The sequence below is a fragment of the Brevundimonas guildfordensis genome, assembly GCF_014836405.1.
Classification (GTDB): Bacteria; Pseudomonadota; Alphaproteobacteria; order Caulobacterales; family Caulobacteraceae; genus Brevundimonas; species Brevundimonas guildfordensis.
On record NZ_JACSQU010000003.1, the window covers coordinates 1 to 56,649 of the forward strand.

Annotated in this window: 49 protein-coding genes, 1 tRNA gene and 1 pseudogene (1 of these 51 only partly in view); 26 read left to right on the forward strand and 25 right to left on the reverse strand. The window is 68.4% G+C overall.

Going from position 1 to position 56,649, the window contains the following annotated elements; translation table 11 throughout:
• The first annotated feature begins 619 nt into the window (after positions 1 to 619).
• From ilvD to leuB, 9 genes are read left to right on the forward strand one after another with little or no spacing between them, the layout of a single operon-like run.
• Positions 620 to 2,362, forward strand: a complete 1,743-nt coding sequence (ilvD, locus tag H9656_RS11550) for a dihydroxy-acid dehydratase (protein WP_191744420.1) — start codon at positions 620 to 622, stop codon at positions 2,360 to 2,362.
• Positions 2,363 to 2,374: 12 nt separating this feature from the next.
• A complete protein-coding gene (ilvC, locus tag H9656_RS11555; protein ID WP_191744421.1) occupies positions 2,375 to 3,388 on the forward strand; it encodes a ketol-acid reductoisomerase in 1,014 nt (337 codons plus the stop codon).
• Positions 3,389 to 3,419: 31 nt separating this feature from the next.
• Complete coding sequence (gene ilvG, locus H9656_RS11560; protein ID WP_191744422.1) at positions 3,420 to 5,126, forward strand: acetolactate synthase 2 catalytic subunit; 1,707 nt, start codon at positions 3,420 to 3,422, stop codon at positions 5,124 to 5,126.
• A 2-nt stretch (positions 5,127 to 5,128) separates the two neighbouring features.
• Positions 5,129 to 5,392, forward strand: a complete 264-nt coding sequence (locus tag H9656_RS11565; RefSeq protein WP_191744423.1) for an ACT domain-containing protein — start codon at positions 5,129 to 5,131, stop codon at positions 5,390 to 5,392.
• Complete coding sequence (locus H9656_RS11570) at positions 5,392 to 6,630, forward strand: 2-isopropylmalate synthase (RefSeq protein WP_191744424.1); 1,239 nt, start codon at positions 5,392 to 5,394, stop codon at positions 6,628 to 6,630. Before H9656_RS11565 ends, H9656_RS11570 begins: the two co-directional genes overlap by 1 nt.
• Complete coding sequence (locus H9656_RS11575) at positions 6,614 to 7,588, forward strand: branched-chain amino acid transaminase (RefSeq protein WP_191744425.1); 975 nt, start codon at positions 6,614 to 6,616, stop codon at positions 7,586 to 7,588. The genes H9656_RS11570 and H9656_RS11575 overlap by 17 nt, the downstream gene beginning before the upstream one ends.
• Entirely contained in the window at positions 7,575 to 8,987 is a 1,413-nt protein-coding gene (leuC, locus tag H9656_RS11580; RefSeq protein ID WP_191744426.1) for a 3-isopropylmalate dehydratase large subunit, read from the forward strand. Before H9656_RS11575 ends, leuC begins: the two co-directional genes overlap by 14 nt.
• Positions 8,980 to 9,582, forward strand: coding sequence for a 3-isopropylmalate dehydratase small subunit (gene leuD / locus H9656_RS11585; RefSeq protein ID WP_191744427.1), 603 nt, complete (start codon positions 8,980 to 8,982; stop codon positions 9,580 to 9,582). The genes leuC and leuD overlap by 8 nt, the downstream gene beginning before the upstream one ends.
• Positions 9,582 to 10,697: a 3-isopropylmalate dehydrogenase gene (gene leuB / locus H9656_RS11590; protein WP_191744428.1), complete on the forward strand. Its 1,116-nt coding sequence runs from the start codon at positions 9,582 to 9,584 to the stop codon at positions 10,695 to 10,697. Before leuD ends, leuB begins: the two co-directional genes overlap by 1 nt.
• 56 nt (positions 10,698 to 10,753) lie before the next feature.
• On the opposite strand, the gene H9656_RS11595 is transcribed toward leuB, so the two are convergent.
• A complete protein-coding gene (locus H9656_RS11595; RefSeq protein WP_191744429.1) occupies positions 10,754 to 11,362 on the reverse strand; it encodes a TetR/AcrR family transcriptional regulator in 609 nt (202 codons plus the stop codon).
• A gap of 114 nt (positions 11,363 to 11,476) precedes the next feature.
• On the opposite strand from H9656_RS11595, the gene H9656_RS11600 reads away from it, so the two are divergent.
• The 5 genes and pseudogenes from H9656_RS11600 (at position 11,477) to H9656_RS11620 (ending at position 20,054) form a co-directional block, all read left to right on the forward strand.
• Entirely contained in the window at positions 11,477 to 12,697 is a 1,221-nt protein-coding gene (locus H9656_RS11600) for an efflux RND transporter periplasmic adaptor subunit (RefSeq protein ID WP_318240639.1), read from the forward strand.
• Positions 12,698 to 12,727: 30 nt separating this feature from the next.
• Positions 12,728 to 15,997 carry an efflux RND transporter permease subunit gene (locus H9656_RS11605; RefSeq protein WP_191744430.1) on the forward strand — a complete coding sequence of 1,090 codons (3,270 nt, stop codon included), beginning with the start codon at positions 12,728 to 12,730 and terminating at the stop codon, positions 15,995 to 15,997.
• A 1-nt stretch (position 15,998) separates the two neighbouring features.
• Positions 15,999 to 17,438, forward strand: a complete 1,440-nt coding sequence (locus H9656_RS11610) for an efflux transporter outer membrane subunit (protein ID WP_191744431.1) — start codon at positions 15,999 to 16,001, stop codon at positions 17,436 to 17,438.
• Positions 17,439 to 17,625: 187 nt separating this feature from the next.
• Positions 17,626 to 18,795, forward strand: a pseudogene (proB, locus tag H9656_RS11615) (glutamate 5-kinase).
• Positions 18,792 to 20,054 carry a glutamate-5-semialdehyde dehydrogenase gene (locus H9656_RS11620; protein ID WP_191744432.1) on the forward strand — a complete coding sequence of 421 codons (1,263 nt, stop codon included), beginning with the start codon at positions 18,792 to 18,794 and terminating at the stop codon, positions 20,052 to 20,054. Before proB ends, H9656_RS11620 begins: the two are co-directional and overlap by 4 nt.
• A 101-nt stretch (positions 20,055 to 20,155) precedes the next feature.
• Here H9656_RS11620 and H9656_RS11625 read toward each other — a convergent pair whose 3' ends face one another.
• Positions 20,156 to 22,600 carry a membrane-bound PQQ-dependent dehydrogenase, glucose/quinate/shikimate family gene (locus H9656_RS11625; RefSeq protein ID WP_191744433.1) on the reverse strand — a complete coding sequence of 815 codons (2,445 nt, stop codon included), beginning with the start codon at positions 22,598 to 22,600 and terminating at the stop codon, positions 20,156 to 20,158.
• 167 nt (positions 22,601 to 22,767) lie between these two features.
• Positions 22,768 to 23,430 (reverse strand): TetR/AcrR family transcriptional regulator, encoded by a 663-nt coding sequence (locus H9656_RS11630; protein ID WP_225212501.1) that lies wholly within the window; start codon positions 23,428 to 23,430, stop codon positions 22,768 to 22,770.
• Positions 23,431 to 23,860: 430 nt separating this feature from the next.
• On the opposite strand from H9656_RS11630, the gene H9656_RS11635 reads away from it, so the two are divergent.
• Entirely contained in the window at positions 23,861 to 25,987 is a 2,127-nt protein-coding gene (locus H9656_RS11635; RefSeq protein WP_191744434.1) for a M13 family metallopeptidase, read from the forward strand.
• Positions 25,988 to 26,336: 349 nt separating this feature from the next.
• Here the strand turns inward: H9656_RS11635 and hisS are convergent, their stop codons facing one another.
• From hisS to H9656_RS11660, 5 genes are all read right to left on the reverse strand, one after another.
• Positions 26,337 to 27,824: a histidine--tRNA ligase gene (gene hisS, locus H9656_RS11640; protein WP_191744435.1), complete on the reverse strand. Its 1,488-nt coding sequence runs from the start codon at positions 27,822 to 27,824 to the stop codon at positions 26,337 to 26,339.
• 57 nt (positions 27,825 to 27,881) lie between these two features.
• On the reverse strand, positions 27,882 to 29,102 hold the full coding sequence (locus H9656_RS11645; RefSeq protein ID WP_191744436.1) for a DUF418 domain-containing protein: 1,221 nt from the start codon (positions 29,100 to 29,102) through the stop codon (positions 27,882 to 27,884).
• 62 nt (positions 29,103 to 29,164) lie between these two features.
• Positions 29,165 to 29,731 (reverse strand): hypothetical protein, encoded by a 567-nt coding sequence (locus tag H9656_RS11650; protein WP_191744437.1) that lies wholly within the window; start codon positions 29,729 to 29,731, stop codon positions 29,165 to 29,167.
• Entirely contained in the window at positions 29,731 to 30,609 is an 879-nt protein-coding gene (locus tag H9656_RS11655; RefSeq protein ID WP_191744438.1) for a 3-hydroxybutyryl-CoA dehydrogenase, read from the reverse strand. The genes H9656_RS11650 and H9656_RS11655 overlap by 1 nt, the downstream gene beginning before the upstream one ends.
• A 137-nt stretch (positions 30,610 to 30,746) precedes the next feature.
• Positions 30,747 to 31,052: a YggT family protein gene (locus H9656_RS11660; RefSeq protein WP_191744439.1), complete on the reverse strand. Its 306-nt coding sequence runs from the start codon at positions 31,050 to 31,052 to the stop codon at positions 30,747 to 30,749.
• A 122-nt stretch (positions 31,053 to 31,174) separates the two neighbouring features.
• Between H9656_RS11660 and H9656_RS11665 the strand changes: the two genes are divergently transcribed.
• Positions 31,175 to 31,250: transfer RNA gene (locus H9656_RS11665), tRNA-Ala, on the forward strand.
• Positions 31,251 to 31,355: 105 nt separating this feature from the next.
• On the forward strand, positions 31,356 to 31,589 hold the full coding sequence (locus H9656_RS11670; protein ID WP_191744440.1) for a hypothetical protein: 234 nt from the start codon (positions 31,356 to 31,358) through the stop codon (positions 31,587 to 31,589).
• 10 nt (positions 31,590 to 31,599) lie between these two features.
• On the opposite strand, the gene H9656_RS11675 is transcribed toward H9656_RS11670, so the two are convergent.
• The 5 genes from H9656_RS11675 to chpT all read right to left on the reverse strand — a co-directional run bounded on the left by H9656_RS11675 (position 31,600) and on the right by chpT (position 36,623).
• Positions 31,600 to 32,619 carry an NAD-dependent epimerase gene (locus H9656_RS11675; protein WP_191744441.1) on the reverse strand — a complete coding sequence of 340 codons (1,020 nt, stop codon included), beginning with the start codon at positions 32,617 to 32,619 and terminating at the stop codon, positions 31,600 to 31,602.
• Between the two features lie 48 nt (positions 32,620 to 32,667).
• Positions 32,668 to 34,554 (reverse strand): M20/M25/M40 family metallo-hydrolase, encoded by a 1,887-nt coding sequence (locus H9656_RS11680; RefSeq protein ID WP_191744442.1) that lies wholly within the window; start codon positions 34,552 to 34,554, stop codon positions 32,668 to 32,670.
• Between the two features lie 78 nt (positions 34,555 to 34,632).
• Positions 34,633 to 35,445, reverse strand: coding sequence for a CheR family methyltransferase (locus H9656_RS11685; RefSeq protein WP_191744443.1), 813 nt, complete (start codon positions 35,443 to 35,445; stop codon positions 34,633 to 34,635).
• Complete coding sequence (locus H9656_RS11690; protein WP_191744444.1) at positions 35,442 to 35,834, reverse strand: response regulator; 393 nt, start codon at positions 35,832 to 35,834, stop codon at positions 35,442 to 35,444. The genes H9656_RS11685 and H9656_RS11690 overlap by 4 nt, the downstream gene beginning before the upstream one ends.
• Before the next feature lie 69 nt (positions 35,835 to 35,903).
• Positions 35,904 to 36,623 carry a histidine phosphotransferase ChpT gene (chpT, locus tag H9656_RS11695; protein ID WP_191744445.1) on the reverse strand — a complete coding sequence of 240 codons (720 nt, stop codon included), beginning with the start codon at positions 36,621 to 36,623 and terminating at the stop codon, positions 35,904 to 35,906.
• Between the two features lie 77 nt (positions 36,624 to 36,700).
• Here chpT and cysQ point away from each other — a divergent pair, with 77 nt between their 5' ends.
• Positions 36,701 to 37,510, forward strand: a complete 810-nt coding sequence (gene cysQ, locus H9656_RS11700) for a 3'(2'),5'-bisphosphate nucleotidase CysQ (protein ID WP_191744446.1) — start codon at positions 36,701 to 36,703, stop codon at positions 37,508 to 37,510.
• A gap of 10 nt (positions 37,511 to 37,520) precedes the next feature.
• Here cysQ and H9656_RS11705 read toward each other — a convergent pair whose 3' ends face one another.
• The 5 genes from H9656_RS11705 to map form a co-directional block, all read right to left on the reverse strand.
• Positions 37,521 to 38,408 carry an aldo/keto reductase gene (locus H9656_RS11705; protein WP_191744447.1) on the reverse strand — a complete coding sequence of 296 codons (888 nt, stop codon included), beginning with the start codon at positions 38,406 to 38,408 and terminating at the stop codon, positions 37,521 to 37,523.
• Positions 38,409 to 38,411: 3 nt separating this feature from the next.
• On the reverse strand, positions 38,412 to 38,654 hold the full coding sequence (locus H9656_RS11710; RefSeq protein WP_191744448.1) for a BolA family protein: 243 nt from the start codon (positions 38,652 to 38,654) through the stop codon (positions 38,412 to 38,414).
• Positions 38,655 to 38,731: 77 nt separating this feature from the next.
• Complete coding sequence (locus H9656_RS11715; RefSeq protein WP_191744449.1) at positions 38,732 to 39,250, reverse strand: GNAT family N-acetyltransferase; 519 nt, start codon at positions 39,248 to 39,250, stop codon at positions 38,732 to 38,734.
• Positions 39,247 to 39,978, reverse strand: coding sequence for a RadC family protein (radC, locus tag H9656_RS11720; protein WP_191744450.1), 732 nt, complete (start codon positions 39,976 to 39,978; stop codon positions 39,247 to 39,249). Before radC ends, H9656_RS11715 begins: the two co-directional genes overlap by 4 nt.
• Positions 39,979 to 40,004: 26 nt before the next feature.
• Positions 40,005 to 40,826 carry a type I methionyl aminopeptidase gene (gene map / locus H9656_RS11725; RefSeq protein ID WP_191744451.1) on the reverse strand — a complete coding sequence of 274 codons (822 nt, stop codon included), beginning with the start codon at positions 40,824 to 40,826 and terminating at the stop codon, positions 40,005 to 40,007.
• A 151-nt stretch (positions 40,827 to 40,977) separates the two neighbouring features.
• Between map and H9656_RS11730 the strand changes: the two genes are divergently transcribed.
• Both H9656_RS11730 and H9656_RS11735 read left to right on the forward strand, forming a co-directional pair.
• Positions 40,978 to 41,754 carry a competence/damage-inducible protein A gene (locus H9656_RS11730; protein WP_191744452.1) on the forward strand — a complete coding sequence of 259 codons (777 nt, stop codon included), beginning with the start codon at positions 40,978 to 40,980 and terminating at the stop codon, positions 41,752 to 41,754.
• 180 nt (positions 41,755 to 41,934) lie between these two features.
• Positions 41,935 to 43,236, forward strand: coding sequence for an OmpP1/FadL family transporter (locus H9656_RS11735; protein WP_191744453.1), 1,302 nt, complete (start codon positions 41,935 to 41,937; stop codon positions 43,234 to 43,236).
• Positions 43,237 to 43,433: 197 nt separating this feature from the next.
• On the opposite strand, the gene H9656_RS11740 is transcribed toward H9656_RS11735, so the two are convergent.
• From H9656_RS11740 to H9656_RS11750, 3 genes are all read right to left on the reverse strand, one after another.
• The gene (locus tag H9656_RS11740) at positions 43,434 to 44,939 is read right to left on the reverse strand and encodes a DEAD/DEAH box helicase (protein WP_404821568.1); all 1,506 of its coding nucleotides are present in this window, start codon (positions 44,937 to 44,939) and stop codon (positions 43,434 to 43,436) included.
• A 268-nt stretch (positions 44,940 to 45,207) separates the two neighbouring features.
• Positions 45,208 to 45,858 carry a DUF1345 domain-containing protein gene (locus H9656_RS11745; RefSeq protein ID WP_191744454.1) on the reverse strand — a complete coding sequence of 217 codons (651 nt, stop codon included), beginning with the start codon at positions 45,856 to 45,858 and terminating at the stop codon, positions 45,208 to 45,210.
• 61 nt (positions 45,859 to 45,919) lie between these two features.
• Complete coding sequence (locus tag H9656_RS11750) at positions 45,920 to 47,059, reverse strand: aromatic ring-hydroxylating oxygenase subunit alpha (RefSeq protein ID WP_191744455.1); 1,140 nt, start codon at positions 47,057 to 47,059, stop codon at positions 45,920 to 45,922.
• A 109-nt stretch (positions 47,060 to 47,168) separates the two neighbouring features.
• Here H9656_RS11750 and H9656_RS11755 point away from each other — a divergent pair, with 109 nt between their 5' ends.
• The 3 genes from H9656_RS11755 to H9656_RS11765 all read left to right on the forward strand — a co-directional run bounded on the left by H9656_RS11755 (position 47,169) and on the right by H9656_RS11765 (position 50,880).
• On the forward strand, positions 47,169 to 48,107 hold the full coding sequence (locus H9656_RS11755; protein WP_225212502.1) for an alpha/beta fold hydrolase: 939 nt from the start codon (positions 47,169 to 47,171) through the stop codon (positions 48,105 to 48,107).
• The gene (locus tag H9656_RS11760) at positions 48,104 to 48,724 is read left to right on the forward strand and encodes a class I SAM-dependent methyltransferase (RefSeq protein ID WP_191744457.1); all 621 of its coding nucleotides are present in this window, start codon (positions 48,104 to 48,106) and stop codon (positions 48,722 to 48,724) included. Before H9656_RS11755 ends, H9656_RS11760 begins: the two co-directional genes overlap by 4 nt.
• An 83-nt stretch (positions 48,725 to 48,807) precedes the next feature.
• A complete protein-coding gene (locus tag H9656_RS11765; protein ID WP_191744458.1) occupies positions 48,808 to 50,880 on the forward strand; it encodes a transglycosylase domain-containing protein in 2,073 nt (690 codons plus the stop codon).
• 75 nt (positions 50,881 to 50,955) lie between these two features.
• On the opposite strand, the gene H9656_RS11770 is transcribed toward H9656_RS11765, so the two are convergent.
• Complete coding sequence (locus H9656_RS11770; RefSeq protein ID WP_191744459.1) at positions 50,956 to 51,510, reverse strand: ActR/PrrA/RegA family redox response regulator transcription factor; 555 nt, start codon at positions 51,508 to 51,510, stop codon at positions 50,956 to 50,958.
• A gap of 69 nt (positions 51,511 to 51,579) precedes the next feature.
• A complete protein-coding gene (locus H9656_RS11775; RefSeq protein WP_191744460.1) occupies positions 51,580 to 53,079 on the reverse strand; it encodes an ActS/PrrB/RegB family redox-sensitive histidine kinase in 1,500 nt (499 codons plus the stop codon).
• 91 nt (positions 53,080 to 53,170) lie between these two features.
• Here H9656_RS11775 and H9656_RS11780 point away from each other — a divergent pair, with 91 nt between their 5' ends.
• From H9656_RS11780 to H9656_RS11790, 3 genes are all read left to right on the forward strand, one after another.
• On the forward strand, positions 53,171 to 53,791 hold the full coding sequence (locus H9656_RS11780; RefSeq protein ID WP_191744461.1) for an SCO family protein: 621 nt from the start codon (positions 53,171 to 53,173) through the stop codon (positions 53,789 to 53,791).
• Between the two features lie 98 nt (positions 53,792 to 53,889).
• On the forward strand, positions 53,890 to 55,170 hold the full coding sequence (locus tag H9656_RS11785) for a polyhydroxyalkanoate depolymerase (protein ID WP_191744462.1): 1,281 nt from the start codon (positions 53,890 to 53,892) through the stop codon (positions 55,168 to 55,170).
• Positions 55,136 to 55,849: a M48 family metallopeptidase gene (locus H9656_RS11790; RefSeq protein WP_191744463.1), complete on the forward strand. Its 714-nt coding sequence runs from the start codon at positions 55,136 to 55,138 to the stop codon at positions 55,847 to 55,849. Before H9656_RS11785 ends, H9656_RS11790 begins: the two co-directional genes overlap by 35 nt.
• Before the next feature lie 4 nt (positions 55,850 to 55,853).
• On the opposite strand, the gene mmcB is transcribed toward H9656_RS11790, so the two are convergent.
• On the reverse strand, positions 55,854 to 56,300 hold the full coding sequence (gene mmcB, locus H9656_RS11795; RefSeq protein ID WP_191744464.1) for a DNA repair putative endonuclease MmcB: 447 nt from the start codon (positions 56,298 to 56,300) through the stop codon (positions 55,854 to 55,856).
• Positions 56,301 to 56,325: 25 nt separating this feature from the next.
• Positions 56,326 to 56,649: the 3' portion of a GNAT family N-acetyltransferase gene (locus H9656_RS11800; protein ID WP_191744465.1), read on the reverse strand. Its footprint extends 243 nt past the window's final position; only the last 324 of its 567 coding nucleotides appear in the window; the start codon falls outside the window, past its right edge — the gene reads right to left on this strand; it ends in the stop codon at positions 56,326 to 56,328.

Consider the following 56,649-nt stretch of genomic DNA (forward strand, 5'->3'; position numbering starts at 1 on the left):
CCCGACCAAAACCCCGAAAACTCAGTCTCCGAAGCCCCGTTGGGCCAGCCCGTCTCCGAGCGAGGCGGCGATATACGTCCGCCCCTTCCGGGTGGCAAGGGCCTTTTCACAAAAAGTCCAAAAATCTCAACGAACTCGAGTCGCCGGACCCATGACCGGCGCGGCGCTCGCGTATACGCGCGGTCTTGGTTGTGGGACCTGGCCGGGCGAAACGGCAGAATCTTCACCCCTAAAGGAGCGCTCCGAGAGGAATTTTATCGCGGACACGCCGCTCGACGGGCGCATACGGGTGCTTTCTTCCACATTTCGCGCGTCGACGGTTGCGCCGCAACATTGGTCAAGGCATAAGAGCGCCAGTTCGAAAGGTCTCTTCCTTGTCCCACCGCGCCGCCATCGCTGCGATCCTGAGCCCCGCGCAAGCAGCGGCCGATCTGCGCGTGCTGTCGGTGGGCGTACTCCTTCTCTCGGTAATTCTTATTCCGCTTAGCCAAGCGGTGTGGATGCCTGCGACCTGACCTGAACCCAGACAGTTTCGCCCATTCACCCCGCTCCGGCTCCGGACGCGGGGTTTTTCATGTGCCCGCCCTACTCCCGACAGGCAAGAACTTCCAAGATCACGATGACGCAGGCTTCAGACAGCACAAAACGACCCAATAGCCGCTCTGCGGCCGTCACACAGGGCCCGAACCGGGCGGCTGCGCGGTCATATCTGCGCGCGGCGGGCATGCAGGACGCCGACTTCGACAAGCCGATGATCGCTATCGTCAACACCTGGTCGACGGTCACGCCGTGCAACATGCACCTGGACCGCCTGGCCAAGGACGTGCGCGCCGGCATCATCGCGGCGGGCGGCTATCCGGTCGATTTCAACACCATCGTCGTCACCGACGGCATCTCCATGGGGACGGCGGGCATGAAGGCCTCGCTGATCAGCCGCGAGGTCGTCGCCGATTCCATTGAGCTGGCGGTCGAAGGGCATCAACTGGACGGCGTCGTCTGCATCGTCGGCTGCGACAAGACGATTCCCGCCGCAGCCATGGCCCTGGCGCGGATGGATATCCCCGGCCTGGTCTACTACGGCGGCACCATCCTGCCCGGCGTGATCGGGACAAAGGAAGTCTCAGTTCAGGAAGTGTTCGAGGCCATCGGCGCCCACGCCGCCGGCGCTCTGGACGATGCGGGCCTGAAAGCGGTCGAAAGCGCGGTCTGCCCCGGCGCCGGCGCCTGCGGCGGCCAGTTCACCGCCAACACCATGGCTATGGCCCTGTCGATGATGGGCATCTCGCCCATGGGCGCCAATGACGTGCCCGCCGTCGATCCGGCCAAGGGCGCGGAAGGCGAGCGTTGCGGCCGCCTGATCGTCGAGCGGGTTTTCGCCGGCGACACGGCGCGCAAATACATCACCCGCGCCAGCCTGAAGAACGCCGCCGTCGCGGTCTCGGCCTCAGGCGGATCGACCAACGCCGTCATGCACCTGACCGCCATCGCGGCAGAGGCGGGCGTCGACTTCGGCGTGGAGGACTGCCACCAGGCCTGCGTCGAGGCCCCGGTCATCTGCGACCTGAAGCCGGGCGGCCGCTTCCTGGCCTCGCACTTGTATGCGGCGGGCGGCACGCGCCTGGTCGCCCAGCGTCTGGCCGAGGCGGGCAAGATCGCCAACGTCCCGTCCGTCTCGGGCCGCAGCCTGTTCGCCGAGGCGGGCGACGCCGAGGAGCAGCCCGGCCAGCAGGTCGTCACCAGCTTCGAGGCCCCGGTCATGGCCCGCGGCTCCTACGCCGTCATCTACGGCGATGTCGCCCCCGAAGGCGCCGTCATCAAGCTGACCGGCCACAAGGTCGACCGCTTTGAAGGCCCGGCCGCCGTGTTCGACTGCGAGGAAGACGCCTTCCATGCGGTGCAGGACGGCTCGGTCGGCGAAGGCGACGTCATCATCATCCGCTACGAAGGGCCCAAGGGCGGGCCCGGCATGCGCGAGATGCTGCAGGTCACCGCCGCCCTGAAGGGCCGCAAGGTCGAGAACGTCGCCCTGCTGACCGACGGCCGGTTCTCGGGCGCCTCCTACGGCTTCGTCGCCGGGCACGTCTCGCCCGAGGCCGCGGCGGGCGGCCCCATCGCTCTCATCCGCGATGGCGATCCGATCGTCATCGACGTCACCAACCGAAGGATCGACGTGCTCGTCGATCTGGAGGCGCGCCGGGCGGATTTCGCCCCCAACCGTATCCGCCCGGCGCAAGGCGTTTTCGCAAAGTACCGCGCCGCCGTCGCCTCTGCCTCGCAAGGGGCCGTGACCATTCCCAATCCGCCGCCGGCCCAGATCCCCGCCGATCTGGCCGCCCGCTCCACCGAAAACGCTGCTTCTTAAGGACGTCCCCCCATGGCCATCACCATCTACACTAACGAAGACATCAAACCGGGCGCCATCGCCGGCCAGCGCATCGCCGTCATCGGCTATGGCTCGCAGGGTCGCGCCCACGCCCAGAACCTGAAGGATTCGGGCCACGACGTGATCGTCGGCGTTCGCCACGGCGGCACGGGCTGGAAGCACGCGACCGAGGACGGCGTCCCCACCGCCGAGCCGGCCGAGGCCGTTCGCGGCGCCGACGTCATCGCCATCCTGACCCCGGACATGGTCCAGAACGAGGTCTATCGCGACATCATCGAGCCGAACGCCAAGCCGGGCGCCGCCCTGTTGTTCGCCCATGGCTTCTCGATCATCTACCACCGGATCACGCCGCGCGACGACATGGACGTCATCCTGGTCGCGCCCAAGGGGCCGGGCGATCTGGTCCGCCGCGAGTTCGCGCGCGGTCGCGGCGTCCCGTCCCTGTTCGCCATCGAGAGGGACGCGACCGGCAAGGCCCGCGATCGCGCCATGGGCTACGCCAAGGGAATCGGCGGGGCGACCGGCGGCCTGCTTGAGACCTCGTTCCGCGAAGAGACCGAGACCGACTTGTTCGGCGAACAGGCCGTCCTGTGCGGCGGGGCCAAGGAACTGGTCATCCAGGGCTTCAACACCCTGGTCGACGCCGGCTATCAGCCGGAGATCGCCTATTTCGAATGCCTGCACGAGCTGAAGCTGATCGTGGACCTGTTCTACGAAGGCGGCATCTCCAAGATGCACCACTTCATCTCGGAAACGGCCAAATGGGGCGCCGTGGCCTCGGGTCCGCGCGTGATCACCGACGAGACCCGCGCCCGCATGAAGACCGTGCTGGACGAGATCCAGAGCGGCCAGTTCGCGCGCGAATGGATCGCCGAGAACGAGGCGGGCAAGCCGAAATACGAGGCCCTGCTGACTGAGGACCGCTCCAGCCAGATCGAACAGGTCGGCGCCCGTCTGCGCGACCGCATGGCCTGGCTGCAGACGGCCAAACAGGCCGCCGCCTGACCCTCTGTATATATAAAGAGAGACTGACCCGATGAGCGCCGCCGCGCCCGCCCTGAAAACACCCTCCGCCCCGGCCGTCATGACCGGTGCGCGCCTGCTCGTCTCCAGCCTGGAGCGGATGGGCGTAGAGGTCGTGTTCGGCTACCCCGGCGGCGCCATCATGCCGATCTACGACGCCCTGACCGGCTCGTCGCTGAAGCACATCCTGGTCCGCCACGAACAGGCCGCCGCCTTCGCCGCCGACGCCTATGCCCGGCTGAGCGGTCGGGTCGGGGTCTGCATGGCCACCTCGGGCCCCGGCGCCACCAATTTGATCACCGGCATCGCCAACGCCATGATGGATTCGGCGCCGATGGTCTGCATCACCGGCAACGTCCCCCAAGGGGTCATGGGCACCGACGCCTTCCAGGAGATCGACATCCTGGGCGTCACCCTGCCGATCGTGAAACACTCCATCCTGGTCCGTGACGCCGCCGAGATCCCGGCCGCCATCGAACAGGCCTTCCACATCGCCGCCTCGGGCCGCCCCGGCCCGGTGCTGGTCGACCTGCCCAAAGACGTCCAGTTCGCCGAAACGGTCGCCCCCTTCGGCTTCAACATTCCCAATGAAACGATTGAGGCCGACGCCGACGCCATCGCCGAGGCCGAGCGCTTCATCCGCGCCGCCGAACGCCCGCTGATCTACATCGGCGGCGGGGTGAAGATCGGCCGCGCGACCGAAGCCCTGCGCGCCTTCGCCGAGACCACCGGCATCCCCGCCGTCGCCACCCTGAACGCCCTGGGCACGGTGCCGACCGACGCTCCCGGCTTCCTGGGCATGCTGGGGATGCACGGGACGCGCGCGGCCAATGAAGCGGTGCAGGCGTCCGACCTGCTGATCGTCATGGGCGCCCGTTTCGACGACCGCGCCACCGGCAAGCTGGCCGAGTTCGCCCCCCACGCCCGCGTGATCCATTTCGACGCCGACGCCTCCGAGATCGGCAAGCTGCGCGAGACCCACGTCGCCGTCGGCGGCGAGATCCGCCCGGCCATCGAAGCCCTGACCGCGCGCATGACGACGGCGCCGCTGACCATCGACCCGTGGGTCATCCGCTGCGCCTCGGCGGCCGAGCGTCACGCCGCCCGCTATGACGCGCCGGGCGAAGGCGTCTACGCCCCCGCCCTGCTGAAGCAGCTGTCCGAAATGGCGGGCGACCGCTTCGTCGCCGCCTGCGACGTCGGCCAGCATCAGATGTGGGCCGCCCAGCACTGCCGCTTCGCCCGGCCCGAAGCCCACATCACCTCGGGCGGTCTGGGCGCGATGGGCTTCGGCCTGCCCGCCGGCCTGGGCGCCCAGATGGCGGACCCGGATGCGGTCGTCGTCACCATCGCCGGCGACGGCGGCTTCATGATGAACGTCCAGGAGCTGGCCACCCTGCGCCGCTACGGCGTGCCGCTGAAGATCGTCCTGCTGGACAACTCATCGCTGGGTCTGGTGCGCCAGTGGCAGGAGCTGTTCTTCGCCGAGAACTATTCCGAGATCGACCTGTCCGACAATCCGGACTTCGTGAAGGTGGCCGAGGCCTTCGGCGTCGAGGCCTTCCGCATCGACCGCCGCGATCAGGTCGAGGCCGGTCTGGCCCGCCTGCTGGCCGCCAAGGGCGCCTGCCTGGCCCACGTCGTCATCGACCCCAAGGAAAACGTCTGGCCGCTGGTCCCGCCAGGCAAGAGCAACGCTGAAATGATGGAAGGCGCATGAGCATGAGCGACACCATTCACATCCAGATCGACCGGGCCGACGGCTCGCTTCAGCGTCTCATCGGCCTGGTGGAGCGCCGCGGCTTCCACATCGACGGCATGAGCATGGCCCCCGATTCTGAAATCGAAGGCGCGATGCGCCGCATCGCCCTGACCGTTCGCGGGCGCGACGCCGCCCGATCCATCGACACCCTGGGCCGCCAGATCGACCGCCTGATCGGCGTCGCGCGCATCCAGGCCCACACCTTCCAGTCCGAGGCCGCCTAATGTCCCGAGTAAACCGAGTATCCAGAACGGCCGAGATTGCGGCCGATCCCAACCGGGTCATCATCTTCGACACCACCCTGCGCGACGGTGAACAGGCGCCGGGTTTCTCCATGTCGGCCGAGGCCAAGCTGAAGATGGCCCATGTCCTGAAGGATCTGGGCGTCGACGTGATCGAGGCCGGCTTCGCCGCCGCCTCGCCGGGCGACGAGGAATGCATCCGCCGCGTGGCGGGCGAGGTCGAGGGGCCGGTTTTCGCCTCCCTGTCGCGCGCCAACGAGAAAGACATCGACGCCTCGGCCCGCGCCCTGTCCACCGCCCCTGCTTCGCATCGACGCTGCCACGTCTTCCTGGCCACCAGCCCGATCCACCGCTCGGCCAAGCTGCGGATGAGCACCAATGAGGTGCTGGCCACGGTGTCGCGCTCGGTGGAGTACGCAGCCTCCCTGTTCGACGACGTCGAATTCTCGGCCGAGGACGCCTTCCGCACCGAGCCGGAGTTCCTGGCCGAGGTGCTGATGGCCGCGGCCGACGCCGGCGCCCGGACGCTGAACGTACCCGACACCGTCGGCTACGCCACGCCCGAGGAATCGCGCCAGCGCTTCGCCTATCTGGACGGGATCATCCGTCCGCGTCACGCCGACATCATCTTCTCGTCCCACGCCCACAACGACCTGGGCCTGGCCGTCGCCAACTCCCTGGCCGCCGTCGAAGGCGGGGCGCGTCAGGTCGAGGTCGCCGTCAACGGGATCGGCGAGCGCGCCGGCAACGCCTCGACCGAGGAAGTCATCATGGCTCTGCGCACCCGCGCCGATCGCTATGGCGTGACGGTCGCCGCCGAGAGCCGCCATCTGGTCCGCTCTTCCGAGACCCTGCGCGAAGTGACCGAGAGCGTGATCGCCCGCAACAAGGCCATCGTCGGCCTGAACGCCTTCGCCCACGAAGCCGGCATCCACCAGCACGGCATGATGGCCGACAGCCGCACCTACGAGATCATGCGCCCCGAGGACGTCGGGTTCGAGGGCAGCTATTTCGTGCTGGGCAAACACTCGGGCCGCCACGCGGTCGGCAAGCGCGCCGAGGCCCTGGGCCACGCTTTGGAAGGCCAGCGCCTGGCCGACGTCTTCGCCGGCTTCAAGCGCCGCGCCGACGAGATCGGCGAGATCAACGACGCCGAACTGACCGCCATCATCGCCGCCACCGCCCCCCAACAGGACAAGACCTATGCAGCCGCTGGCTAAGAACATCTGGATCAACGGCGAACTGACGGCGTGGGAAAACGCCACCGTCCACGTGATGAGCCACGCCCTGCACTACGGCACCTCGGTGTTCGAGGGCATCCGCGTCTATGACACGCCGAACGGCCCGTGCGGCTTCCGCCTGACCGACCATATCCGCCGCCTGTTCGACAGCGCGCGCATCTACCACTTCCCCATGCCCTACACTGAGGACGAGCTGGTCCAGGCCTGCAAGGACGTGGTGCGCGCCGAGGGCCTGCGCTCGGCCTATCTGCGTCCGCTGGCCTTTCTGGGCGAGTGCGGCATGGGCGTCAGCCCCTCGGCCGAGGCGATCCGCAGCGATGTGATGATCTCGGCCTTCGCCTGGGGCGCCTATCTGGGCGAAGAGGCGCTGGAGAAGGGCGTCGACGCCTGCATCTCCAGCTGGAACCGCGTGGCGCCGAACACCGTCCCGGCCGGCGCCAAGGCGGGCGGCAACTATCTGTCCTCCTATCTGATCGGGCGCGAAGCCCGCGTGCGCGGCTTCGGCGAAGGCATTGCGCTGGGCGCCGACGGCCTGCTGTCCGAGGGCGCGGGCGAGAACCTGTTCATCGTCAAGGACGGGGTGCTGATGACCCCGCCCGCCGCCGCCTCCATCCTGCAGGGCATCACCCGCGACAGCGTGATGAAGCTGGCGCGCGGCCTGGGCTATGAGGCGCGCGAGCAGGTCCTGCCGCGCGAGGCCCTCTACGTCGCCGACGAGGTCTTCATGACCGGCACGGCGGCCGAGATCACCCCCGTCCGCTCCATCGACGGCATCATGACCCGCGCAGGCGGCCCCGGCCCGGTGACGAAGGCGGTGAACAAGGCCTTCCGCGGCCTGTTCGACGGCACGACGCCCGACCGCTTCGGCTGGCTGGAGCCCATCGGCGAGGCTGAAAACGCCGCCCCGGCCAAGGAGCGCGCGCATGAGCCAGCCTAAGACTATGTACGAGAAGGTCTGGGACCGGCACGTCGTCGTGCCGGAAACCGCCGAGACTCCGGGCGTCATGTATGTGGACCTGCACCTGGTCCACGAAGTCACCTCGCCTCAGGCCTTTTCCGAGATCGCGGCGCGCGGGCTGAAGGTCCGCCGCCCCGACCGCACCTTCGCCACCCTGGACCACTCTACCCCCACCCTGCCCGCCGGGCCGGACGGGACGCTGCCCTATGTCACCGAACAGGCGCGCAAACAGGTCGAGACGCTGGAGGCCAACTGCGCCCGCCACGGGATCGAACTGGCGGGCTGGGGCTCGGACCAGCGGGGCGTGGTCCACGTCATGGGGCCGGAACTGGGGCTGACCCAGCCGGGCATGACCGTCGTCTGCGGCGACAGCCATACCGCCACCCACGGCGCCTTCGGGGCGCTGGCCTTCGGCATCGGCACCTCGGAAGTCGGTCACGTGCTGGCGACCCAGTGCCTGTTGCAGCGTCGGGCCAAGGCCATGCGGGTGACCGTCGACGGACGCTTGCGCCCCGGCGTCTCGGGCAAAGACGTGGCGCTGGCCGTCATCGCCGCCATCGGCTTCGGCGGCGGCACCGGCTACGTCATCGAATATGCAGGCGAGGCCGTGCGCGCGCTGGACATGGAAGGGCGCATGACCCTGTGCAACATGTCCATCGAGGCGGGCGCCCGCGCGGGCATGATCGCGCCGGACCAGACCACCGTCGACTGGCTGCGCGGCCGCAGACATGTCCCCGCCGACTATGAAGCCGCCGCCGCCGACTGGCTGAGCCTGGCCTCCGACCCCGGCGCGGTCTTCGACAAGGAGGTCGTGCTGGACGGCGCCGCCATCCGCCCGATGGCCACCTGGGGCACCACCCCCGACGCGGGCGCCCCCGTCGGCGCGCCCGTGCCGCAGCCGCGCTCGGCCTCGGACCAGAAGGCCATCGACTACATGGGCTTCACCGCCGGAGAGGCGACCACCGGCCACAAGGTCGATGTGGTCTTCATCGGCAGTTGCACCAACGGCCGCCTGCCCGACCTGCGCGCCGCCGCCGACGTCCTGCGCGGCCGCAAGATCCAGCCGGGCGTGCGGATGCTGGTCGTCCCCGGCTCCGAGGCCGTCCGCCGCGACGCCGAGGCGGAAGGATTGGACAAGGTCTTCACCGAGGCGGGCGCCGAATGGCGCATCCCCGGCTGCTCCATGTGCATCGCCATGAACGGAGACTTCGTCGCGCCCGGTCAACTGGCCGTCTCGACCTCCAACCGCAATTTCGAGGGCCGTCAGGGCAAGGGCGCCCGCACCATCCTGGCCAGCCCCGCGACCGCCGCCGCCAGCGCCGTGGCCGGCGTGCTGACCGACCCGCGCGCCTATCTGGAGGCCCCCATCCATGCCTGAGGCTTTCAAAGTTCTGACGTCGAAAACCCTGACCTTGAGCCAGGCCAACATCGACACCGACCAGATCATCCCCGCGCGCTTCCTGACCACCACCTCGCGCGAGGGTCTGGGCGCCCAGGCCTTCTATGACTGGCGCTATGAGGCCGACGGGTCGCCCAAGCCGGAATCGGTGCTGAACCGCATCGACCCGACCGAACAGCGCATCCTGCTGGCCGGGCCGAACTTCGCCTGCGGCTCCTCGCGCGAGCACGCGCCCTGGGCGCTGCTGGACTACGGATTCCGGGCGGTGATCTCGACCGAGATCGCCGACATCTTCACCTCCAACGCCCTGAAGAACGGCTTCCTGCCCATCGTCGTCGATCAGACCGTCTGGGACGATCTGGCCGCCCATCCCGAGCAATCGGTGACCATTGATCTGGAGGCGGGCGAGATCCGGCGCGGCAACGCCCCGGCCGTGCCGTTCAAGGTCGAGGCCTTCGCTCGCCAGTGCCTGCTCGACGGCGTCGACGCTCTTGGCTGGCTTCAGTCGAAACTGCCTTACGTCGCCTCCTACGAACGCCTGCGCCAAGACACCTATCAGCCGGAGACCGCCTGATGACCGCCCATGAAACGCCCGCCGCTCGCACCTTCAACATCGTCGTCCTGCCCGGCGACGGCGTCGGCCCCGAGGTGGCCCTGGCCGCCCAACGCGTGCTGACCTGCATCGGCGATATCTACGGCCACCGCTTCGACTTCACCGAACACCTGATCGGCGGCGCCGCCATCGACGCCACGGGAGAGTCCCTGCCGGAAGAGACGAAGGCCGCCTGCATCGCCTCCGACGCCGTGCTGCTGGGGGCCGTCGGCGGGCCCAAGTGGGACGGCGCCCCGGTTCGTCCGGAGCAGGGCCTGCTGGCGATCCGCAAGGCGATGGGCCTGTACGCCAACCTGCGCCCGCTGCAGGTCTCGCCGGTTCTGGCCCACCGCTCGCCGCTGAAGAAGGAGATCGTCGAGGGCGTCGATCTGATCGTCTTCCGCGAACTGACCAGCGGCGTCTATTTCGGCGAGCGCTCCCGCACCGAAACCTCGGCCTCGGACCTGTGCGTCTATACGGTTGAGGAGATCGAGCGCGTCGCCCGCGCCGCCTTCCAGGCCGCCGAACAACGCCGCGGCAAGGTCACCTCCGTCGACAAGGCCAACGTCATGGAGACCAGCCGCCTGTGGCGCGAGGTCGTCACCCGCGTCCACGCCGAGGAGTATCCGCAGGTCACCCTGGAGCACGCCCTGGTCGACTCCATGGCCATGCACCTGATCCGCAAGCCGCGCGACTATGACGTCATCCTGACCGAGAACATGTTCGGCGACATCCTGTCGGACGAGATTTCGGTGCTGGGCGGCTCCATCGGCCTGCTGCCCTCGGCGTCGCTGGGCGCCAATGGCCCCGGCCTGTTCGAACCCATCCACGGCTCGGCGCCGGACATCGCTGGTCAGGATCTGGCCAACCCAGTCGGCATGGTGCTGTCGGCGGCGATGATGCTGCGGCACAGCTTCCAGCTGGAGGATGAGGCCGATTCCATCGAGGCGGCGGTCGCGGCCGTCCTGGCCTCGGGCGCCGTCACCGCCGATCTGGGCGGGGCGCTGGGCACGGTCTCGGCCACGCGCGCCATCGTCGACGCCATCCGCGCCATTCACTGGGCGGCGGCGCGTCATGTGCCGATGCATTGGGCCTGACGGTCTAAAGCGTTTGAAAAACACGAGAGGCGGGCGTCAGTCCGCCTCTTTTCACGTCAGCCGTCGACCAGCCCCTGCAGGGCGTCGGCCATACGCCCCGCCAAGGCGGCCTTCTGCGCCTCGTCCAGGTTGGAGAAGCCGTCCGACAGCTCCCGGCTGATGGCCATGCCCATGATCAGCCCGGCGGCCAGGCGCGCCCGGACAGGAGCGTCCGCGCCGCCGATCCACTGAGTCAGCGGCTCGAAGAAGCGGGTGTTGCTGGTGTGCTGCACCACATCCATCGCCTTGGACGATCCGATGGAGCGCAGCAGGATCAGCAGGCCGCGCATACGGCCGCTGCCGTCGTCCGGCGTGCAGGCGGCGGCTTCGCCATAGACGATCTCGCGCGCCAGCCGGGCGCCGAAATCGGCGCGATCGCCATCCATCAGGTCGCGCCCGTTCTTGCAGCTGTCCAGGACAGCCACGAACAAATCTTCCTTGGAGCCAAAATAACGGCTGATCAGCGCCGCATCGACGCCAACATCACGCGCGACATCGCGCATGCCGACATCATCATAACTCTCCGCGCAGAAGCGTGCGCGCGCCGCCTCCAGGATAGCCTGGCGGGTGGCGTTGGCGTTACGCGGCCGGGGGACGTCGCAAAGGACCAATTGGTCGCACTCCAATAAACCTTACGGTCTATATGGCCTTGTCATCAGGCGTTGACAAGCGGCGCAATCGTCGTCTTTAAGTCAGCCGGTGTTGACTGGACGCCTCCTCCCCTATGAGCGCACAGTCCTGTGGATAAAACGACTCCCAAGGAGAACGCGCCGATGCGCACGGTGAAGATCGCGGCCGCGTCCGTCATGATGGCGGCCGCCCTTTATGGCTGTTCCAAGGGAGAGGAGGCGCCCGCCCAGGGCGCGCCGCCGGTCACGGTGGCGACGCCTCTGTCGCAACAGGTCGTTGACTGGGACGAATTCACGGGGCGCTTCGAGGCGCCCCGTTCGGTTGATGTGCGCGCGCGCGTGGGCGGATACATCCAGGCGGTCCACTTCAAGGATGGCGACTTCGTCCGTCAGGGCCAACTGCTGTTCACGCTGGATCCCCGTCCGGCCCAGGCCGCCCTGGCCTCGGCCCGCGCCCAACTGGCCCAGGGCCAGGCGCAACTGACGCTGGCCCAGACGGAACTGGCCCGCTCCGAGGGCCTGTTGGCCTCGCAAGCGGTGTCTCAGGCCGAAGTCGACGCCAAGCGCGGCGCGGTCAAGACCGCCGAAGCCGCCGTGGCCGCCGCCAACGCCGCCATCCGCGCCCGTCAACTGGACGTCGAGTTCACCCGCGTCACCGCGCCGATCTCGGGGCGCGCGTCCGACCGCCGGGTCGATCCGGGCAACCTGATCGGCGGCGGTTCGTCGGCCGGCGACATCCTGACCACCATCGTTTCGTCGTCGCCGATCTACTTCGTCTTCGACGGCTCCGAAGCCCTGGCCCTGAAATACCAGCGCGACGCCCGCAACGGCTCGGCCCCGATCCGCATCCGCCTGCAGGACGAGACCAGCTATGACCGCGCCGGCGTGCTGGACTTTACCGACAACGCCATCGACGCCTCTTCGGGCACCATCCGCCTGCGCGCCGTGGTCCAGAACGCCGACGGCTTCCTGAAGCCGGGCATGTTCGGCCACGCCCAACTGGCCGGTTCAGGCGGTTACGCCGCGATGCTGGTGCCGGATTCGGCCGTCGTCACCGACGGTCCGCGCAAGGTGGTCTACGTCGTCGCCAAGGACGGCACGGTGGGCGCCAAGCCCGTGCAACTGGGACCGATCGCCAACGGCCTGCGCGTCGTGCGCACCGGCCTGACGCCCGACGACCGCGTCATCATCAACGGCCTCCAGCGCGCCCGTCCGGGCCAGAAGGTCACCGCCCAGAACGGGACCATCAAGGCCGAGGAAACCAAATCCGACGCGCCCGTGACCACGGCCCCTGTCGCCTCGTCCGCCACCTTCGTCGCCAGCGCCGGCTGAGGAGGAGGCTCACGGGCCGGAACCTGATCCATGAACATTTCCCGCTTCTTCATCGACCGACCGATCTTCGCGATCGTGATCTCGGTCTTCATCACCCTGGTCGGCGCCTTCGCCATGCCGATGCTGCCGTTGGCGCAGTATCCGGACATCGCGCCGCCGACGATCAGCGTGACCGCCTCCTACGCCGGTGCCTCGGCTGAAACCCTGTCCGAGACGGTCGCCGCACCGCTGGAACAGGAAATCAACGGCGTCGAGAACATGCTCTACATGACCTCGTCGTCCACCTCGGACGGCCGGGTCCAGGTCACCGTCACCTTCCAACCGGGCACCGACCTCGATACCGCCCAGGTGCTGGTGCAGAACCGGGTCGCCCTGGCTGAACCGCGCCTGCCGGCGCAGGTCCGTCAGGTCGGCGTCGTCGTCAACAAGGAGTCGACCGGCTTCCTGATGCTGGCGTCGCTGACCTCCGACGACCCCGGCATCGACAGCGACTATCTCGGCAATATGGCCCAGTCGATGATCCGCGACCGCCTGCTGCGGATCGACGGCGTCGGCGGGGTGCAGGTCTTCGGCGGCGGCAACTACTCCATGCGCATCTGGATCGACCCGGCCAAGGCGGCCGCGCGCGACCTGACGGCGCCCGAGATCGTCGCTGCTCTGCAGGCGCAGAACGTCCAGGCCGCTGGCGGCTCGATCGGCCAGCCCCCCTTCCCGACCAACGCCGCCGCCTTCGAGCTGCCGGTTCAGGTCGAGGGCCGTCTGGCGGCTCCCGAAGAGTTCGGCAAGGTCGTGCTCAAGACCGACCCGCAAGGGCGCGTGACCCGCGTCAGCGACATCGCCCGCGTCGAGCTCGGCTCGGAAATCTATGGCGTTGAAGGCTACTTCAACGGCCAGCGCGGCGTCGGCGTCGCCATCATTCAGCAGCCGGGCTCCAACGCCCTGTCGACGGCCGACCAGGTCATCGCCGAGCTGGACGCCATCAAGGCCGACTTCCCGCCGGGCGTGAAATACGCCATTCCCTATAACCCGACGGAATACGTCGCCGCCTCGGTTTCGGCGGTCGAGCACGTGCTGATCGAAGCCGTCTTCCTGGTGATGATCGTCATCCTGGTCTTCCTGCAGACCTGGCGCGCGGCCATCATCCCGATCCTGGCCATTCCGGTCGCCCTGGTCGGCACCTTCGCGGTGCAACTGGCGCTGGGCTATTCGATCAACTCCCTGTCTCTGTTCGCCCTCGTCCTGGCCGTCGGCATCGTCGTCGACGACGCCATCATCGTGGTCGAGAACGTCGAGCGTTACATCCGCGAGGGCCTGACCCCCAAGGAAGCCGCCTATCGTTCGATGCAGGAAGTGTCGGGCGCCCTGATCGCCATCTCCCTGGTGCTGACCTCGGTGTTCGTGCCGACCGCCTTTGTGCCCGGCATCCCCGGCATCTTCTTCCGCCAGTTCGCCGTCACCATCGCTTCGGCGACGCTGATCTCCCTGCTGGTGTCGCTGACCCTGTCGCCCGCCCTGTCCGCCCTGCTGCTCAAGCCGCACAAGGAACACGACCAGCGGCGCAAGCCCGGCCTGATCGGTTCGGCGACCTATTACCTCGGCTGGGCCGGGGCCAAGTTCAACGAAGGCTTCGACTGGGTGTCGGACCGCTACGGCCGCTTGACGGCCCGTCTGATCCGCATGGTCACCGTCATGCTGGTCATCTACGCCGCCCTGCTGGCGCTGACCGGTTGGCGCATGGCTGACACGCCGACCGGCTTTATTCCCGCTCAGGACCAGGGCGTGCTGATCGGCGTCGTCCAACTGCCGCCCGGCGCCTCGCTGGAACGCACCAAGGCCGCCATGGACAGGGCTGTCGACATCGTCCGCAAGTCCGATGGCGTTGAGGAAGTCACCGCCTTCGCCGGCCTGGACGGCGCCAGCTTCTCCATGTCGTCCAACGCCGCCACCATGTTCATCAAGCTGAACGACTACGATGAGCGCACCACGCCTGCTCTAGAGGCCTCGGCCCTGGCCGGCGCGCTCAGCCAGGCGACCGGCGTCATCGAAGAAGCCAGCATCTTTATGCTGTCGCCCCCGCCCGTTCAGGGTCTGGGCACCGGCTCTGGCTTCAAGATGATGATCCAGGACCGGTCAGGCGCGGGCTTCAAGGCCCTCGAAGGCGCGACCTTCGCGATGATGGGCGCCGCCGCCCAGGCTCCGGACCAGGTGCAGCAGGTGTTCAGCCTCTACAACACCGGCTCGCCGCGCATCGCCGCCAGCGTCGATCGCGACAAGGCACTGCTGATGGGCGTTCAGCCGTCGACCGTGTTCAGCACCCTGGGCACCTACCTCGGCTCGACCTACGTCAACGACTTCAACTTCCTGGGCCGCACCTTCCGCGTCACCGCCCAGGCCGAGCCCGCCTATCGCGACGAACTGGCCGACATCGCTAACCTGAAGGTCCGCTCGGCCTCGGGCGGCATGGTGCCGATCGGCTCGGTGGCCACCTTGGCCGACGATTCCGGCCCCTCGCGCGTGGTCCGCTACAACCTGTTCCCGGCTTCGGAACTGCAGGGCGAAGCGGCGCCGGGCGTATCCACCGGCGAAGCGCTGGCCGCGATGGAGGAACTGGCCGCCAAGACCCTGCCTGACGGCTTCGGCTACGAATGGACCGAAATCGCCCTGCAGGAGAAGGCGGCGGCGGGCGGCTCCACCATCATCTTCCTGATGGCCGTCGTGTTCGTCTTCCTGGTGCTGGCCGCCAACTATGAGGCGTTCACTCTCCCGCTGGCGGTCATCCTGATCGTGCCCATGTGTATCCTGGCCGCGATCCTAGGGGTGAACCTGCATGGTCTGGACAACAACATCCTGACCCAGGTCGGTCTGGTGGTCCTGATCGCCCTGGCGGCCAAGAACGCCATCCTGATCGTGGAGTTCGCCAAACAGGCCGAAGACAACGAAGGCCTCGACCGCTGGCAGGCCGCCGTTCAGGCCGCCCGTCAGCGCCTGCGTCCGATCCTCATGACCTCGTTCGCCTTCATCTTTGGCGTGCTGCCTCTGGCCATCGCCTCGGGCCCCGGCTCGGAGATGCAGAACGCCCTGGGCATCGCGGTTGTCTACGGGATGCTGGGGGTGACCTTCTTCGGTCTGATCTTCACCCCGGTGTTCTACGTCATCTGTCGCTGGATGGCGGGCAAGCTGCCCAAAGCCGAGGGCAAGCAGCGCGAGCTGCCGACCAGCTTCGGCTCCACGCCGCACGACCCCTTTGACCCCGACGGCCCGGAACCGGCCCCCGCCGCTCCGCGCCAGGGAGATGCGTAAAATGAACGGCACACTCCGTACTCTGCTAACCGCTGCGGGGTCGGCCGCCCTGCTCGCCGCCTGTGCGGTGGGTCCCAAGGCGCCGCTCCCGACCCTCCCGGCCGAAGGCCAGGGCGCCTTCATCGGCTCGCAATCCGCCTCGGTTTCGACCGAGGCGGCCCGCGACGACTGGTGGCGGCTGTATCAGGACCCGACGCTGGACGGCCTGGTGCTTCAGGCCCTGACCGAGAACAACGAGCTGGAGGCGGCCGCAGCCAATCTGCGCGCCGTCCGGGCTTCTCTGTCCGAGGCCCGCTCGGGGCGGTTCCCGACCACGACCACCTCGGCCGCCTACAACCGCAGCCGGGCTTCGACCGACACCGTGCCGACAGCTGGCGGCGCCAAGCTGCCCGAGATCGACACCTACGACGTCGGCTTGGACGTAGCCTATGAGATCGATCTGTTCGGTCGGGTGGAGTCGTCCATCCGCGCCGCGCGGGGCGATGTGGCCGCCGCAGCCGCCGCGCTCGAAGTCGTGCGGGTGACGGTCGCCGCCGAAACGGCCCGGGCCTACGCCGACACCTGCTCGGCCAACGCCCAGATCGCCGTAGCCGAACGGACCATCGACCTGCAGGCCAAGACCGTCGACCTGACCCAGCGCCTGCTGGACGGGGGCGCCGGCAACGGTCTGGATGTGGCCCGCGCCCGCGCCGCCCTGGAGCAGACCCGCGCCAGCCTGCCGCCCCTGCGGGCGGCGCGCGACGGCGCCCTGTTCCGCCTGGCGACGCTGACCGGCCGCACCCCGGCCGAGGCCAGCGAGGCGGCCCGCGCCTGCCAAGCCCCGCCGCAACTGTCGCAGCCGATCCCGGTCGGCGACGGCGCTGCGCTTCTGGCTCGCCGCCCCGACGTGCGTCAGGCGGAGGCGCGGCTGTCGGCCGCCGCCGCCCGCGTCAACGTCGCCACCGCCGGCCTTTATCCCAGCATTCGCCTGGGCGGGTCGTTCGGCTCCACGGCTTTGGACGCCTCGGACCTGGGCGAGAGCGCCAATATGCGCTTCAGCGTCGGCCCGCTGATCTCCTGGTCCTTCCCCAACGTCTGGGCGGCCCGGGCGCGGATCAAGCAGGCGGGCGCCCAGTCGGACGCGGCCCTGGCGACCTTCGACCAGACCGTGCTGACGGCGCTGCAGGAGACCGAGACGGCGCTCAGCGCCTACGCCAACGAACTGGACCGCCGCACGGCCTTGCGCACTGCGCGGGATCAGGCGGCCACGGCGGCGCGCCTGTCGCGCCTGCGTTTCGACGCGGGCGCCGACAGCTTCCTGACGGTGCTGGACGCCGAACGGACCCTGGCCGGCGCCGACGCCGCTCTGGCCGCCTCGGAGGCCCAGGTCACCACCTACCAGATCGGTCTGTTCAAGGCCCTGGCGGGCGGGTGGGATCAGGCGCCCGATCCAGAAGCCTGAGCTAAGGCCTCAAACTGAAACTGAGACGCCCGGTCGGTTCGCCCGCCGGGCGTTTTCTTTGCCGCTTCTCCCGTCACTCGCCACACCTGATGAATTTTCTTCGTTGTAACCGCGAGTTTTGGCGCGTCATCGAATAATCCTCGCCACAACCTTGGCTGCGGCGATGATCTTGCGGTAGGAAGACTGGGTGACCTCCTCCGCGACTCTCCTTGAAGCCTCCCAGGGCGCCGCGACGCCTGGCGGCGCCCTGGCTCAGGCGCGGCGGGTCGTGGTCAAGATCGGCTCCTCCCTGCTGTTCGACCCAGCCCGCAGGGCGGTCGCTTCCGAATGGCTGGCCAGCCTGGCCGCCGACATCGCCGAACTGCGCCGCCAGGGACGCGACGTCATCGTCGTTTCCTCCGGGGCCGTGGCGCTCGGACGCGGTCGGCTCAACCTCTCCGCCAGCCGTCTGCAGGACAAGCAGGCCGCCGCCGCCGTGGGCCAGTCCCTGCTGATGCACGCCTGGGAAGAAGCGCTGGCGCCCCACGGCCTGATGGCGGGGCAGGTCCTGCTGACCCGCGACGACACCGAACGGCGACGCCGCTGGCTGAACGGCCGCGCCACGCTAGAGGCCTTGCTGACCCTCGGCGTCGTTCCCGTCGTCAATGAGAACGACACGGTCGCCACCGAAGAGATCCGCTACGGCGACAACGACCGCCTCGCCGCCCGCGCGGCTCAACTCGGGCGGGCCGATCTCCTGGTCCTGCTGTCCGACGTGGACGGCCTCTACACCGCCGACCCGCGCCGCGATCCCGACGCCCGCCATCTGCCCGTGATCGAGCGGCTGTCGCCCGACGTTCTGGCCATGGCCTCGGGCGCCAACCCCCTGGCCGGAGTCGGCACGGGCGGCATGGCGACCAAGCTGGCGGCGGCCCAGATCGCCGCCTCCGCCGGGTGCGCCACCGTCATCGCCTCGGGCCTGACCCCGCATCCGCTGAAGGCGGTGCAGGAAGGGGCCCGCGCCAGCCTCATCCTGGCCCCGGCCACGCCGTTGCACGCCTGGAAGCAGTGGATCGCCGGCAGCGTGGCGCCCGGCGGCGCCCTGACGCTCGACGCAGGAGCCGTCGCCGCCCTCCAGGCAGGAAAGAGCCTGCTGCCCTCCGGGATCGTCGCCGTCAGCGGCGACTTCGGCAAGGGCGACAGCGTGCGCCTGATCGGGCCGGGCGGCGCGCGTATCGGCGTCGGTCTGGCGTCCTAAGCCGGCGAGGAGATCGCCCTGATTCGCGGCCGTCATTCCGACGCGATCGAAGGCCTGCTGGGCTATCGCGGCCCCTCGGTCGTCATCCACCGCGACGATCTGGTTCTGGAGGACCGATGAGCGACCTCGACGCCGCCATGCTGGATATGGGCCGCCACGCCCGCGCCGCCGCCGACGCCCTGCGCGCCGCGACGCCGCTAGCACGCACCGAGGCGCTTCATCGGCTCGCCGAGGGCCTCCGCGCCGCCGAGGCCGACATCCTGACCGCCAACACCCGCGACACAGCCCGCGCCCGCGCTGGCGGCCTGTCCGAAGCCCTGATCGACCGTCTGGCCCTGACGCCGGCCCGCGTCGAGGGCATGGCCGTCGCCGTCGAGACCATCGCCGCCCAGCCCGATCCGGTCGGCGCCGAAATGGCGCGCTGGACCCCCGCCAACGGCCTGGACATCGCCCGCGTCCGCACCCCCATCGGCGTTCTGGCCGTCATCTATGAGAGCCGCCCCAACGTCACCGCCGACGGCGCCGCCCTGTGCCTGCGCTCGGGCAACGCGGCCATCCTGCGCTGCGGCTCGGACTGCCTGGAGTCGTCGCGCGCCATCGCCGCCGTCGTCGCCCGCGCTGTGAGCGAGGCGGGCCTGCCTGCCGAGGCCATCCAGCTGGTGCCCGTGCCGGACCGCGAGGCCGTCGGCGCCCTGTTGTCGGGCCTGAACGGCGCCATCGACCTGATCATCCCGCGCGGCGGCAAGAGTCTGGTCGCCCGCGTGCAGGCCGAGGCGAAGGCGCCGGTGCTGGGCCACCTCGAGGGCCTGTGCCACACCTATCTGGACGCCGCCGCCGATCTGGACGTCGCCCGCCGCGTGACCCTGAACGCCAAGATGCGCCGCGTCTCGGTCTGCGGGGCGACCGAGACCCTGCTGGTCGACCGCGCGGCGGCTGACCGCCTGCTGCCCGCCGTCGCCGCGGATCTCACCGCCGCCGGATGCGAACTGCGCGGCGACGCCGAGGCCCGCGCCTTGGTCCCGGCCATCGCCGAGGCGAGCGAGGCCGATTGGTCCACCGAATACCTGGCCCCCATCCTGTCGGTGCGCGTGGTGGACGGCGTGGACGGCGCGGTCGACCACATCCGCGCTTACGGCTCGGGCCACACCGAGGCCATCGTCACCACCGACGAGACGGCGGCCGAACGCTTCGCCAACGGCGTCGACAGCGCCATCGTCCTGATCAACGCCTCGACCCAGTTCGCCGACGGCGGCGAGTTCGGTTTCGGCGGCGAGATCGGCATTTCCACCTCGAAGCTGCACGCGCGCGGCCCGGTAGGGGCGGAACAGCTGACCACCTACAAATATGTCGTGCGCGGCGAAGGCCAGACGCGACCCTGAGACAGGGGCCACTCAGAAAAGGCCGGAGCTCAAGCTCCGGCCTTTCCGGTAGTCGAACGGGCCTCAAATAGCCCGAAGGGCGATAGGCCCAGAAGAGAAGCTTACGACCTGCCTTCCGGCAGGGCGTAAGCGATCACATAGTCCCCTTTCGGCGTCTCCATGAAGTGATGCCCGCCGGCCATGATGACCAGATACTGGCGGCCGTTCTGCTCATAGATCATCGGATTGGCCTGACCGCCTGCCGGAAGCACGTCCGACCACACCGTCTTGCCGGTCTCGATGTCGATGGCCCGGATGAGATCGTCCGTCGCGGCGGCGATGAAGATCAACCCGCCCGCCGTCACCGCCGAGCCGCCGTTGTTCGGCGTGCCGATCTCCAGCGGCAGCATGGAGGGGATGCCGAACGGTCCGTTCTTGCGCGCCGTGCCGAACGGACGATCCCACAGGGTGCGGCCGCTCTTCAGATCGATGGCCCGCATCCCGCCATAGGGCGGCTGCTTGCACAGCAGGCCGGTGAACTTGACCCGCCAGCCGGCATTGACGTCGATGGCGTAGGGTACGCCCATCTGGGGATCGCCCGCGCCCTCGGCCTTGGACTTCGACAGATTGCCGCCGCGGTTGGCCGCCTCCTTCTCGCGCTCGATGTAGCGGGGATCGTCGCGCGGGAACCAGCCCAGACGGTCGGCCTCGGCGCGAGGCACCAGGCGGTTGTGGTTGGGCATGTCGTTGTAATTGGCGACGATGACGCCGCGCGCCGGATCAACCGCCACCCCGCCCCAATCCGAGCCGCCGTTATAGCCGGGATACTGAATCCAGTGGCGGTCCGCCGTCGGCGGGGTGAAGTAGCCGTCATAGGCCGCCTGACGGAACTGTATGCGGCAGACCATCTGGTCGATCGGCGACATGCCCCACATGTCCCGTTCGGTCAGGTCGGCCTTTCTCAGCGTATGGAAGAGGGAGAAGGGTTGCGTCGGGCTGCGCTGCGACGGCTCGACGCCGCCTTGCGGCACGCGGCGCTCCTCGACCTTGTGCAGCGGCTGGCCGGTGCGGCGGTCCAGGATGTAGAGGTCGCCCTGTTTGGACGGCAGGATCACCGCCGGAACCAAGGTCCCGTTGATCGGCATATCGACCAGCGTCGCCTGTGAGCCCAGGTCGTAATCCCAGACGTCCTTGCGCACCGTCTGGAAATGCCAGCGCGGCTTGCCCGTGGTCACGTCCAGCGCCACCAGCGACGTTGAATATTCATTCTCCGCCGGACGCCGCAGACCGGAATAGTAGTCGGCCGAGGAGTTGCCCATCGGCAGGAAAACCAGGCCGAGCGCCTCGTCGGCTGTCGCCGTGGTCCACATGTTCGGCGTGCCGGGCGTATAGGTCTCGCCCTCGGGCGGCAGGGTCGTGATGTCGGGACGCATCATGTCCCAGGCGAAGCGCAGTTCGCCCGTCATGGCGTCGAAGCCCTGAATCACGCCCGAGGCGTTCCAGCGCTTCTGGCCGTCCAGCACCTGATGGCCGGTCACCACCACCCCGCGCACGATCACCGGTGCCGAGGTGATCGACACCATGCCCGGATAGGGGTCGCCCATGCCGTGCTTGATGCTGACCTCGCCGTTGGTTCCGAACCCGGCGCAGGGCGTGCCCGTGCGGGCGTCCACGGCCACCAGCCGTCCGTCCAGCGTGCCTTCGATGATGCGCGTGGCGCAGGGCTGGGCCGCGTCGACATTGGGCGCGGCGTAATAGGTCACGCCCCGGCAGGCGGCGGTATAGGGAATCTGGTCGTCCGCGACCTTGGGATCATAGGTCCACTTCTGCTTGCCCGTCGCCGCATCAACCGCGAACAGCCGGTTGCGGGCCGAGCACAGATAGAGGGTGTCGCCGATCTTCAGCGGGGTCGTCTCGGCGCCCCACCGCTCATCCGGCAGGTCGCCGGTGCGGAAGGTCCAGGCGCGCTGCAAGCCCTTCACATTGTCCTTGGTGATCTGGTTCAGCGGCGAATAGCGCTGGGCGCTGTCCGAACCGCCCCAGGCGGGCCAGTCGGCGCCGACCTTCAGCATCGCCGGGTCGCCCGCGCCGCCGTTCGCGGCGCCGGGAACGGGGCTCAGCACCCGGGCCTTGTTGGCCTGAGCCACCACCACGCCGGAAATCAGGCCGAAGACGACGATGGCCGCCAGCCCGCTGAGCACCAGTCGACCGCCGCCCCCGTCGCGCCTCAGCACCGGCAGGCTGAAGACCACGGCGATCAACAGCACCAGCGGCGCCACGACGCGCGGCACCAGGGCCCAGCCGTTCAGCCCGACCTCCCACAGCGCCCAGACGACGGTGCCGATGAAGATGGCGACATAGAGCCAGGCGCCTAACGGCCGCAGCAGAGCCAGAAGTCCGCCCGACACGATCATCAACAGGCCGACGATCAGATAATAGGCCGATCCGCCCAGCATGATCAGCTGACCCCCGCCTATGGTCAGCGTCAGTCCGATGAGGGCGATGATAATGCCCAGAAGCCGTACCAGGACGCTGCCGAATCCGCGTCCACGCTCGATGGATGGCATCTCGCCCCTCCTCTTCCCGCAGCTTGGCCTTGAAGGACGCAACACGCGAACAGCCGCGACGTTCCGCCACGTCGGCAGGGAAGGCGGCGCGCCGGGGCCGACGCGCATGAAAAAAGGGCCGCTCGCCTCAAGACGAACGGCCCTCGCAGATTTTCGGCGGTCTGACCTTACTGGCGGGCCATCTGGCTGGACAGGATCAGATCCAGCTGCTTGCGCATGTGGGGGGTCAGTTCCTCCACGCCCCAGCCGTCATAGGCGGCATAGCGGAAGTTAGAGATGAAGACGTCCCAGATCATGCGCGGCAGTAGAGCCTGGTCGATGTCCTGGCGCAGCTCGCCTTCGCCCACGGCCGCCTGCAGCACGTCCTGGATCCACAGCACCAGCGGACCGACAAAGGCGCGCGAGCGTTGGTCGGCGTCGTCGGGCTGGAACCAGGAGCGCGCCACCATCGCCTGCATCAACGGCAAGTGGCCCAGCGAGCGGTGATAGCCCGCAGTCAGGGCGGCGGTCAGGCGATCCGTCACGCGACCGTCGACGCCAGCAGCGCCTGTGCGCATGTCGTTCAGCAGCCCTTCCATCTCCTCTGAGAAGACCGTCTCAAACAACTCGGCCTTGTCTTGAAAGTTGGCGAACACAGCCCCGGTCGACATGCCGGCGCCCTTGGCGATGTCGCGGATCGTCGCCGCATCATAGCCGCGCTCGGCGAACAGCGCCCGAGCCGCGTCCAGCACCTTGAGGCGCGTGCGGACCTTCGCCGCCTGGCGACGGTTCATCCGCGCCGGAGCGATGGTTTCGGTGGTTTCAGCGAGAGAGGGGGAGGGCACGCGCATAGACAGGAGGCTCTGGGCTTAAAATGGGCGGCGCGCTCGCCAATCCGGACCGCGTCAATCGACTCGGCCCGAACCATGAAGACGACGGGCGCCCCTGATACTAAGGGCGAACTTTCATCACCGAACAATGACCAAAATGGGTCGCGGCTGATGAAAATCTCTGCCCTGCCCTCGCCGCGCAATCAAGAACACTACGCAATTATACGAATGAGGGCGCGGGGATGTTACGATGACGACACTGACAGCCTGCCAAAGCTCTAAGTGTTCCAACCTATTACTGATAGGGAGACCGGACACCCCAACGCCTGCGCAATCACCCCGCAACGGCGCGCGCTTCCCTTTGAGAGTGAAATTTTTTTAAGACAGGGCCCCGCGTTTGCGGCTTAGGGTGCCCGCCCAGGCCGTTGCGGCTGACAAAGAGGAAATATCCATGAAGAAACTGCTTGCCGGCGTCGCTGCCGTCGCCCTTCTGGCGCCAGGCGTCGCCCTGGCCGGCGATGGTCACGACCATGCCTGCATCGACGACGCCTGCACCGTCTTTGAACTGTTCCAGACCCCGGCCGCCGCGGGCGGCGCTTCGGGCTGGCAAGGCACCGAAGCGCCCAAGTACGGGACCTGGGGCTTCGACCTGACGGGCCGCGACACCTCGGTGAAGCCCGGCGACAGCTTCTTCCGCTACGCCAACGGGGCCGCCTTCGACAAGTTGACGATCCCGTCGGACCGCACCTCCTACGGCTCCTTCGCCCTGCTGCGCGAGCTTTCCGACAACCGCATGAAGGAACTGGTTCAGGGCCTGGCGGGCCGCACGGACCTGACCCCCGGATCCGACGAGCAGAAGATCGCCGACGCCTACCGTTCCTATATGGACGAGGCGCGCATCGAGGCGCTGGACGCCCAGCCGCTGCAGCCCTTCCTGGCCGCCATCCGCGCCGCCGACACCCACGAGAAGATCGCCGCCTATATGGGCCAGACGCAGGGCCGCGTCGGATCGTCCTTCTTCGGCACCGGCATCACGATCGACCAGAAGAGCCCGAACCGCTACGTCGTGGCGACGGGTCAGTCGGGCCTGGGCATGCCCAACCGCGACTACTATCTGGATGCTCGCTTCGCCGACAAGAAAGAGAAGTACCAGGCCTATATCGAGCGGATGCTGACCAACATCGGCTGGAACGACCCCGCCGGTTCGGCCGCCGCCATCGTCGCCCTGGAAGACCAGGTTGCTCAGGCGCACTGGACGCCGGTGGAAAGCCGCGACCGCGACAAGACATATAATGAGTACTCGATCCAGACCCTGGCCGCTGACGCGCCGGGCTTCGACTGGAACGGCTACTTCAGCGCCGCCGGCCTGGGCTCGATCGATCGCCTGATCGTGCGCCAGAACACGGCCATGCCCAAGATCGCAGCCGTCTTCGCCCAGACCCCGGTGGCGACGCTGCAGGCCTGGCAGGCCTTCCACACCACGGACGACGCCGCGAGCGCCCTGTCCAAGCGTTTCTCGGACGCCCAGTGGGAGTTCCGTTCGCGCGACCTGTCGGGCCAGCCCGAACAGCGCAGCCGTGAAAAGCGCGCCATCAGCTTCGCCGAGGGCGCTCTGGGCGAAGCGGCAGGCCGGCTTTACGTCGCCGAGTACTTCCCGGCCGAATCGAAGGCCAAGATGGAAGAACTCGTCGCCAATCTGCGCACCGCCCTGTCGCACCGCATCGACAACCTGACGTGGATGGGCCCCGAGACCCAGGCGGCGGCTCAGGAGAAACTGCGCAAATTCACCGTCAAGATCGGCTATCCGAACAAGTGGCGCGACTATTCGGGCCTGGAGATCAAGGCTGACGACCTGTTCGGCAACAGCCAGCGCATGGGCCAGTTCCAGTGGAACTATCGCCTTTCGCGCCTCGATCAGCCGGTCGACAAGGACGAGTGGGGCATGACCCCGCAGACCGTGAACGCCTATTACAACTCGGCCAATAACGAGATCGTCTTCCCCGCGGCGATCCTGCAACCGCCGTTCTTCGACCCGGATGCGGACCCGGCTGTCAACTATGGCGGCATCGGCGGCGTCATCGGCCATGAGATCGGTCACGGCTTCGACGATCAGGGCTCCAAGTCTGACGGTGACGGCGTGTTGCGCAACTGGTGGACGGATGAGGACAAGGCCAACTTCAAGGCGCTGACCACCCGCCTGGGCGCCCAGTATGATGAGTTCGAGCCTCTGCCCGGCTTCCACGTCAACGGCGGGCTGACCATGGGCGAGAACATCGGCGACGCCGCCGGCACGGCGGTGGGGCTGGAGGCCTATCACCTGTCGCTGAACGGCCAGCCGGCGCCGGTGATCGATGGCGTGACGGGCGACCAGCGCTTCTTCTACGGCTGGGCGCAGGTCTGGCAGTCGAAGTATCGCGAGGACGCGCTGAAAAACCAGATCGCCACCGATCCGCACTGCCCGGCCGAGTTCCGTGTCATCGGCCCGGTGCGCAACATCGACGCCTGGTATGAAGCCTTCGGCGTCAAGCCCGGCGACAAATACTACCTGGCCCCGGAAGATCGCGTCCGCATCTGGTAAGGACGCCCGGCTGAATGAAGGGGGCCGGAGCAGCGATGCTCCGGCCCTTTTTCGTGCTCGGCTCGCCGTAAAAGGCAGGTCTCGAAGGTCCTTCGATAGTTGCTGAGCTTAAGGCATGAAAAAGCCCGCTGCGGGGGATACATCGCAGCGGGCTTTCTCGCTCTCTGAGGAGCGGACGTTTCCTCCCCGAAACGCCTTCAAGATGTCGCTGCGGCTCGCCGCTGCGCCTCTCGAGTGAGACCAAATGACGCCATCGCCCCATCCGGGTCAACCGAGCGCAGGCTAAAAGTCGCCGCTTTTATAACTAAACGCCGATAACTCACGACGTCGTCATGCCGGCTATCGAAGGCTATTCGATAATAGAGCGCACAACGGCCACCAGTTGATCGCGCGCCACGGTTCGCTGCCCAGGGCGTTCCGCCTTCCAGGCTTCGTTATCGGCGATGGCGGCGGCGCGGGCGCGCCCAGCGTCCAGATCCTTGATCGTGACCTGACCGGCGGCGATCTCATCTCCGCCTAGGATGACGGCGGCGGGCGCCCCGCGACGGTCGGCGTACTTCATCTGCGCCTTCATGCCCGCCCGGCCGAGATAGAGCTCAGCCGCAATGCCCGCCGCGCGCAGTTCGGACACGGCGTCGAGATAGTGCTGCATGTCGTCTTCATTGAAGACGATGGCCACCACCGGCCCGCGGGTCGCGTCCTCCGCGCCGCGTCCAGCCGCCCGCAGCGCCGAGGCCAGCCGCGACACGCCGAAGGAGAAGCCCGTGGCGGGCGTCGACTGTCCGGTGAACCGCGCCACCAGGTCGTCGTAGCGTCCGCCGCCCCCGATGGAGCCGAAGCGCACGGCCCGGCCCTTCTCGTCCTTGGTTTCGAGCAGCAGTTCGGCCTCGAAGACGGCGCCGGTGTAGTATTCCAGGCCGCGCACGATGGTCGGGTCGAAGCGCACGTCGTCTTGCGACACGCCCATGGCGTTCAGGGCGCGGTCGATGGCGGCCAGCTCCTTCAGCGCCTCTTCGCCTGCAGCGCCCAGGGCCGCGCCCGAGACCGCGTCCAGCACGCCCGCGCGGCTCAGGCCCGGCGTCTCGGCCGAGGCCAGGAAGGCTTCGATCGCGCCGATGACCGAGGCGGGCAGGTTGGCGCCCTTGGTGTAGTCGCCGGACTCGTCCAGCCGGCCCTCGCCCAACAACAGGCGGACGCCCTCAACGCCCAGGCGGTCATACTTGTCTACGGCGCGCAGGGCGGTCAGCCGCTGCATCGGGTCGCTGATCCCGCCCGCGTCGAACAGGCCGTCAAACAGCTTGCGGTTGGAGACACGGATCACCGCCTGCCCGGCCGCCAGACCCGCGGCGCGCAGGCCCTCGCAGCCCATGGCGATGATCTCGGCGTCGGCCTCGGGCCGGTCTGAGCCGACGGTGTCGGCGTCGCACTGCCAGAACTCGCGGAAACGGCCCGGCCCCGGCTTCTCATTGCGCCACACCGGCCCATAGGCGTAGCGGCGGAACGGCTTGGGCAAGGTCTCCCAGTTCTGGGCGGCGAAGCGGGCCAGCGGCGCCGTGTGGTCGTAGCGCAGGGCCATCCACTGCCCATTGCCTTCAGAATCCGGGTCGTCCTGCAGGGCAAAGACGCCCTCGTTGGGGCGGTCGGCGTCGGGCAGGAACTTGCCCAGGGCGTCGGCGTATTCGAACGCCGGGGTCTCCAGCGCTTCAAAGCCCCAGCGCTCATAAACCTCGGACACGCGCGCGACGATGCGGCGTTCAGCGGTCAGGTCGCGACCGCGACGGTCGGCGAACCCGCGCGGGGCGCGGGCTTCGGGGCGGTTGGAAGCTTCGTCGGTCATGACGCGGCGATTAAGCCATCAGATACGCCGCCGCAACTCACTGTCCGCCCCAGCGCCTCAGCCTGCGCGGCGCAGCGGCAGGTCGCGCCCATAGCTCAGACGCCGCCACAGCCACTCGAACGGCCCCATTGTGAACCGCGACAGCCACATCGGCGACCAGATCAACTGCAGCGCCCAGACGCCGACGACGATGGCCCACTGCATCGGATAGTCGACCTGGCCAAACAGGCGCGGCCCCCAGGGCATGTAGAAGATCGTCGTCATGATCAGGGTCTGGGTCAGATAGTTGGTGAAGGCCATCCGCCCCACCGGCGCCAACGCCTTGCGCAGCCAGCCCACGCCCCGCGTCGTCGCCAGGATCAGGGCCGACGCATAGCCCAGGGTGATGATCAGCGGATAGGACGCCACCGCCATGGCCCAGCCGCCGGTCGCCTCGACCTCCGGTCCGGCCTGGATCTCCATCCACTCCAGCACGCCCAACACAGCCAGAACGACAGCCCCGCCCGCAATCAGCATCGCATAGACGCGCGTCGGAACCCGACCGTGGAAGAAGCCCGCCTTGAACAGACCCATACCCAGCATCATCAACGGCATCGTCGAGAACACATACATCAGCAGGCTCATGCCCTGGCTGATCGCCCAGGCCTTCAGGTTCTCGAGCGCCGCGTCGGCCCAGCCGCTCTGATAGGCCGCAATGGCGGCGGCGACCGCCCCATCCGAGGCCCCGCCGCCGCTCATCGCCTCGGGGAAGTTCGCGGCCAGCAGCATCAGCCCGGCCTGCAAGGTCGCCAGGGCGACCGTCGCCCCCGCCCCGATCCAGATCAGCCGCTTGGCGGGCATCGACCGCATCATCATCACGAAGAGGCCGGACCAAGCGTAGAGCAGCAGGATGTCGCCGTACCAGAAGGCTGCGCCGTGGATCAGGCCGAACAGGGCCAGGAAAAGCAGGCGGCGACGCAGGACGCGCTCCTTCGCCGCATCACCCCCTTCGCCCCCGACAAGGAAGATCGAGACGCCGAACAGCAGGGAAAACAGGGTGACGAACTTTTGGCGGAAAAAGACGGCGACAACCCATTGCGCCACGCCTGAAGCATTCGCCTCGGCGGGAAAGGGCGAAGGGCCGCTGCTCATCTCGATCGCCATCATCGGCAGGGCGAAGGCCGCCGCGTTGACCGCCAGAATCCCCAGCACAGCCGCCCCGCGCAGCACGTCCAGCGTGACGATCCGCTGGGCCGCCGCCACTGGCGCAGGCTGCGCCGCCGCGACCTGATCCCTCATGCTCGCCCCGTCTTTTCCGTGAAATACTGGAGGCTTAGGCGGGACCAGTGCGGCAGTTCACGTTAAATCCCCGTAACGTCCGGCTCTTGCAGCACGCCCATCCGGTTCTTGACGACGGGCGCCGGGACAAATCCCAGAAAGGCGACGCACAGCCCGCCCCACAGGGCGTAACTGACGCCCACCATCACCGCCACGGGCAGGCCCGCGACCCCATAGATCAACAGCGCCGTCTCGATCGCGCCCAAGCCCTGAAGCAGGCTTTGAGAGGCCACGCCCGACAAGGCCGCCATGACCACGGCCATAACGGTCTGCATCGCCGCCGCCAGCAGGCCGCCGAACACGGTGAAGCGGCAGACCACGCCCAGCCGCGTCGACGGGCGGCCCGTCCTGGCGTGGCTGTTCAGCAGCAGCCACAAGCCGACCGGCGTGCCGACCAGCCCGACCGCCAGCATCACCAGCCGCCAATCGGTGTCCACGCCCGACCACCAGTTCTCGGGAGGCCAGATGAACAGGGTCAGGATCACCGGCGGCCAGGCCGCCGCCGCCAGGGCGGCCGGAATCAGGGCGCCCGCGCCGCGCCGCGGCGCCACGCGCTTAAGGCCCGGCAAGGAAGGCAAGGCGACGGCCATCAGCGGGTCGGGACCGGCGTCTCGCCGGAGTAATCGTAGAAGCCGCGGCCGCTCTTCTTGCCCAGCCAACCAGCCTCGACATATTTCACCAGCAGCGGACAGGGCCGATATTTGCTGTCGGCCAGGCCCTCGTACAGCACGTTCATGATGGCCAGAGCCACGTCCAGCCCCATGAAGTCCGCCAGCTCCAGCGGCCCCATCGGATGGTTGGCGCCCAGCTTCAGCGCCTTGTCGATCGAGGCCACGTCGCCGACGCCCTCGTACAGCACATAGACCGCCTCGTTCATCATCGGCACCAGGATGCGGTTGACGATGAAGGCCGGGAAGTCTTCGGATTCCGTCGTGATCTTGCCCAGGCTCTCGGCGAAGGCGATCGCCGCCTCGAAAGTCGAGGCTGAGGTGGCGATGCCGCGCACCAGTTCGACCAGCTTCATCGTCGGCGCCGGCTTCATGAAGTGCAGGCCGATGAAGCGCTCAGGCCTGTCCGTCACCGACGCCAGGCGCGTGATGGAGATCGACGAGGTATTGGACGCAAGCAGCGCATCAGGCCCCAGCAGCGGCGTCAGCTCGGTAAAGACGCCCTTCTTGACGGCTTCATCCTCAGACGCGGCCTCGATGACCAGATCGGCCTTGGCCGCCTCGGCGAGCGTCGTCACGGTGGTGATGCGCTGAAGCGCCGCCTGGGCCTCCGCCTCGGTCGACAGTCCGCGCGCCGCGCGTCGCGCCAGGCTGGCCGCGATCTCGCCCAGAGCCAGGGTCACCCGATCCGACGCAATGTCGTACAGCTTCACCTCATAGCCGCCGGCGGCCACCACCTGAGCGATGCCCGAACCCATTTGCCCGGCGCCGATGACGGCGACTGTCCTGATGGTGGTCATGAATTACGCGTAGAATACCGTCCGCCAGGGACCTGTCGTGGGCACCTTAGGAGCCCGCTCGCGCCGCGCAAGGGCGGAAATGGGCTTCGGCCGCCGTTTCCGCGCCTGCGTGGCTTCGGTTCAACGGCGAATGCGCCTCAGCCCAGGGACATGATCAGCATGGGCGCGACCGAGCGGTTGAACAGCACGCTCAGGAACTGCAGCGCCAACAGGGCGATGATCGGCGTGATGTCGATGCCGCCCAGCGGCGGCACCACGCGCTGGATAGGGCCCAGGATCGGGCGGGTCACCGTGTCCAGCACATAGGCGATCTGACCAACGAAACGGTTGCGCGGATTGACCACGTCAAAGGCGAACAGCCAGCTCAGGATCGCCGAGGCGATGATGCACCAGATCATCAAGGTGACGACGGCGTTCACCAGCCAGACAAGGGCGAAACCCATGAGAAACTCCTGCTTCGTTCACGCCGCTTCTAGCGGCCCGGTCGCCGATCGCCAAGGATTCGTGCGCGGCCCGTTGACACGCCCCCTTTGTCCCTTCTATTTCCCGCGCCTGCCTGTCGGTCGGGGCCGTAGCTCAGTTGGTAGAGCGCGTCGTTCGCAATGACGAGGTCAGGGGTTCGACTCCCCTCGGCTCCACCAGGCAGCGCCCCTATGCAATGGCGGATATCGCCGACGCGCAGGGGTTGGCGGCGCTGCGGCAACCCCTTGGAAAACCGGGCGTTCATCATGGCCACAGGACGCGCCATGACCTTTACCCAGCTCGACCCGCCTCTTCCGATCCACGTTCAGGACAAGGGGGCCGGATACGCTTTCGCCGTTATCGATTATGGCCAGGAGCATAACCTGATCTGGGTCACCGCCATCAATGAGAGCGGCGAGATCTGGTGCGCGCCCAATCCCCAGGTCAGGATGATGGCCAACTGGACCATGGGACGTCGAAAACCGGAGACCAAAACCCCGGACGGCTGCGCCCCCTAACCCCGGGGGGTCAATTCTCGCGGTAGAAGTTGCAGTACCAGTCGACGAAGCGGGCGACGCCCTCTTCCACCGGGGTGGAGGGCGCATAGTCGAGCGCGGCCAGAGTGTCGGTGACGTCCGCCTCGGTGTCAGCCACGTCACCGTCCTGCATGGGCATCAGGTTCAGCTTGGCCTTGCGGCCCAGCTTGGCCCCCAGCACCTCGATGTAGCGCATCAGCGGCACGGGCTGGCCTGCGCCCAGGTTCAGGATGCGCCAGGGGGCGACGCCGCTGGTCGCCGGATTGGGCGCGGTCGCGTCCCACGTCGGGTCAATGGCGGCAGGCCGGTCCAAGGCGGCGACCACCCCCGTGACGATGTCGTCGACATAGGTGAAGTCGCGGCTCATGCGCCCCTCGCCATACACGTCGATCGCCTCGTCCTTCAGGATGGCGCGGGTGAATTTGAACAGGGCCATGTCGGGCCGGCCCCACGGTCCGTAGACGGTGAAGAAGCGCAAGCCGGTCGCCGGAAAGCCGAACAGGTGAGCGTAGGAGTGGGCCATGGCCTCATTGGCCAGCTTGGTCGCCGCGTAGACGGTCAGCGGATGATCCGCCGGTTGCCGCACCGAGAACGGCAGGGCCCGATTGGCCCCGAACACCGAACTGGTTGACGCGTAGACGAGGTTCGAGGCGCTGACCGCGCGGCAGCCCTCCAGGATGCTGAGGAAGCCGACGACGTTGGAATCGACGTAGGTCTCGGGCGCTTCCAGGCTGTAGCGGACGCCGGCCTGGGCGGCGAGGTGCACCACCCGGCCCGGCTGATGCTCGGCGAACAGAGCGGCCACGCCGTTGCGGTCGGCCAGTTCCAGCGTGTGGTGGCGATAGTTCGGATAGGCCTGGAGCTGAGCCAGGCGCGCCTGCTTCAGCGCCGGGTCGTAATAGGCGTTGAGGTTGTCCAGGCCGATCACGCGCTCGCCCCGCTCCAGCAGGCGCCGTGCGGTGTGGAAGCCAATGAAGCCGGCGGAGCCGGTGACGAGGACGGGATCGCTCATGATCGGCTGCGATAGACGGTCGCGCGCCCGGACGCCAGCGTCCGCACCCTAGGGCAAGGCCTCGGCCACGGCCGGCGACGGGGCCAGGACCTGCGCCGACAGATTCAACCCGACGCCGCCGATCAGGCAGGCGACCGCGACCAACAGGACCCAACGCGAGGCCGCCGCGCCGGGGGCCAGCGGCCGCGCGAACGCCAGGATCAGCAGGGCGATCAGGGCGAGCGCGCCCGGCAGGTCCATCCCCACGCCCAGGAAAACGAAATGGCCGATCCCGGCTAGCCAGGCCCCGCCCAGCACGGTGGCGACGGCGGCCGGCGCTAGGCCGAGGGGGCGCGACAGAGCGGGGTCGATCAGCGCCGCTAGCGCCGCCGCACCCGTCGCCAGCAGCGCCGGCCAGACGAACAGCAGGGCCGCCTCAGGCGCCGCGCCTTGCAGGACGCAACCGAAGACGAAGACGATCGCGATCAGGCCCAGCCACCCGCCCCAGGGCGACCGCTCGGCCCGCCCCGGCCACAGCGACAAGGCGACGGCGACGATGCCGAGCGCCAGGAGCTCCCGGCTGAAACCGCCGAGGATCAATACGACGGCAGTCATGACGGCAAACGTTGCGCCTGTCGCCAGCGGTCGCGCGCGGCGGGCGCCGGCCAAGAGAAGCAGCGCCAAAGCGGCAATCGCGAGAGCGGCCCCGGCCTCCATCCACGGCAGGCGGCGCAGCAGGGTGTAATAGACGTCGGGCGAGGCGGCGCGGCTCGACATCGGCCCGGCCAGAAGGCGCGCCGCCTGCAGCAGGATGACGCCGCCGGTCAGGAACCACAGCCCGTCCAGCACGCCCAGGCCCGCCTGGGTCGCCGTCAGCCCGGCGCGGCGCCGCGCACGCCAGGCGGCGAAACCGCCCATCGCCGCCGCCAGAGCCAGCAGGACCCAGCCCGCCGCCTGCGTATGCGCAATCATCAAGCGGCCGAAGACGTCGGAATAGACCAGATTCTCGCCCTTGGCCGGCAGGCTCGGCGCGCGGAGCAAGGCGTCGGCCGCCTCCAGGGCCTGGGAGCCCAGATGCTGGACCGCGCCCCGGTCGAGATTGGCGGGCGTGGCGTTGGCGGCGTGATATTGATCCGGCCGGCCGATGAAGGCCAGGTTCAACCCGCCGATCCCCCGGTCCTTGGGCACGGTGAAGTCGGTGCCGTTGGGCATCCGCTCATACATGAAGGCGGCGATGGAGGTGGCGGTGGTCCCGCCGTCAGACCGGGCCGCCGCACGGCGGAACAGCTGGACGGTCGGCCCGGCCTCGCGTCCGGTCTCGAACATAGCGGCGCGGCCGCCCCCGCCGCGCGCCTCCAAGTTGACCACGGCCCCGATGCGGTCGCGCAAGGGATGACCGCCGAAGAAGACCCGCGCTCCGTCCAGGCCCAGTTCCTCCGCATCGGTCAGCAGGACGATGAGGTCGCGCTCGGCCGGGCCGCGCGCCTTGATCGCCCGCACCGCCTCCAGAATGGCGGCGACCCCGGCGGAATCGTCGGCCGCGCCCGGCGAGCCGACCACAGTGTCGTAGTGGGCCATCAGCATGACGGCGGGCTGTTCGCGATCCTTGCCCGGCAAGACGCCGATCAGATTGACCGCCTGATTGTTCGCCGCCGCCGGGTCGCCGCCTGCGCGCTCCAGCCGCTTGACCGAGGCAGGCGACAGCGGTCCGGCCTGCTCGCTGACCTCAAGCCCCAGCAGCGTCAAGCGGGCGCTGAGATAGGCGCGGACGCGCGCGTGTTCGGCGGAGCCGACGGGGTGCGGAGCGCGCGCGATCTGTTCGATGTCGGTCATGGCCCGCGCGGCCGAGAAGGCGACGGCCGGCGTGTCCGCCGATCGCGGCTTCGGCGCCTGGGTGGTCCACACCGCCAGCAAGAGGGCGAGCGTCAGCGATCCAAACAGCAGGCCCAGCCGCATGAGAAATCCTCCCCGATCCGTCCGGCAGTAGGACCAAGCAAAGCCCGGATGGCAAGAGGGCGGCGGAAGGCCCGCTCGTTAGGCCGCCCGGCGATAGGCCGAGGGCGACTTCACATAAAGGCCGCGGCGCCCCGCCACCGGCCTGAAGGCGACGCTGTCGCCGTCAGGGCGCTCGTCCAGCCCCAGGAACAGGCAGCCGTCGTCGACTAGACGCCGCTCAAGGCCCTCCAGCAGGCGAGGCCGGCGCTCGGGCGTCATATCGGTCAGCACATGACGGCAGAAGATGATGTCGAAGCGCGCTTCATCGCCCGGCTGATCCAACAAATTGGCGCGCTTGAAGGTGATCGCAGCGCGCAGCTCCGGCAGCGCGCGCCATTGGTCGTCGACCTGCTCGAACCAGCGCAGCATGGTCCGCGCCGACAGGCCGCGCTGAATCTCGAAGGAGCTGTAGAGTCCCGACATGGCCTTCTCGATCGCCTGGCGCGACAGATCGGTGGCGACCACTTCGACCCGCGCTCCGGCCTCAAGGGCCGCAATGGCCAGGGAGTAGGCCTCCTGCCCCGCGCCCGCGCCCGCCGACCAGATTCGCACCGGCCCGCCGCGCGCGGCCGTCAGGGCCGGCAAGAGTTCGCGCTCCAACACTTCGAAAGCCGCCCGGTTGCGACGGAACCAGGTCTCGCTGTTGAGCAGGGCTTCGATCACCCCCCAGCCGAGCGACGCCACCGGTCGGCCCCACAGGCTGGCCAGCATGGCCTCGACGTTGTGATAGCCCTCGCGACGCGCGACCGGCCCCAGCCGATGTTCGGCCAGTTGCATCCGCTCTCGCGACAGGCGGTATCCCGCGCGCGAGGCCAGCAGAGCTTGAAGGCGGTCGAAATCCTCCGGCGTCATGACGGCGACTGAATCACTCCCACTTCGGCGAGCTTGGATTGCAGAATGTCGCCGTCGAAAGGCTTCATAACATATTCGTCGGCCCCGGCGGACAGGGCTTCGGCGATGCGGTCGGGGCGCGTCTCGACCGAACAGAACAACACCTTGGGCCTGCGCCCGTCCGGCAGGGCGCGCAGGCGGCTCAGAAAGGTCAGCCCGTCCATGATCGGCATCTGCCAGTCCAGCAGCACCACGTCCGGCATAGCCGCGACGCAGGCCTCCAGCGCCTCGGCGCCGTCAGCCGCCTCTTGCACCTCAAAGGCGAGATCCTCGAGGATGCGCCGCGCCACCTTGCGGATGATCCGGCTGTCATCGACGATCAGGCAGGCTTTAGGGTCCACGGGACTCATTCTCGCTAAAGGCGAATAACGACGATATTCGCGCCAGAATGGTCTGACGGCGGTTAATGTAAGGTTGGCTCAGTCCGCCAGAGGCAGGCGCGCGATCAGGGCGACGCGGCCGTCCTCGACCGTCGTCTCGAGCCGTCCGCCGGCGTCGCAAGCCGTCAGCCACAGCCAGTAGGGCTGGATCCACTGCCCGGCCAGACCCTCGGTCAGGCGCTCGCCCGTCAGCCCGGTCAGAGCCTCGGCCTTGAGCCGCGCGCGCGCACCCTCGGCCGAACCGATCAAAATCAGCTGGCCGCCTTCGCGGCGCACGGCCACCGTCGCCGCTCCGCCCATCGGCAGGGCGCCGACCGTGAGGTAAGCCAAGTTGAGCAGGGCGCGCGCCTGAAGCTTGGTGAAGACCTCCTCGCCGACGCGCCAGTCCAACGTCGCCCGCCCGCCGTCGGTCAGGCCCGTCAGCAGGCCATGCAGCTCCGCGCCGGAAAACTGCTCGCTGGAGGTCGCCGCGCCGAAGGCCACGCGGGCGAAATGGACCAACGCCACCATCTTGGCCGCGCTCTGGCGGATCAGCCCCAGAGCGTCGTCGCGCATGTCCTGGGCGCTGGGGTCGTCCAGCAGGTCCAGGCCCGACATGACCGCGCCCGCAGGACTGATGAAGTCGTGGCACAGCTTGGCGGCGATGAAGGCAGCCAATTCGGCCCCATCGACAGGCAGGCTGGCGGCGGGCAAGGCGTCCGCAGGCAGGTCGGCGATGGAGGGCTCTGAAGTCAGGTCGGACACGGCGTTCGGAGGCATGGTTTGCAAAAGGTTAAGGCCAAGGTGGCCTGATTTGCCGGTTCTTGAAACCGGCTGCATGGGGTATCCCGTGCGGCATGACCGTCTCCGCCTCTCCCACCCCCTTCGCCGACCTTGAAGACGACCTCGTATCGGGCCGGCTGACCGACATCCTGGCCGACATCGCCGAAGAGGCGGCCCAGTTGATCCTGCCCTATTGGCGCACGGGAACCCCGACGGAGACCAAGGCCGACCACAGCCCCGTCACGGCCGCCGACCGCGCCGCCGAGGCGTTGATCCTGGAGCGCCTGGCCGCCCGCTGGCCCCAGGTTCAGGCCGTGGCCGAAGAGGCGACGGCCGCCGATGGCCTGCCCCCTTCGGTCGGCGAATGGTTCTGGCTGATCGACCCGCTGGACGGCACCAAGGGCTTCATCCAGGGGCGCGAAAGCTACACCGTCAACATCGCTCTGGTGCGCGGCGACGCCGTGCTCGCCGGCGTGGTGACGGCGCCCGCTCTGGCCCTGACCTGGCGTTCGACCACGCCGGGCGAAGGCGCCCAACGCCGCGCTTTTGGCGAGGCCTGGAAACCGGCGCGCGTGCGCGAGCGCCCGCAGGACGCCACCGCTCTGGTCAGCCACAGCATCAGCGACGAAGACGCCGAGCGCCTGGCCGGCCGCAATGGCTGCCGCCTGTGGCAGGGCATGGATTCGTCTTTGAAGTTCTGCATGATCGCCGAAGGCCGCTACGACGCCTATCCCCGCACCGGCCCGACCTGCGAATGGGATACGGCTGCGGGCCAGGCGGTGCTGGAAGCTGCCGGCGGCCGCGTGGTGGCCGAGGACGGCCGCCCCCTGGCCTACGGCAAGCCGGGCTTTCTGAACGGCCCCTTCTCGGCTATCGGCGCCTGAAGGCGCGGCGTCAGACCAGAGCGTCGACCCGGGCCATCTCGATCTGGGCCGACAGGCCAGCCGGCAGATCCCGCTCCGGCGTCCCCGCCAGCGCTTCCAGCTCGGTCCGGTCGCGCGGTCGGATCAGGGCGCTGGACACCCCAGGATCGGTCAGGGCGTAGGCCAGGCAGATGGCCTCGGCGGTCCAGCCCCGGGTCTGATGCAGGAAGGCGAAGGAGCCGCGCTGCGTCTCCTCGACCGGCGCTCGCCCGCCCAGGCCGAACAGGCCCCGCTTCTTGGGCGCCCCGGCCTCCGCCGCCTTGCGCTCGGTCGACAGACTGTCGGGGAAATAGCCGTAGACGAATAGGCTCATCTGCCGCTCCAGCGCCGCCCGCATCCGGGCGCGCACCCGCCATTCGATATTGGCGTGGAAGGGAGTGAACAGGGCGTCGAAGGCGCCGGTCGAGACATAGAGATCGCTCACCGCCTCATCGCCCGACACGCCCAGCATCCGCACATGGCCGGCCTTGCGGATCGCCTTCAGCGTCGTCAAGGCCGCCTGCGGCAGCTCATTCTCGCCCGGTCGGTCCAGGACGGCCAGATCGAACCAGCCCAGCCCCGAGGCGTGCAGCCCCTGCTCGATCTCGCGTTCCAGACCGATCGGCGAGAAATCGCGCCCGACGCCCAGGCCCACGCTGGCGATGACGAGGCGACGCTCAACGTGGCCCAAGGCCTCGCCCGCAGCCTTCAACAGCGCCGGATCGGCGTTGTCGAAATGATAGGCGTTGATGCCCGCCTCCAGCGCCGCGAAGATCATCTGGCGCACATGCTCGGCGCCGCGCTTCGTCGCCTCCGACCCCAGGCACAGAGTCAGATTGGAGACGGCCCCTCCCGAGAGGCCGAAGGGGCGATAGCGCATGGCTCAGCCAGCCTCGGTCGGGGTCGAGGTCTCCAGCGCCAGGGCGTGCAGCTCGCCGCCCATCTTGCCCTTCAACGCCGCATAGACCAGCTGGTGTTGGCGCACCCGGTTCAGACCGCGAAACGCCTCGGACACGATGCGGGCGCGATAGTGGTCGCCGTCGCCAGCCAGATCCTCGATGGCGATGTCCGCGTCAGGGAAGGCCTCGGACAGATCGGCGCGAAGATCATCGGCGGACATGGGCATGGTGAAAGCACTCCGGAAAGCGACGGGCCGGCGAACCGGCCCGAAAACGTAAAGCCTACCCGGCCGCGCCGGTCCTGTCAGCCGCCTCGGGCCCGCTCGAACAGGGTGACCACCGCGCCCTTGTAGTCGGCATGGCCATAGGGGCTGTAGCCGACCCGTTCGGCCAGACGGACGGAGGCGACGTTGTCTGGCGAGATCATGCAGACGGTGCGCGGCTCCGATCTATGCCGATCGGTCCAGCCCAAGGCCGCCTGCAGGGCCTCGCGCGCCATGCTGCGGCCCTGGAAAGCCGGCGCCACGCCCCAGCCCAACTCCGGCGCGTCGAACGGCGGCGTCATGTCGCGACGATAGTCCAGCACGCCAACGCTGCCGACATAGGCGCGTGTCGCTGTCTCTCGGATCGACCAGTTGCCATAGCCCTTGATCTGCCAATGGCCGATATCGCGCAGCAGGCGGAACCAGACCTCCTCTTCCGACAGGCCGCGGCCGATGATGTGGCGGGTGAAATCGGCGTCGGCCCACAGGACGGTCAGGTCATCCATGTCGCCCACGGCGACGGGCGTCAGCGTCAAGCGCTCGGTCGTAAGAACAGTCACATTAGTCCCAATTGCTTGAAGCTGGCCACGCCCTCGCGGCCGACGATCAGATGGTCATGCACGGTGACGCTGAGGGCGCGCGCCGCGTCGATCACCTGCTTGGTCATGTCGATGTCCGCCCGGCTCGGCGTCGGATCGCCGGAAGGGTGGTTGTGCACGATGATCATGGCGCTGGCCGACAGCTCCAGCGCCCGGCGCACCACCTCGCGCGGATAGACCGGGGCGTGATCGACCGTGCCGCGGTTCTGGATTTCGTCGAGGATCAGCTGGTTCTTCTTGTCCAGGTAAAGGACGCGGAACTGCTCGCGCGGCTCATGCTGCAGCGACAGCCGCACATAGGCCAGCAGCGCCGTCCACGACGAGATGACGGTGCGCCGGTTCGCCTCCTCCTTGGCCACCCGGCGCGAGACTTCATGCAGGGCGGCGAGGTCCAGCGCCGTCTCGGCGCCCACGCCCTTGGCCCGGCCGCGAGAATCCTCGGCCCTGACCGTCATCAGGTCCTCGACCGAAGCGGCCAGCACCGCCGCCAGCGATCCGAACCGCGTCAGCAGGGCCTTGGCCACCGGCTTGACGTCGCCCTGCGGCTGGCTGCGGAACAGGAACAGCTCCAGCAGTTCATAGTCCGGCAGATGGTGGATGCCCGCCGCGCGCGCGCGTCCACGCAGCCGCTCGCGATGACCGGCGTGGTGCGGTTTGGCCTTCGGTCTTTCCGGCGGTTGATCCAGCATCAGCCTCCCCCAAGGGGGAGACTAGCTCAGAATTTCGGGCGGAACAGGCCCTTGGGCGAAGCGGTGAAGATTTCCAGCCCGTCCTCGGTCACGCCGATCGAATGTTCGCACTGCGACGACAGCGACTTGTCGCGCGTCACGGCGGTCCAGCCGTCCGACAGCACCTTCACCGCCGGCTTGCCCAGGTTCACCATCGGCTCGACCGTGAAGAACATGCCCGGCTTCAGCACCGCGCCCTCGCCGCGACGGCCGTAGTGCAGGACGTTGGGGCTGTCGTGGAACACCCGGCCGATGCCGTGGCCGCAGAAGTCGCGCACCACGCTCATGCGCTGGGCCTCGACGAACTTCTGGATGGCGAAGCCGATGTCGCCGAAGGTGTTGCCCGGCTTGATCTGAGCCAGACCCAGGTCCAGCGAGTCATAGGTGACGTCGATCAGCCGCTTGGCGCGGGCGTTGATCTCGCCGACCGGATACATCCGGCTGCTGTCGCCGTGCCAGCCGTCGACGATGACCGTATGGTCGATGTTGACGATGTCGCCTTCCTTCAGAACCTTGTCGCCGGGAATGCCGTGGCAGACGACGTGGTTGATCGAGGTGCAGACCGTCTTGGTGTAGCCCTTGTAGCCGAGGCAGGCGGGCGTGCCGCCGTTGTCCAGGGTGAACTCGCGCACCAGATCGTCCAGCTCGCCCGTGGTCACACCCGGCTTCACATGCTCGCCGATCATGTCCAGCGCCTCGGCGACCAGACGGCCCGCCTTGCGCATCCCCTCGAACCCTTCCGCGTCATAGATGCGGATCTCGTGGCTGCGGACGAAAACGTCGGTTTCCAGGTCAGGGGTCTCGTACATGCTCGGCTTTCGGGGAGGCGCGCGCTCCGCAATCAGGCGGGTCGGGCGAAGAAACGACTTTCAGGACTTCAGATGGTCAGACTAGCACAAAACCTCAAGGCCGTCAGGGCTCGCCGCTGACGCAGGGACGCGCGTTTCCTATCTAGGGAGCATGTCCCAGCCCTCGCCCCAACCCGCCCCCACCGCCGCCGTCCTGATCATCGGCGACGAGATCCTGTCGGGCCGCACCCGCGACAGCAATCTGAATACCCTGGCCCGCTTCCTGGCGCCGTTGGGCGTCGACCTGATGGAGGCCCGGGTGGTCGGCGACCGTCAGGACCAGATCGTCGCGGCCCTGAACGCCCTTCGCGCGACGCACGACTATGTCTTCACCACCGGCGGCATCGGCCCGACCCATGACGACATCACCGCCGATGCGGTCGGCGCCGCCTTCGACGTGCCGGTCGGTGAGCACCCAGAGGCGCTCGCCATCCTTGAGCGCCGCTATGGCCCGGGCGAGTTCAACGCCGCGCGGCGCCGCATGGCCCGCGTGCCCGAAGGCGGCGTGCTGATCGCCAATCCGGTCAGCGACGCGCCGGGCTTTCAGGTCGAGAATGTCTTCGTCATGGCCGGCGTGCCCAAGATCATGGAGGCCATGCTGGACGACGTGGCCCCACGCCTGAGAACCGGCGCCCCGGTGCACAGCCGGTCGCTGCGCGTGGTCGGCGTCGGCGAGGGCGCCGTGGCCGACATCCTGCGCGCCGCCGCCGAGGCGCGGCCGCACCTTTCCTTTGGCTCTTACCCCTTCGGCCTCAGCGGCGGCCATAGGCCCAGCGAGACCGGAACCCAACTGGTCATCCGCGGAAGGAACCAGCCCGAAGTTGACGCAGCGGAACACGATTTAGCCGCCGACCTCCGTTCGGCAGGCATCGAAATTGCCGCGACGTAACCTCACCAAGGTGTGAGCTTGCGCGCGCTTTGCGCCACTTTTTCGCCGAGAAGCCGTCCGACACCAGCCTTGGACGCAACGCTTTCATGACACGGACGCTGTGATGGCGGCGTGGCGGCTCTCCCCGAACAAAGGCCGTCCGCTTTTCAATGGCCGGCCCTCGACATAGGTGAAGCGTAAATGACCCCCAGGAACATGGCCCGCCTCGGCGGCCTGGCTCTGACCACCCTACTGATGACAGGCGTGGCCGCCCCGGCCCTCGCCGGCTCCTTCTATCTGCAAGAGCAGTCCGTCCGCGGCACCGGACGCGCCTTTTCGGGCGAGGCCGCCGATCGTGGCGTCGGCTCGATGTGGTGGAACCCCGCCTCGATCGCGCGCAGCGGCCGCGAAGTCTCCGTCGGCCTGCACGCCATCCGCATTGAATCCGAAGTGAAGAACACCGGCTCCTACGTCACCTATCCGGGCGGCGTGGACGTGCCGGTGGTCAACCCGCGCAACACCGAAGTCGACCCGATCGAAAGCGGCCTGGTGCCGAACTTCGCCTTCGCCACTCCGATCGGCGACCGCTTCGCCCTCGGCGTCGCCGTGGCCGCCCCCTACAACTTCACCACCAAGTACGAGCAGGGCTCCTTCGCTCGCTATGACGCCCTGACGTCGGAGCTGCGCTCGGGCGACGCCAGCGTGAACCTGGCCTATCAGGTCAACGACTGGCTGGACGTCGGCGCCGGCGTGAGCGCGCAATACGTCAAGGCCAAGCTGACGTCGGCCATGCCCTCGGTCTCGCCCCTGCTGCCGGACGGCTCCTCCTCGTTGGAAGGCGACGGCTGGGACTTCGGCTGGAACGTCGGGGCGCAGGTCCACAAGGGTCCGTGGGACTTCGGCCTGTCCTATCGCTCGAAGATCGAGCATGAACTGGACGGGGATATCGCCATCGCCCTGACCGGCCCGCTGGCGCCCAACAGTGTAACCGCCGGCGGCACGGCCAGCTTCAACACTCCGTGGTTCGCCTCGGCCTCGGTGCGCTACGCCGTCAACGACAAGCTGACGCTGAACGCCCAGGTCAACCGTATCGGCTGGTCGGAATTCGACGCCATCCGAGTTCAATATCCGAACGGCGGCGACGTCATTGAGCAAAACTACAAGGACGTCACCACCGGCGCCGTGGGCCTGGACTACGCCCTCAGCGACAAGACCACCCTGCGCGCTGGCGTCGGCTACGACCCGACCCCGACCCGCGACAGCCTGCGCACGGCCCGCATTCCGGACGCCGACCGCTGGCTGTTCTCGGTCGGCGGCTCGACCGAGGTCACTGAAGGCGTCACCTTCGATGCGGGCCTGACCTACATCGCCTTCAGCGACTCGACGATCCACGACGACCGCACCTTCTACGCCGGGACCCCGGCGGCCGTGACCTCGCACCTGCGCGGCGAGGCCGAAGGCTCGGCCCTGGTGGCTTCGATCGGCGCCCGCTGGGCCTTCTGATCCCCATCTGACGACGAATACGGAAACGGCGGCTCCCGCCAAAGGAGCCGCCGTTTTTTTATCCTCCCGATGCAATGAGGAGGTGGATCGGTCGCGGCAGCGAACGCGACGGAGGGGCCGCTTGGTTCCGCTGACGGTCAGGCCCCTCCACCACTTCGTGGTCCCCCTCCCCACAAAGTGGGGAGGAAAAAGCTGCCTCAGCCTTGAGCGCCGTGGCCCTTGCCGCCGTTCGACGGGCGGCGACGGCGCGGACGGCGCTGCAGCTCGCCGACCGGCTTGGGCTCGGCCGCAGGCGCGGCGCGCACCGACGAGCGGGCGCGGTCGCCCGCCATCGGATCATAGGCGACCGCCGGACGCTCGGCCGCAGGCGCGCCGTTGCGGCCGCGACGCTGGCGGTGCGGCTGACCGCCGCCCTCCTGCTTGACGCCTTCGCGGTGCGGGTTGCGACCGCCGCGGCCCCGTCCCCCTCGGCCTTCGCCGTCCGAGCGACCCTCGCGCTCGGGGAGCGTCGCCTTCTTGGCCACGCCCGCCGCCATGATGGAGGCGTCCAGCTGGGCCAGGGCCTTGTCGTTGCGACGGTCGATCGCGGGGATCTTCTGGCGCGTGACCTTCTCGATGTCCTTCAGCAGCTTCATCTCGTCGCCGGCGACGAAGCTGATGGCCGTGCCGTCCTTGCCCGCGCGGGCCGTACGGCCGATGCGGTGGACATAGGCTTCCGGCACATAGGGCAGCTCGAAGTTCACCACGTGGGTGACCTTGTCCACGTCGATGCCGCGCGCGGCGATGTCGGTGGCGACCAGGACGCGCAGCTTGCCGTTCTTGAAGGCTTCAAGCGCGCGCTCGCGCTGGGGCTGGCTCTTATTGCCGTGGATGGCCCCGGCCTCGACGCCGCCGGCCTCCAGATAGGCCGCGACCTTGTCGGCGCCGTGCTTGGTCTTGGTGAAGACCAGGCAGCGCGTATAGGCGGGATCAGAGAACAGCTCGGTCAGCAGGGCGCGCTTCTTGCCCTGTTCGACCCAGATCACCGACTGCTTGATGCGCTCGACCGTGGTGGCTTGCGGCGTGACCTGGACCTTGACCGGATCCTTCAGCAGCTCGCCCGCCAGCTTGCCGATCTCCGACGGCATGGTGGCCGAGAAGAACAGGTTCTGGCGCTTGGCCGGAATGCGGCTGACGATCTGGCGGATCGGCTTGATGAAGCCCAGGTCCAGCATCTGGTCGGCCTCGTCCAGGACGAAGATTTCCGTCTGAGACAGGTCCAGCGTCTTTTGCTGGATATGGTCCAGCAGGCGGCCGGGCGCGGCCACCAGCACGTCGAGACCCTGTTGCAGGGCGCGTTCCTGCGGGCCGTACTTCACGCCGCCGAAGATCACGGCCACGCGGAAGCCCAGGTGGGCGCCGTATTGCTTGAAGCTGTCGGCGATCTGGGTCGCCAGTTCGCGCGTGGGGCTCAGGATCAGGGCGCGGGTGGTGCGCGGCTTGGGCGCCACGCGGTTCTCGGCCAGGCGATGCAGGATCGGCAGGGCGAAGGCCGCCGTCTTGCCGGTGCCGGTCTGAGCGATGCCCAGCAGGTCCTTGCCCTTCATCACGTCGGGGATGGACTTGGCCTGGATCGGCGTCGGCTTCTCATAGCCGGTCGCGGCCAGGGCGGTCAGCAGAGCCTTGTTCAGGCCCATCGATTCAAAAGTAAGAGTGTCGCTCACGTCTGTCTTTCACGAACGGCGGCGCGCGCGTCTGGACGAACCAGACCTTCACAAAAGGGCGCACGTCGCCTGCCCGAAATCGGGCGGGGAACGGGCGCCGCCCCGCGTGTATGGACGACGTATGAAATCGAATGATCCGGCCGCTCGACAGACAGGTCTTCCGGTGAGGGAAGCCCAACACGCGCTGGAACGCGCCGGTCACCGCATTGTGCGATGCAGCGCAAATGGCCTTCAATAGCGGCCAAGTCAAGGCGAAGCCGGCAAAAGCCTACAACAGGCTGACCGCCAGATTGACGGCCAGGGCCAGGATCACCGTGTTGAACAGCCAGGCCACGATGCTGTGGACGGTGGCGATGCGGCGCAGGCGCTGGCTGGAAATCTGCACGTCGGCGGTCTGGTTCGCCACGCCGATGATCAGGGCGAAATGCAGGAAGTCCCAATAGTCGGCGTCTTCCTCTCCCGGAAACATCAGGCCCTGTCGGTCGCCATCGCCGGCTTCGGCGGGCGCATAGAATTCATGGGCGTAATGCAAGGTGAAGATCGTCTGCACGAACAGCCAGCTCAGGGCGATGGTGGCGACGGTCAGCGCCGCCGCCGCCGCCGTCGGCTTACCGCCCGACGCCGCCATGAAGACGATGACGAAGACGCTGGCCCCCGCCGCCAGCAGGCTGAGCGGCAGCACCGCCCCGCCCGCCTGGTCCAGTTCCGCCGACCGCGCGCGGATCATCGCCACCGATCGCGTTCGGCTCAACCGCAGGAAGGTCAACAACAGAAAGGCCGCTACGCCGGCGTCCCACGCGACCGCCAGCCGCGTCGGCCAGCCCCAGGCGGCCGGCGCAAGGGCGCTCGCGACCGCCATCACCGCCATGCCCAACCACAGGGCGAGATGCAGACGAAAGAGGTGCGCGACCGGCTTCATGAGCGCATGATTGCGCCGTTCCGCCCGGAACGGCCAGCGTTCCTCCGGTCGACCTTCGCCGTCAGCTCTTCCAGCGCAGCACCGTCTCCTTGATCGGATTGACGAAGGCGCGGCCCTCGGCGCGGCTCTTCAGCCATTCGCGCTTCAGCTGCTGATACCATTTGGCCTGTCTGTCGGCGTCGTCGATCCAGATCAGGGCCGGGTCGTATTTCAGCCCTTCGTTCTGCAGGTTCACCATGCCGCCGTCCTGCTTCAGGAAGGCGACGACCCCCATCCGGAGGAAGGGCTTGGCGATGCCGAACACCCAGTGGTCGGACCAGAAGATCTGGGTGATGCGGGTCTTGGTCTCGCTCACCGGCGTCAGGCAGGTCAGGGCCAGCACCTGCTTGGCGCCCACCTGGATATGCTCCCAGCGATAGCCCGGCAGGCGGAAGGTGATCTCGGTCGCGGGCGCCCCGCCCAGCACCTTGTACAGACGGCTGTTCGAGGACGGGGCATGGCGCACCATCGCCCAGCCGAAGTCGACCGGAGCGAAGGTCTTGGCCTTCTCGTGCATCGAATGTTCGGACCGCCACCACCACTGTTGGTGGACGTAAGGGCCGTGCGCGGGGTCCATGAGACCGACGACGGCGTGGTCGATATGGCTGTCGAAATCCATCGCCTCGACCAGGCGCGGCTGGCCCACCGCGCCGGGGAACAGCGGCGGCTCCTGGTCGGGCTCGGACGGGTTGCGCGCGTCGGCCGCCATCCAGACGAAGACCATGCCCTGGCTCTCGCGCACCGGATATGACCGGACCTTGATGCGCTCAGCCTCGAACGCCTGATCCTCGACCAGCGACGGGATGGCCGCGCACACGCCATCGGGCCGGAAGCGCCAGCCGTGATAGGGGCATTCGATCGTCTCGCCCTCGCCCGGCTTCTCGACCAGCCGCCCGGCCGACAAGGGCGCGGCGCGGTGAGGGCAGATGTCGCGCAGGCCATAGACCTCGCCCGCGCGGGTGCGGCCGATCAGGACCGGCTCGCCCATGATCTCATAGCGCTTCAGGCTGGCGACCGGCACGTCGCGCGCCAGGGCGACGAAATACCAGGCGTCGGTGATGAAGCCCTTGCCGAAAGCGGTCGGCGGTGCGGGCGGCGGCGCCTCTCTCGCGTAGGATGCGGGCGGTGACGACTGGACGGGATCGGCGGCGACTGTCTTCATGTCGCCTCTCTACCAGAGCGACGCGGCCTCTGTCGTCACAGACCTCACAGAGCACTTTACATTACAAAGTAGATGCGTCAGCATGGCGGCATCAAAGGGGAGATACGTCTTGTTCAGCACCGCCTTCGCCGCCGCCCTCCTGCTCAGCGTCGCCCACCCCGCCGTGGCCCAGGACGGTCATGTCAACCACTCCGCCGCGCACGGTCAGCAGCACGCGGCCTTCGCGTCCGACCGGCTGCACGTCCGCATCGACGGTCCGGAGGGTGCTCCGGACCTAATCCTCATTCCCGGCCTGTCGTCCTCACCCGCCATCTGGCAGTCAGCGGTGGATCACCTTGGCGGGCGCTATCGCGTGCACCGCATCCACATCGCCGGTTTCGCCGGCGCCGCAGCCGATGGCAACGCCCAGGGCGACGCGCCCCAGCCAGTCGCCGCCCCCGTGGCCGAGGAAATCGCCCGCTACATCCGTGAACAGGGACTGCAGCAGCCGGCCGTCGTCGGCCATTCGATGGGCGGGACCGTGGGCATGATGTTGGCGGCTCGCCATCCGGACCTGGTGGGCAAGCTGATGGTCGTCGACATGATCCCCTTCATGGGCGCCATGTTCGGCGCGCCAGGAACCACAGCCGAAAGCGTGGCCCCCGTCGCCGACCAGATCTGGGCCGCCCAGGCCAGCAGCCCGCGCGAAGCCTACGTCGCCCAGGCGACCACCGCCATCAACGGCATGATCAATACTGAAAGCCGCCGCGAAGAGGCGCTGAAGGACATGCGAGGCAGCGACCAGAAGGTGTCGGCCGCCGCCTTCCGCGAACTTGTGACCACGGACCTGCGGCCCGAACTGGCCAAGATCACCGCCCCGACCGAGGTGCTCTACGTCAAATTCAACGACGCCCGCATGACCGACGCCATCACCGACGCCATCTATCAGATGTCGTTTGCGACCCTGCCCGGCGCCAAGCTGAAGCGCATCGACGACAGCGCCCACTTCATCATGTTCGATCAGCCTGACGCCTTCCATGGCGCGCTGGACGCCTTCCTGGCCCAATGAGCCATCCGGCTGCGGATCGGATCGTCGGCCTCTATCAGGACAAGGCGGCCGACTGGATTCGCGACCGGGGCGTCGCTCTGCGCCAGGATGAAGCCGTCGGGAACGAAGCCGCCTGGCTGGAGCGCTTCACGCAGGGCTGGCCGCACCACGCCCGCGTGCTGGATGTCGGCTGCGGCTCGGGTTGGCCCGTGGCCGCCGCCTTGCTGGAGCGCGGGTTCGATGTCGTCGGCCTCGACGCCTCGCCGGGCCTGATCGCCCATGCCCGCGAGACCCTGCCCGGCGGCGACTGGCGGATCGGCGACATGCGCGCCCAGTTGCCGGACGAGGCTTTTCACGGCGTGCTGGCCTGGCACAGCCTGTTTCACCTGACGCCCGAGGCGCAGACTTCGGTCCTGCCGGCCTTGGCTGCGCGCGTGAGCCCGCGCGGCCGGTTGATGTTCACCGCCGGTCCCGCTCACGGCGAGGCCATCGGCGAGTGGCGCGGCGAAGCCCTCTATCACGGCAGCCTGGCCCCCGAGGCGTATCGCGCCGCGCTGACCCAGGCCGGACTGGTGGTTGAGAACGGCGGCGGGAACGGCGTCTGGCTGGCCCGCCGCGCCATTCTTTCGGCGAAATAGGCGCACACGCTGGCGTGATCGAAAACGGGGGCGTTTTCGCCAGCGACAGGAACGGCTAGGGTTCGCGTCGCTGGCATAGAGGGATGTTCATGGCGCGTAACGACCGCGGACCCGACCGCAACGAGCAGGGTGGAGCACGCCCGCGCCGAACCGTCGTCGGCCGCCTGTTCTACTGGGGCGCGGTGCTCGCCGTCTGGGGCCTGATCTTCGCCGTGGTCTTCCTGGCCGTGTTTGCGCGCGACCTGCCGGACACCTCCAGCCTGTATGAGGTCGATCGCCAGCCGTCGATCACCTATCTGGACCGCTCCGGAGCCTTGATCGCCGTGCGCGGCACCCAGATGGCGCCGCCGGTCGATATGGACGCCCTGCCCGACTACGTGCCGGCCGCCTTCGTGGCGATCGAGGACCGGCGCTTCTATCACCACCCCGGCTTCGACCCGATCGGCATGAGCCGGGCCATGGCGGCGAATCTGAAGGCCGGGCGCGTCGTCCAGGGCGGCTCGACCATCACCCAGCAGCTGGCCAAGAACCTGTTCCTGACGCCCGATCAGAACATGAAGCGCAAGGTACAGGAGTTGATCCTGGCCGTGTGGCTGGAGATGAAATTCTCCAAGAAGGAGATTCTCTCCCTCTATCTGAACCGCGTCTATTTCGGCGCCGGCGCCTATGGCATCGAATCCGCCTCGCAGCGCTATTTCGACAAGAGCGCCGACAAGCTGACGGTGGGCGAAGCCGCCCTGCTGGCGGGCCTGCTGAAGGCGCCCTCGCGCTATTCGCCCGTGTCCGAGAGCGAACGCGCCGCCGGGCGCGCCAACGTCGTGCTGAACGAAATGGTCGAGGTCGGCGCCATCACCCCGGCTCAGCGCGACGCCGCGGTGGCCGAGCCAGTGCGGGTGTCCAAGACCCTGGCCAGCCAGCATGCCCAATACTTCGTCGACTGGCTGGACAAGCAGATCCGCGGCCTGGTCGGCGAACCGACCGAGGACATGGTGGTCGAGACCACCCTCGACCTGGTCCTGCAAACCGACGCCGAGCGCGCCGTCCGCCGCATCCTGGACCGCGACAAAGGCAAGGGCGTCGAGCAGGCGGCCCTGGTCGCGCTGGACGGCGACGGCCGCGTGCGCGCCATGATCGGCGGCGCTTCCTATGGCGACAGCCAGTTCAACCGCGCCGTCGATGCGCGGCGCCAGTCCGGCTCGGCCTGGAAACCCTTCGTCTACCTCGCGGCTGTCGAAGCGGGCTACACGCCCGAAACCCCCGTCGTGGATCAGCCCGTCACCATCGGCGGCTGGTCGCCGCGCAATTACTCCGGCCGCTTCTCCGGTCAAATGACCTTGGCCCAGGCCGTGGCCCAGTCGACCAACACCGTCGCCGCCTATGTGGCCGATCAGGTCGGACGCGACAGCGTGGCCCGCGCCGCGCGCCGCCTGGGCATCACCAGCGAAATCGGCCTGCAGCCGTCCATGGCGCTCGGCGCCGTCGAGGTCAGCCCGCTGGAGATGGCCCAGGCCTTTGACGCCTTCGCCAACGGCGGCCGCCGGGTCGACGCCTATGGCATCAGCCGCATCCGCACCCCGTCCGGCCGCGTGATCTACACCCACGGCCCGTCGGAAGGCGGCCAGGCCATTCACAACCCGTCGCTCTACTACATGAACCAGATGCTGCGCGGGGTCGTCACCTCGGGCAGCGGCCGCTCGGCCGCGATCGGCGGGCGCGACATCGCCGGCAAGACCGGCACCACCTCGGATTACAAGGACGCCTGGTTCGTGGGCTACACCGGCGGCTTCGTCGCGGCGGTCTGGGTCGGCAAGGACGACAACAAGCCGATGAACCGCGTCACCGGCGGCGCGGCCCCCGCCGCCATCTGGCGCGGCTTCATGGAGGCGGCCCTGCCCAAGCTGGCGGTCCAGGCCATTCCCAACGGTCCGCCCCTGCCCGAAGGCTGGATCCCGCCCGATCCGGTCGGCGATCTGATGGGTCAGGTCGAGGACCCTTACGCCACCGCCACGCCCTACGACGCCCCGCCGCCGGTGATCATCGACGGCCAGGGCCCGCTACCAGCCCAGCCGCAGCAGCCGCCGGCGCCGCGCGCAGCCCCGCCGCAGGCGCCCCCCGCGCCACAGCAGGAACGTCGCCCGGACGCGCTGTTCTTCTGACCCAGGGGCAGGCGCTCACGCCGCGAGCGACCGCGTCGCGAGCATAGCGCGCAATCAGACCGCGATAGGCTGCGCCTATCGCGGGGCGCGCTTGGCCAGGATGCGTTGCAGGGTGCGGCGGTGCATGCCCAGGCGGCGCGCCGTCTCGGACACGTTGTGGTCGCACAGTTCATAGACGCGCTGGATATGCTCCCAGCGCACCCGGTCGGCGGACATGGGGTTTTCAGGCGGCTCAGGCGCTTCGCCGGTCGACAGCAGGGCCTTGACCACGTCGTCGGCGTCAGCCGGCTTCTGCAGATAGTCGACCGCGCCCGCCTTGACCGCCGCCACGGCCGTGGCGATGGCGCCGTAGCCGGTCAGCATGACGATGCGGGCGTCCTCGCGCCGCTCGCGGATCATTTCGACCACCTTCAGGCCGTTGCCGTCCTCCAGCCGCATGTCCAGAACCGCGAAGGCGGGGACAGACTGGCGCAGGGCGTCGTTGGCCTCGGCCACAGAACCGGCGACGGTGACCGCGAACCCGCGCGTCTCCAACGCCCGGCCCAAACGGGTGCGCAAGGCCTGATCGTCATCCAGCAACAGCAGGGACTTGTCGTTCAGGGCGGCGATCTGGGTCTCGAGTTCGGACATGAAATTCTCCTGCGGTTCAGGTCGTGCGTCAACGACGCAGGGTCAAGAGCCAAGCTCGCAAGTGCGACATCAGGTTCCGCCGCCATCCATTGCCGAGGCGGTGACCTCCAACGCCTGGCGGGCCCATCGCACCGAGACGAGAGCCCCGCCGGGTTGCCCCTTGGCGGGCGCGCCCGCGCCGACCGAAACCTTGGCGCCTGTGCGTTCCAGCAGGGTGCGGGCGATGAAGAAGCCCAGCCCCATGCCGCCCTGGCTGGGGGCGATAGGGGCGGTGACCGGCGGCGGCGGCGCGCGCCGTCCCCGCCGCGCCGGGCTGGACGCCGAGGCGATCTGCGCCGCCAGGGCGCGGCGCGCCTTGGCCTGCGGACGGCTGGTCACATAGGGCTCGCCCAGACGCGGCAGGATTTCGGACGAGAAGCCGGGACCGTCGTCGACGATGTCGATCTCGATCCACCCGGCGTCAACCACCGCCGTCAGCTGCACTCGCGCCGTGGCGAAGTCGGCGGCGTTCTCGACCAGGGTGGACAGGCCGTGGACGATCTCGGGCAGCCGGCGCACGCGCGGCGCGGCCTGTCCCGGCGGCACCTTCAGGCTGATGTCGAAATCCAGATCGAAGCCCCGATGCGGCTGCGCCACCTCTTCCAGCAGAGCCTTCAGGTCGATGTCGGCGAACAGGGCGTCGCCTTCCTGCGGCTGGGCCGACAGCTGTTTCAGGATGGCGCGGCAACGCTCGGCCTGTTGCAGGATCAGGCTGGCGTCCTCGGCGGCCGGGCTGCCGGGGGCGGCGTCGCGCAGCATCTCCTTGGCGACGACCTGTATCGTGGCCAACGGCGTGCCCAACTCATGGGCGGCGGCGGCGGCCAGGCCGCCCAGGGCCGCCAGCCTCTGCTCGCGCTGCAGCACGTCCTGCGTGGTCGCCAGAGCCAGCTCCAGCTTGTCGGCGTCGGCCGCCACCTTCCAGGCGTAGCCGGCGGTGAACAGCACCCCGGTCACCAGCGCCAGGCCCAATCCCAGACGGTAGAGGCCCGGCAGCTCCAGATGCTCATGCAGCCGCCACGGCAGGGGCAGGGACCAGGAGAACAGGAAGCCCACCGCGATCAGGGCCATCACGCCCAGGATGACGGCCTGACGCGCCGGCAGGGCCGCCGCCGCGATGGTCACCGGCGCGACCAGCAGCAGGCAGAACGGGTTGGCCAGCCCCCCCGTCAGGGCCAGCAAGGTCGCCAGCTGCAGGATGTCGAAACCCAGCTGGGCGGCGGTTCTCGGCCCGTCCGGCAGGCTGCCGTCGATACGGCCCGCCCGCGCCATCGTGGCCAGGTTCATCGCCACGCCCGCGCCGATCACCGTCAGGCACTCCCATAACGGCAAGGGGAAGTGCAGGGCGAAATAGGCGGTCAGGATGGCGCAGGTCTGGCCGATCACCGCCAGCCACCGCAGCACGATCAGGGTGCGCAGCGACAGGCCGCGCCCGCGCCGAGGCAGTTCGGGCAGACCGGCCAGCTCGCCGCCCGCCTGAGCCAGGAGGTGCAGCGGGGCGTGCGGCGGTATGGGGGCTTCTGTAGGGCTCACCCCTCTTCTATAGACCGGGCGAGGGGCGGCTGCACGGTACGCCGTGTCGCGCCCGCCCATGATCCGCGTCGTTCTCGCCTGAGGAGAGGCCATGCCCCGCCGTCCCGTCATCCTGTTCGCCGCCGCCTGCGCGGTCATCGCCCTGGCGCTGGGCCTGATCACCATGGTGGTCGTCGGCGGTCGGCAGCAGGCGGCCCAGACGACGGACTCGGCGACGGGCCAGCCCCTGGTCGGCGGCCCGTTCACCCTGACCAATCAGGACGGCCAGGTCGTCGATGAGAAGATTCTGGAGGGCAAGTGGAGCCTGGTCTTCTTCGGCTTCACCTACTGCCCCGACTACTGCCCGACCACGCTCGGCGTGCTGAACGCCGTGCAGGAACGGATGGGCGACAAGGCCAAGGACCTGCAGATCGTCTTCATCAGCATCGACCCCGCGCGCGACACGCCGCAGATGCTGAAGGACTATCTGTCGTCGGACGGTTTCCCCGACGGCGTCATCGGCCTGACCGGCACGCCGGAACAGGTGGCCCAGGTCGCCAAGGAATACCGCGCCTTCTATCAGAAGGTCGGCGAGGGCGAGGGGTACACCATGAACCACGGCCTGACCGTCTATCTGATGGGGCCGGACGGGAAGTTCCGCAGCGCCGTCGCCCACGATCTGGGGCCCAGCCGCACCGCCACCCTGATCGAGAACGCGATGGAGAAGGGCTGATCACCTTTGCCTGAACGCGGCGCGCTCGGTCTTTTTTGCAGCGCATCATTCTGTATGATCAGCGTTCCGCATCGGCGGGGGGCCGCAGTCGGGGTTTCATGCTCTACGCTTTTCACGAGCTCGCCTATCATTCGGCGACTCCGTTTCGGATCGGGGCCCAGATGGCCCGCCAGTTCTGGACCTCTCCGCTCAATCCGGCCTCGGACACGGCGATCGGCCGCACCGCCTATGCCGCCGCCGAGGTGTTCGAAAGCCTGACGCGCCGCTACGGTAAGCCCGACTGGGGCCTGGCGACGATCGAGATCGACGGCCAGCCCGTGCGCACGACCGAACAGGTGGTGTGGTCCTCGCCCTGGTGCCGCCTGGTGCGCTTCGCCCGCAACATCGGCGACCTGAAACGCGCGGGCAAACCTGCTGCAGCGCCCGCCGTGGTGATGGTGGCCCCGCTGTCGGGCCACTACGCCACCCTGCTGCGCGGCACGGTCGAAACCTTCCTTCAGGACCACGACGTCTATGTCACCGACTGGGCCAACGCCCGCCAGGTGCCGATGCTGGAAGGGCGTTTCGACTTCAACGACTACATCGACCACGTGCGCGACATGCTGGCCGCCGTCGGGCCGCGCGCCCATGTCGTCGGCGTCTGTCAGCCGGGGCCGCCCGTGCTGGCCGCCTGCGCCGTGATGGCCGCCGAGGACGACCCGAACCGCCCCGCCTCCATGACCTTCATGGGCTCGCCCATCGACGCGCGGCTGTCGCCGACCGTGACGAACCAGCTGGCGGAGGAAAAGCCCTTCACCTGGTTCAAGTCGAACATGATCCACACCGTGCCCCTGCCCTATCCGGGCGCCGGGCGACGGGTTTATCCGGGCTTTGTCCAGCTCTACAGCTTCATGTCGATGAACGAGGACAAGCACGTCGACGCCCATCGCCGCTATTTCGACGATCTGGTGGCGGGCGACGGCGACGGCGTGGAAAAGCACGAGCAGTTCTACGACGAGTATCTGTCGGTGCTGGACCTGACCGAGGAATTCTATCTTCAGACCATCGACATCGTCTTCCAGCAGCATCTGCTGCCGCGCGGCCTGCTTGAGCATCACCGCCAGACGGTGGATCTGACGGCCATCACCGACATCGGCCTGGCCACCATCGAGGGCGAGATGGACGACATCTCCGGCGTCGGCCAGACCCAGGCGGCCCACGGCCTGACGCCCAACATCCCCGACGACCGGCGGCTGCTCTACGTCCAGCCCAAGGTCGGCCACTACGGCGTCTTCAACGGCCGCCGTTTCCGCGAGGAGATTTATCCCCGCGTGCGCGATTTCATCGCCCAGAACGAAGCTCTCAGTGTCGTACCGGAACGGTCAGCGACTGCCGCTTGAGGGCGGCGGCGCCCTGCGGCTGTCGGTCAATCCGCGGGCCAGGCGGCTGTCGATCCGCATCGACGCCCGCGTCGGCGAGGCCGTGGCCGTGGCCCCCAGCGAGCGGCGCCTTGGCGAGGTCGTGGCCTTCGCCCGCACCAAGGCCGGATGGATCGCCGAACGGCTGGCCGCGCGGGTCGAGACTCTGGCGTTTGAGCCCGGCGCCGTCGTCACCTGGCTGGGCCGTCCGCTGCGGCTGGAGGCGAGCGGCGGCGCGGGCGCCGCGCGCCTGATCGAAACGGAGGAAGGGCCGGTGCTGCGCTCAGGCGGCGAGGGCGAGGCTTTCTCTCGCCGGATCGAGAACTGGTTCCGCCGGGCCGCGCGCGACTTCCTGACCGAACGCACCGAGGTCCACCTGAAGACGCTGGGTCAGGGGCCGGTGAGGGTGTCCATCGTCGACACCCGCTCGCGCTGGGGCTCGTGCAGCCCCCACAACCGCTCGATCCGCTACTCTTGGCGCGTCATCATGGCCCCGCCGGCCGTGGCCGACTACCTGGCCGCGCATGAGGTCGCCCACCTGGTCCACGCCGACCACAGCCCGGCCTATTGGGCCGTCGTGGCTCGACTGATCGGGGATCATCGCCCGCACCGCCGCTGGCTGCGCGATCATGGCGCGGCGCTCCACGCCGTGGGCGGATAGACCTCTACTCGCGCATCGTCCTGAGCGCGCCCAGCCGCGCGAAAGCCAGGGTCAGGGCCTTGCGGCGCGCCGGGGCCAGGGGCGTGGCGGGCGCCGCGCGCAGCACCGCCCCGCCGAAGCCGTCGGCCACGATCAGGCCCGGCTCGTCCGGCAGGACGCCCTCCGGGAACTCCGGCGCCACGGCGAAGTAGAAGGCGTCGCAGAACGGCCCGTACTCCTGCCATTTGCGGTCGACGCGATAGTCGTCGATCCCCGACTTCACTTCGCAGATGACGATGTCGCCCTTGGGGCCCAGGGCCATGACGTCGGCGCGACGGCCATTGGGCAGGCAGACCTCCAGCAGAGGCGCATAACCCATGTCGACCAGCAGCCGAGCGGCCCCTCGCGTCACCGAGAGGGTGGTTTCGGGACGGCTGAAGACCAGTTCGAGATGAAGCGCAGCGGCAGGCATGCGCCTTTATGTTCCCGTTGCGTTCCTACCGCAAGCGCTGCCGGTTCTCCTGCCACTGATCGCGCGTCTGCCCCCACAGATTGACCTTGTGCTCGTGGAACGGCGGCGGGATCGCCCCCGGCCCGCGATTGGTCGAGCCCAGGCGCTCGGCCAGCTTTTCCGAGGCGCGGTTGTCCGGATCGATGCAGTGGATGACGTCGGGCCAGTCCAGTTCGTCGAAGGCGTAGTCCATGGTCGCCGCCGCGGCCTCGACCGCATAGCCCTTGCCCGTGGCGTCGCGGTGCAGGCTCCAGCCCACTTCGCGGCCCGGCCAGTCATAGGGATGCAGCGGTCCGATCCGGCCCATCCA

What these genes read in the sequence shown, in the direction of transcription:
- H9656_RS11760 (WP_191744457.1), top strand. Translation starts at nt 48,104, where the DNA reads ATGAGCCATCCGGCTGCGGATCGGATCGTCGGCCTCTATCAGGACAAG.
- H9656_RS11750 (WP_191744455.1), bottom strand. Translation starts at nt 47,059, where the DNA reads ATGAAGACAGTCGCCGCCGATCCCGTCCAGTCGTCACCGCCCGCATCC.
- H9656_RS11650 (WP_191744437.1), bottom strand. Translation starts at nt 29,731, where the DNA reads ATGGCCGTCGCCTTGCCTTCCTTGCCGGGCCTTAAGCGCGTGGCGCCG.
- hisS (WP_191744435.1), bottom strand. Translation starts at nt 27,824, where the DNA reads ATGACCGACGAAGCTTCCAACCGCCCCGAAGCCCGCGCCCCGCGCGGG.
- ilvG (WP_191744422.1), top strand. Translation starts at nt 3,420, where the DNA reads ATGAGCGCCGCCGCGCCCGCCCTGAAAACACCCTCCGCCCCGGCCGTC.
- H9656_RS11690 (WP_191744444.1), bottom strand. Translation starts at nt 35,834, where the DNA reads ATGAGTCCCGTGGACCCTAAAGCCTGCCTGATCGTCGATGACAGCCGG.
- H9656_RS11635 (WP_191744434.1), top strand. Translation starts at nt 23,861, where the DNA reads ATGAAGAAACTGCTTGCCGGCGTCGCTGCCGTCGCCCTTCTGGCGCCA.
- radC (WP_191744450.1), bottom strand. Translation starts at nt 39,978, where the DNA reads ATGCTGGATCAACCGCCGGAAAGACCGAAGGCCAAACCGCACCACGCC.
- H9656_RS11655 (WP_191744438.1), bottom strand. Translation starts at nt 30,609, where the DNA reads ATGACCACCATCAGGACAGTCGCCGTCATCGGCGCCGGGCAAATGGGT.
- H9656_RS11570 (WP_191744424.1), top strand. Translation starts at nt 5,392, where the DNA reads ATGTCCCGAGTAAACCGAGTATCCAGAACGGCCGAGATTGCGGCCGAT.
- leuD (WP_191744427.1), top strand. Translation starts at nt 8,980, where the DNA reads ATGCCTGAGGCTTTCAAAGTTCTGACGTCGAAAACCCTGACCTTGAGC.
- H9656_RS11625 (WP_191744433.1), bottom strand. Translation starts at nt 22,600, where the DNA reads ATGCCATCCATCGAGCGTGGACGCGGATTCGGCAGCGTCCTGGTACGG.
- H9656_RS11730 (WP_191744452.1), top strand. Translation starts at nt 40,978, where the DNA reads ATGTCCCAGCCCTCGCCCCAACCCGCCCCCACCGCCGCCGTCCTGATC.
- H9656_RS11605 (WP_191744430.1), top strand. Translation starts at nt 12,728, where the DNA reads ATGAACATTTCCCGCTTCTTCATCGACCGACCGATCTTCGCGATCGTG.
- H9656_RS11765 (WP_191744458.1), top strand. Translation starts at nt 48,808, where the DNA reads ATGTTCATGGCGCGTAACGACCGCGGACCCGACCGCAACGAGCAGGGT.
- H9656_RS11675 (WP_191744441.1), bottom strand. Translation starts at nt 32,619, where the DNA reads ATGAGCGATCCCGTCCTCGTCACCGGCTCCGCCGGCTTCATTGGCTTC.
- leuB (WP_191744428.1), top strand. Translation starts at nt 9,582, where the DNA reads ATGACCGCCCATGAAACGCCCGCCGCTCGCACCTTCAACATCGTCGTC.
- H9656_RS11630 (WP_225212501.1), bottom strand. Translation starts at nt 23,430, where the DNA reads ATGCGCGTGCCCTCCCCCTCTCTCGCTGAAACCACCGAAACCATCGCT.
- H9656_RS11780 (WP_191744461.1), top strand. Translation starts at nt 53,171, where the DNA reads ATGCCCCGCCGTCCCGTCATCCTGTTCGCCGCCGCCTGCGCGGTCATC.
- H9656_RS11660 (WP_191744439.1), bottom strand. Translation starts at nt 31,052, where the DNA reads ATGGGTTTCGCCCTTGTCTGGCTGGTGAACGCCGTCGTCACCTTGATG.
- map (WP_191744451.1), bottom strand. Translation starts at nt 40,826, where the DNA reads ATGTACGAGACCCCTGACCTGGAAACCGACGTTTTCGTCCGCAGCCAC.
- leuC (WP_191744426.1), top strand. Translation starts at nt 7,575, where the DNA reads ATGAGCCAGCCTAAGACTATGTACGAGAAGGTCTGGGACCGGCACGTC.
- mmcB (WP_191744464.1), bottom strand. Translation starts at nt 56,300, where the DNA reads ATGCCTGCCGCTGCGCTTCATCTCGAACTGGTCTTCAGCCGTCCCGAA.
- H9656_RS11735 (WP_191744453.1), top strand. Translation starts at nt 41,935, where the DNA reads ATGACCCCCAGGAACATGGCCCGCCTCGGCGGCCTGGCTCTGACCACC.
- ilvD (WP_191744420.1), top strand. Translation starts at nt 620, where the DNA reads ATGACGCAGGCTTCAGACAGCACAAAACGACCCAATAGCCGCTCTGCG.
- H9656_RS11785 (WP_191744462.1), top strand. Translation starts at nt 53,890, where the DNA reads ATGCTCTACGCTTTTCACGAGCTCGCCTATCATTCGGCGACTCCGTTT.
- ilvC (WP_191744421.1), top strand. Translation starts at nt 2,375, where the DNA reads ATGGCCATCACCATCTACACTAACGAAGACATCAAACCGGGCGCCATC.
- chpT (WP_191744445.1), bottom strand. Translation starts at nt 36,623, where the DNA reads ATGCCTCCGAACGCCGTGTCCGACCTGACTTCAGAGCCCTCCATCGCC.
- cysQ (WP_191744446.1), top strand. Translation starts at nt 36,701, where the DNA reads ATGACCGTCTCCGCCTCTCCCACCCCCTTCGCCGACCTTGAAGACGAC.
- H9656_RS11645 (WP_191744436.1), bottom strand. Translation starts at nt 29,102, where the DNA reads ATGAGGGATCAGGTCGCGGCGGCGCAGCCTGCGCCAGTGGCGGCGGCC.
- H9656_RS11705 (WP_191744447.1), bottom strand. Translation starts at nt 38,408, where the DNA reads ATGCGCTATCGCCCCTTCGGCCTCTCGGGAGGGGCCGTCTCCAATCTG.
- H9656_RS11745 (WP_191744454.1), bottom strand. Translation starts at nt 45,858, where the DNA reads ATGAAGCCGGTCGCGCACCTCTTTCGTCTGCATCTCGCCCTGTGGTTG.
- H9656_RS11575 (WP_191744425.1), top strand. Translation starts at nt 6,614, where the DNA reads ATGCAGCCGCTGGCTAAGAACATCTGGATCAACGGCGAACTGACGGCG.
- H9656_RS11770 (WP_191744459.1), bottom strand. Translation starts at nt 51,510, where the DNA reads ATGTCCGAACTCGAGACCCAGATCGCCGCCCTGAACGACAAGTCCCTG.
- H9656_RS11565 (WP_191744423.1), top strand. Translation starts at nt 5,129, where the DNA reads ATGAGCGACACCATTCACATCCAGATCGACCGGGCCGACGGCTCGCTT.
- H9656_RS11685 (WP_191744443.1), bottom strand. Translation starts at nt 35,445, where the DNA reads ATGACGCCGGAGGATTTCGACCGCCTTCAAGCTCTGCTGGCCTCGCGC.
- H9656_RS11710 (WP_191744448.1), bottom strand. Translation starts at nt 38,654, where the DNA reads ATGCCCATGTCCGCCGATGATCTTCGCGCCGATCTGTCCGAGGCCTTC.
- H9656_RS11680 (WP_191744442.1), bottom strand. Translation starts at nt 34,554, where the DNA reads ATGCGGCTGGGCCTGCTGTTTGGATCGCTGACGCTCGCCCTCTTGCTG.
- H9656_RS11670 (WP_191744440.1), top strand. Translation starts at nt 31,356, where the DNA reads ATGACCTTTACCCAGCTCGACCCGCCTCTTCCGATCCACGTTCAGGAC.
- H9656_RS11610 (WP_191744431.1), top strand. Translation starts at nt 15,999, where the DNA reads ATGAACGGCACACTCCGTACTCTGCTAACCGCTGCGGGGTCGGCCGCC.
- H9656_RS11620 (WP_191744432.1), top strand. Translation starts at nt 18,792, where the DNA reads ATGAGCGACCTCGACGCCGCCATGCTGGATATGGGCCGCCACGCCCGC.